Source organism: Bradyrhizobium erythrophlei (genome assembly GCF_900142985.1).
GTDB classification, from domain to species: Bacteria; Pseudomonadota; Alphaproteobacteria; order Rhizobiales; family Xanthobacteraceae; genus Bradyrhizobium; species Bradyrhizobium erythrophlei_B.
Genome location: NZ_LT670849.1, coordinates 3,710,571 through 3,768,241 on the forward strand (window position 1 = coordinate 3,710,571; position 57,671 = coordinate 3,768,241).

Below are 57,671 nucleotides of genomic sequence, written 5' to 3' on the forward strand. Positions count from 1 at the left end.
TTTTTACCAGGCGGAGAGAAGAGCAGGGTGCCCAGTGAGAGTTGCGATCCTCGACGACTACCTGAACGTGGCGCTGCAGCTGGCTGATTGGTCAAGCGTGCGTCGGCATGCCGAGATCACCGTGTTCGGCGACCACGCAGTAGCTTCCTCGGCAGTCGTCGAACGGTTGCGTCCGTTCGAGGTGGTGTGCGTCATGCGTGAACGTACACCGCTTCCGAGGGAGATCCTGCAGCAACTCCCGAACCTCAAGCTCATCGCGTCGACCGGACCACGAAACGCCTCTATCGACACGCAGGCCGCGGCTGATCTCGGCATCGCTGTCACCGCAACCGGCTATGACTCCACTCCTACTATTGAGCTCACCTGGTCGCTGATTCTGGCGAGTATGCGAGGCATTGACCGCGAGGCTGCTTCACTGCGGGCCGGTGGGTGGCAGACCGCCCTCGGCTCTAACCTGCGGGGTAAAACCCTCTCGATCGTCGGGTTGGGCAACATCGGAAAAGAAGTCGGACGAATCGGTCTCGCCTTTGGCATGAAGGTGATCGCCTGGAGCCAGAACCTGACCGAGGAGAAGGCTGGTGCTGCCGGCGCCAAACTCGTCGACAAGCAGACACTGTTTCGTGAGGCGGATGTCGTCACGGTACATCTCGTCCTAAGCCGCCGCACGAGAGGCCTGATCGGGGCACCTGAGTTCGCGCTGATGAAGCCGACCGCGAGATTTGTGAATACATCACGTGGTCCCATTGTCGACGAGGCTGCCCTGATCGAGGCATTACAATCGCGTAGGATAGCCGGCGCGGCGGTCGATGTGTTCGACACAGAGCCGTTGCCTGCCGAACACCCCCTCCGGAAGCTTCAAAACGTCCTAGCGACGCCACACATCGGCTACGTCACCGAAGATCTCTACCGCACTTTCTACGGCGACGCGGCGGTCAATATCGCGAAATGGCTCGAAGCCAACGCGAACCCGACCTAGTGGCCAGTAACGCCTATCCGACAAAGCGGTTCCGCAGATCATGAGCATGACCAATCAAAACAAGATCCCTCCGAAGAAGGCGCTGGTCACCGGTGCAAGCGGCCGTTTGGGTGTCGCCGCGATCGAGAAGTTCCTGGCCGCGGGCTGGGAATTCGTCGGCGTCTCACACCGCAAGCCGTCGAGCAGGGGAGGGCTGAAGGAGGAATCCAATGAAACCTAAGGCAACGCTTTTGGCGTTCCTCGCTAACCACGAAACAGGAGAAGAGAGTTATGCGGTTGCCTATCATCGCGCCCGATAAGCTATCCGAAGAGCAAAAGCCTTTGGCGGTCGACATGAAAGAGGGAATAGCCAAAAGCTTCCAAGGCTTCGTGAACGTGCGCGACGATGGCGCCCTATTGGGTCCGTGGAACCCCTGGCTTCATGAGCCAAAGTTCGGCAAACCGATCTGGGAGCTGACCAAGTCGATGGCATCCGATCCATCGCTGCCGACTCGGATTCGCGAAATAGCAATCCTAGTCACGGGAGCGCATTTCAAGTCGGCGTACGAACTCTACGCACATGTCATCGTAGCTGAGCGCAGAGGACTGTCGCACGAAAAGCTTGCAACCATCGTGGCTGGCCAACGTCCGGTCGATCTCACAAGGGAGGAGGCTATCGCGTATGACTTCGCGGCTGCTCTCGTGTCGGGTGGCGTATTGCCTGAGCTGACCTACAGGGCAGCTGTGGAACGGTTTGGGGAGCATGGAGCGGCTGAATTGTCTTATCTTATCGGCTTCTACTGCATGGTGTCGATTACCCTGAATACATTCGACGTACCTGTTCCAGGCTCTTGAGCATCGACATGCCGGCGTGCAGGCGAAGCGTTTGCAAAGCCGAAGCGTGGTGATCACTCCAATCACGACCGAGCCGCGGTCATACTGACGGCAAATGCAGTGTCTTGAATGAAGCGGTCGCGCACGCGGACGACTTTAAGATCGTCTCGCAGGACGGAAGGAGGCACACATGGCAAGAGTAGCCGACGTAATGGTGGATGTTCTGGTCAAGGCCGGCGCAAAGCGTTGCTATGGCGTCCCAGGAGATTTGAGGAGCTTGTGAGCAGATTTGCAGCGACACTCGCTTCTCTAACGGTCCCAAGGCGGCGCTGCCATTTCGGTCCGCGATCCGCAACGCAACTGTTTCGGTTGCAGAGAGAACGCGAGGTCTCGATTGCCCGGATGATCGAGCTGTAAACGTCGCGGGGGCATTTTGTTACTTGAGGGCAGGTGCTGGCTTTGTTGCCGCTTCACGCGCATGGTGCAGACCTTAGTTGGGCATTCCCAGTCCCTGACAAGGTTCAGCCGACAGCACGAGGCAATGGGAAGCCAACGACTTTAGCGCCTTCACCTCACTGGTAGCTCGGAATGGTCTCTAACCGCCGCCCGACGCCTCGCTATACCCGAGCTCGATTGACAGCCGGCTCACGAATGCCGCCAGCATGCTTGCGTCATGGCCCTTCCAGTTTACGTCTAGCGTTTCCTTTTGGCCGACTATACCGATCACCAAACAGAGATTGCCTAGATGATCGAAAACCGGCGCTGCGATAGCATTGATGCCGGAAATTAGGTCACCCTCAACGGAGGCCATTTTTCGCTCTCGGACCAATGACAACGAGTTGGATCGCTTGTGTCCCTTGCCATGTACGCTGCCGTCGTGATCGCGGTCCAGAACCGCGGCGACAACATTCTTCGGCAGGAAGGCTTCGAAGACTTGTCCCGTGGCGGAGCGTCTGATCGGTAATATAGATCCCGGCCTGACGTTGAGCGTGATTGGTCGCCTACTTTCCTGGATCGCGATAACGGTCGGGCCGAACTCTCCCCAGATTGAGACGGCGATGGTTTCGTTCACTTGATCGCCGAATGAGGGAATCTCTCGCAATGCGATTCTGACGGGATCAAGAGATCGCAAGCCGGCCAAACCGAGTGCGATCGAAAGCGGGCCGATACCGTAGGCACCCGTGGGCCCGTCCTGATAGAGGATGCCGGACCGCGTCAGACTCGTCAGATAACGATGCACCTTGCCCCGATGCATTCCGGTCGCCGACGATACTTCGCGCAGTTGCATAGGCGTCTTCCCCTGCGCCATTGCGCGCAGGATTTCAGCCGCGATCTCCACCGATTGGATTCCGAGGCGTTCGTCGTCCTCATGGTTTTCGTCGATCACCTTTTCCCCCCCTCAGATTAGCGCGCGCCGCCAAAGACATAGGGCACGGGTGCACAACTTGACAGCCTCCTGCCGCTGTTTTATATAGTATGACGCATATTACAATATATGACGCGGAGTAAGCTGATGTCCAAGCATGAAAGCGAGCGCAACGAAATCTACGACGCCGTCGGCAAGCTGAACGCCTATCCGTTCTGGCTGATCCAAGGGGATATGGAGCCCGAAGAGCCGCGCGTGCGCGAGATACCTCATGTATGGCGTTTCAAGGATTTCGAACCGTTGATCGCGAAGGCGGGCCCGATCGTCCCGCACGAAATGGCCGAGCGGCGCGCGTTCATTTTCCACAATCCGGGTTACGACATGAGTCGGCCCTACACCACGAACACACAGTACATCGCTTACAGCTTCTATATGCCGGGCGAAATCTTCGAACCGCATATCCACACGCCGTCGGCCAGCCGGATGTTGTTAAGGAGCGACGGCAAGGGCTACACCACGGTCGAGGGAGAAAAGTGCTATCTTGAGCGAGGCGACCTCGTGATTACGCCGAGCGGCACTTGGCACGATCACGGCAACGAGGGTCAGGAGCCGATGATCTGGGTCGACATGCTCGACATTCCAATTCCGGTCCTCTTTAACGCTGCGAAGTTCGGTTGGGATTACAAGGAAAACGGCGTCAGTACCGATCGCCAGTCGGCGACACGTTCGCAGCACTACTCCAAACGCCATTACGGCTTCGGCGGATTGCGCCCCCGCTTCGCGCAGACTGAAATCGGCAACCGTAACAGCAGCCCTCAGCTGCATTGGAAGTATACCGACGTGCGTGCGGCACTCGATGCCGTTCGCCACGAAGCCGGCGATCCCTATGACGGCGTTGTCGTCGATTACGTCGACGTCATGACTGGCGGCCCCATTCAGAAGACCCAGAATTTTTCCATGCAGCTCCTGCGGCCGGGCGAGCACACGCTGTCCCATCGGCACACGAACAACGCCGTCTACGTCTGCATTGAAGGCAGCGGTTATACGATCATCAACGGCGAAAAATACGCTTGGGAAGAGAACGACGTTTTCTGCATTCCATCGATGCACTGGCACGAGCACGTCAACGGCAGTGGAAAAGTGGACGCAGTCCTCTACAGCGTAACCGACTCGCCGGCGATGGATAAGCTCGGCCTACGCTGGGAGGAACGCAAGACGGCCTCTGGCGACATCGTCAAGCTAGGCAACGTCATTCCCGCATAATCAGGGCTCGCCGAACGCGTCCGCCGGACTGGGCTTGCGTGAAAAGTGCGTCGTCAGAACTCAAGCGAGTCGAAAATGAACAACGTTTCAGAAACTATAGTGAAGATTCCCGTCGAGGGAGGCGAGATGTCGGCCTTTCTCGCGACTCCATCGGAGAGCCGAGGAAAGTCCATCGTCATGTTACAGGAGATCTTTGGCGTGAACGAGGCCATGCGAAGCAAGGCCCGTCAGTTCGCCAAAGAAGGCTTTACCGTTCTCGTGCCGGACCTTTTCTGGCGTATCCAACCGAATGTCGAACTCGGCTACGACGACGCGGCGCGCGCCGAGGCCTTCAAATTCTTCAAGGCGTTCGACTTCGCCAAAGGCGTGAGTGACATCAAAGCGGCGTTCGATTTCCTGTCGAGGCGTACCGAGAGTGTTGGCGCACCGTCCTTGGTCGGCTTCTGCCTCGGCGGAAAGCTCGCGGTACTGGCGGGTGCCGCGGAACCTCGGGCAAGATCGGTGATCTCGTTCTATGGCGTGGCGCTCGATCAGAATATCGAACAGCTCAAGGCGATGAAGATGCCGGTCGTTCTGCATTTCGGCACCAATGACGCGCACATCCCGAATGAGGTTTCGTCGGCGATCGCAAACGCCCTGAAGGAAAGCGCCAACGTTCACGTTTATCTCTATCAGGATGCTCAACACGGCTTCTTTAATCACATGCGCAGCGACGCGTTCGATTTCGATGCGGCCGATTCCGCCTTTGACCGGACGGTCAAAGTGTTGCTCCAATAGTCGGTCGCCCTGAGGGATGGTCATGGATTCGACCCAACCACTCGCGAGCCAGATCGATCTTATCATCGATGGCGTCTCCGTCGGCGCGTTCCAGAAATGGACGATCACGCTGTGCGCGCTCGTTGCCTTCGTCGATGGCTTCGACGCACAAGCCATCGCTTTTGTGGCGCCGGTTATCTCGCAGGAGTGGGCGGTCGACATCGCCGCTTTCGGACCGGTCTTTGGAGCGGGGTTGCTGGGCTTGACGGTCGGAGCCTTCCTATTCGGGCCGATAGCGGATCGCGTCGGCCGCAAACCGATGATCGTCGCGTCTGTCGTCATCTTCGGCTTAGGCTCGCTTGCCACCGCGTTCGCCGCCGACGTCGGTCAGCTGATAGCTTACCGATCCCTGACCGGCTTCGGCCTCGGAGGTGCGATGCCCAATGTCATCGCCTTGACGGCTGAGTACGCGCCCAAAAGAGTGCGCGCATTCGTCGTCACTTTGATGTTCTGCGGGTTCCCGTTCGGCGCCGTCATCGGCGGATTGATTAGCGCCTGGACGATCGCGATCTATGGCTGGACGTCGGTTTTCGTCGCTGGAGGGGTCTTGCCCCTCTTGCTGGTCCCGGCGCTTCTGGTAGCGCTGCCAGAGTCCATACGGTTTCTGGCCTCGCGCGACAGCCGAAGAGCGGATGCTCTGGCGTTGCTGGTCCGGATTGATCCCTCCGCTCAATCGCACCTATCCGATTCACCGCTCGCGCCGGCTTACGGCCCCCAAGATCGCGTCGCTTCCGCGCGGTTGTTTCAGGACGGGCGGGGCACCGGTACGCTTTTTCTCTGGATGGCCTTCTTCTGCAACCTTCTGGTCCTCTACTTCCTGATCAATTGGTTGCCCTCCGTGCTCCAGCGTGCGGGCATTCCTCTCGAACGTGCCATCATCGCCACGGTCCTCCTGAATGCTGGCGGCGTGGTCGGCGGCCTTACTTTCAGCCGTTTGATCGATCGTTTCGGCCCCGTGCGCGTATTGGCTGCTGCCTACCTGGGCGCCGCAATTCTGGTCGCCGCGATCGGATTCCAGTGGTCCACAGTTTCTGTCGCGCTAGCCGTCGTTTTCGCAGCTGGTTTCTCCGTCATTGGCGCTCAATTCGGAATAAACGCATTCGCCGCGGAATACTATCCGACGTCGTTACGTGCGACAGGCGTCGGCGCAGCGCTCGGTGTCGGAAGAATAGGCTCCATAGTCGGGCCCGTCGTGGGCGGATTTTTGCTTGGCATGAAACTTGAGACCGGCCTGCTCTTCGCAATCGCCGCGGCGCCCGCATTAGTCGCGGGCCTCGCAATTCTTGGTGCAAAGCGTACGCCCGCTAATAAGCTTAGCGTGAATGGGAGGTAACTGAGATGAGATTTTGCCGCTTCGACGCGAATCGCCTCGGGATCGTCGAAGGCAATACGATCAGAGACGTGACCGATGCGCTTCTGAGTTTGCCACCACTGTCCTGGCCGGCTCCGCATGGAGATCACTTTGCCAGAAACTTCGATGTCGTCGCCGCAAGGGCTCGCGAATTGGCTTCATCGGCCCCCATCGTGGATGCCGAAAAAGTACGATTTCTGAGCCCGATCGCCAACCCGTCAAAAATCGTCGCGGCACCGCTCAACTATGCAAAGCACCTCACAGAGGTCGGTCGGGATCCCCAGATCCATGCGGACACGCATAGCTTCACCCACGAGGGTTTTGCGACGCCGATCGATAAGTTGGGGCTCTTCATCAAATCGACGTCTTCCTTGGTGGGGCCTGGTGAAGGCGTCGAGCTCGTCTACCCGGAGCGGCGGACCGACCATGAAATCGAGCTGGCCGTCGTGATCGGACGCGAAGCAAAGAACATTTCTGAGAGCGAGGCATTCTCCCATATTTTGGGCTACAGCGTATCTCTCGATATGACCGTGCGCGGTTCTGAGGACCGCAGCTTCCGAAAATCCCCTGATACATATTCCGTCCTGGGCCCCGTCTTGGTCACGATCGACGAGATCGAGGACCCGGAACGGCTCGACTTTTCGATCACGGTAAACGGGATCACGAAGCAAAGGGGCAACACGCGTGACCTCATCGTTGGATTGCGTCGGCTGATTGCCATCGCCGCGTCCTGCTACACGCTCTATCCCGGTGATATTATCATGACGGGCACGCCAGATGGCGTCGCGCCCGTTAGCCCCGGCGACGACGTAGTGGCCACGATCGCGGGCCTCGGCAAGATGCGAGTGCAGGTGCGGCAAGGCACTCCGTCCAGCGGCATCCACGGACGAACGATCCCGGCATGAAATCCCCAATTGTTGCCAAAAGGCAGCGCGGAACTATGGCGCTATTGGCTGGACAAGCCTGTAGGTGGGGCCGGCGTCGCCAGCGTCGACGTGACAGTCGCAGAGATTTCGGGCGCATCAGCGAGCAGCTTTGCGCTTCAGTTCCTCGCTCGTGCTAGCAATCTCCGCTCTCAAGCAGGATGCGCCGACGAAACTTGTTTTTCCTTCACGGGCGGCTCGAGAAGCGTAGATCATGCGCTGGAAAATTCGCACAATATCCAGATCAGGCTCTTAGCTCCATTACAGGAAACTCTGGCAGTCGACGTATTCGGGCTTGTGCTCGCGCCATCGTTCCTGCGCGTCAATTACTCAATTCCCTCGTTCGGGAACCGCGAAATTCGCCCTGAACGTTTGCCCCTCCGTACCAGCAAAAATACCAGCAAAACGAGCGGCTGCACCGGGCGCTTCCGCGAACTTTTACTTATGTTTTCAAATGCGCCGCCCAAATTCTCTTGAAAAGTCAGGAATCGAACCAGTGCTGTAAGTTATTGTTATTGCTTCGGTTCTATACGTGGTGCCCCTGGCCGGCAGTCGCCTATTCCCATAACCATCTGAATTTGAAGTCACTTTTATCGTAGATTGCTGCCGATACCAGCACAAATACCAGCAGGATGACGCGCGGTATTCGCCGACAAAAATAAAGAGCAGGCTTCCCGCAGCGGGCACGCCTATGCCGTTCCAGACTCCACTATCGCCCCGACCGGAATCTGACCCGGCCTGACCCGAAATGCCGACGGCATCGACTTGAGATAATTCGCGAGGTCAAGGGAGGTCTTCTCATGCGTACTAGATCTGGTCTTTCAGGAGGTTGTCCATCTGGTCTGAACCGAGGAAGCTGAGGTTGCGAAGCTTCAGTGTTCCAAGGAGAGACCAGATGAACGTCCACAAGAATGCGCCTTTGACCCCCAAAGGTCGAGAGGTGATGGTGCGAAGCGTGGTCGATGGCGGGCTGAACAAGGCCGACGCGGCTTTCCAGTTCAACACGACGCCGAAGACGGTTGCCAAATGGGTCAAGCGGTTCCGCGCGGAGGGTGTGGAAGGGTTGCGTGATCGTTCCTCCAGACCTCTTTCATCGCCAAGCCAAACCCCGCCAGCCACGTGCACGGCCGTCGAGGCCTTGCGCCGCCGGCGCCACACCGGCAAGCAGATCGCAGCCGAGGTCGGGATCTCGCCGGCCACCGTCAGCCGCATCCTTCGCCGCTTGGGACTAAACCGGATACGCGATCTGGAGCCGGCCGAACCGGAACACCGCTATGAACGCGAGAACCCAGGCGAGATCATTCACATCGACATCAAAAAGCTCGGGCGTTTCGAGCGTGTCGGCCACCGCATCACCCGCGATCGAACCGGCCAGAGCAACAGCCGCGGCGTCGGCTGGGAGTTCGTCCACGTCTGCATTGACGATCACTCCCGCGTCGCTTTCTCCGAGATCAAGCCCGACGAGACGGCTGATAGCGCCGTTCCCTTCCTCAAGGCGGCCGTGGCTTACTACAAAAGCCTCGGCGTCACCGTCACGCGCGTCATGACAGACAATGGAAGTTGCTATAAGGCTTTCGCCTTCCGTGACGCGTGCCGGGACCTGGGCCTCAAGCACATCCGCACCAAGCCCTACACGCCAAAAACAAACGGCAAGGCCGAGCGCTTCATCCAGACCGCACTTAGGGAATGGGCTTACGCCCATGCCTATCCCACATCTGATCGGCGCGCCAAGGAGCTGCCGATCTGGCTGCACCGATACAACTGGCACAGGCCCCATGGTGGTATACGATTTCAAACGCCTATCAGCAGACTCGGTCTAACCGAGGACAACCTCTTGAGGCTCCACAACTAGAGCGTGTCTGGAGAGCGTGAGAGAAGCCACAGGCGAGGGTGGGGAGTATCGTCTCGGAGTCACTTTAGCGGAGCTCGGCACTCGGCTGATCGCCAAGAGACTGGAGAACCATGATCGGCAAATGTAGGTTCGACTCCCGCTCTCTCCGGCACGCTACGCCACTGCTCTCCCCAGTATCCGATTGCTCGAATCTACCGCAAAACCACCGAAGAATTCCGCGATTTTGCATACGCAAGCTGTAGTTTTTCGCCGTGGGTTCGGGGAAGCTCCTTCCGCCACTCCACTGCTCTCTGCTGTATCCCATTGTTCGGAATGACAGCAAAAACACGAGTAGCGCGATCAAGTCGGTTGGCCAGTTCTGCGAAGGCCCCAGTAACGGTGCAAAACCGTAGCTTCTCGCCGGGTTTGGAGGATGTATTTGAGGGAGAACACATGGCGGCAAGCTCAAGCCGCTCGACGTCGAACGCAAAATTCGGCCCGGCAAATCTTGCGCTTCATGTAGCGCTCGGGCGTGAACCTATGTCCCCGACCGGACTGGGCTTCGCGGAATGAACGGTTATGGAATGGCTGCTTGTGAACCCAAAGGGACATTCGCGCGCAGCCACAAAACAGGGGGTAAGAGCTGACTTGACGACGAAATATGGCGTCACTTCTGCCGGACGAACGGCTCTGCCGACACGCCGTTGATGACGCAGCTTCCTTGCTGGATACCGGCGCCGAGGGGCAGCACGTTCCACGGGTAATTGAGATCCGGCTTGGTGAGGGCGTTGAGCTCGGCACCAACTGCATCGTCCAGATCCACATCGATCGATGCAAGGTTCGTTTCAAGCTGATCTATCGTGCGCGCCCCAATCAGAGTGGAGGTCACCCTCGGTTGCTGGCGCACCCACGCCAATGCCACCTGCGCCACGCTCACGCCCAGCGTGCTGGCGACGCGTTCAAGAACATCGAGCACGGCAAAGGTCGCCTCGTCGAGCTTCGCATATTTAGCCCGACTCGAGGCGGGATCGCGTGTTCGCTCGCGCGAATATTTTCCTGAGAGCGTACCGTTTGCGAGGGGGCTCCAGGGAACGATTCCGAGGCCGAAGGCGCGCGCGGCGCCAAACTGCTCGCCTTCAACCGTGCGGGTCAGCAGAGAATACTGGACCTGCAATGCCGCAATCGGCTCCCAGCCACGCAAACGCGCGATGGCGACCGCCTCGCCGACAAACCAGGCGGGGACGTTCGACATGCCGATGTTGCGCACCTTACCGGCCCGCACCAGGTCGTTGAACGTGGAAAGCGTCTCCTCGATCGGCGTATGCCGGTCCCACATGTGCTGCCAGTAGAGATCGACATAGTCGGTCTTCAGCCGCGACAGGGACCGGTCGAGTTGTGCGATGATCGCCTTGCGGCCGGCCCCGCCTGCGTTCGGATCGTCGGGTATGAGCGACATGCAGAACTTGGTGGCCAGAACCACACGCTCGCGCTTGCCGGGATTGGCCGTGAAATAGGCGCCGAGCGTCTCCTCGGACTGGCCGCCGCCGTAGAAATTGGCGGTATCGATGAAGTTGCCTCCAAGACCGAGGTAGCAGTCGAGAATTGCAAACGAATCTGCGGGTCGAGAGCCCCAACTGCCATCGTCGAAAGTCATCGTCCCGAGGGCGAGAGAGCTGACCCTAAGGCCGCTTGATCCGAGTGTGTAGTAGTCATTCAGTGCCATCAATATCTCCAGTGCGCGACAGCTGATCTATCAGCAGACGCTAACCGGAATATTTTTGGCCGCGTTATAGCTATCCTGCGAGATTGATGCTCGATCCTGCAGTATGGAAGACCTAGCTCCGCAAAGAATGTTCTCGGGTCGGTCCGCCGGATTCCGCAAGCTGCTTCGATTTCTGGGGCACGTTGGTTGAGGCACCCCGCGGGGCGAGGCGCAGGCCGCCGATGTCGCGAAGCGGCGACTTTCCGTAAAGCCGGGTGTATTCGCGGCTGAACTGGGACGGGCTCTGATAGCCGACGGCATAACCTGCCGACCCGACATCGAGTAATTCCACGAGCATGAGCCGGCGGGCCTCGTGCAATCGCAACTGCTTCTGATAATGCATCGGCGTCATCGCAGTCACCGCCTTGAACTGATGGTGAAGCGACGACACGCTCATGCCGACCCGATCGGCGAGTTCTTCGATGCGCAAGGGACGCATGAAGTTCTCTTTGAGCCAGGCGATGGCGGCGGCGATCCGGTTGCTCGGTGTTTCCGTGATCGCGATCTGACGCAGGCGCGGCCCGAACGGGCCGGTCAAAAGGCGGTAAAGAATCTCCCCCTCGATCAGTGGCGTCAGGACCGGGATGTCCTGCGGGGTGTCCAACAGCCTGAGCAGCCTCAGCGAGGCGTCGAGCAAATCCGGTGCGGCCTTGTTGACGGCTACGCCGCGAATATCATCGGGCGGGGTCGCGGAGCGCGCAACGTTGGCGCTGCCCATAACCTCCTTCAGGCGATCGGGATTGATTGCCATGCCAAACCCGAGAAGCGGCGTGGTCTCCGAAGCCTGGGTGACCTGCGACAACACAGGCAACTCAATCGAGATCACCAGATAGTCTCCGACGCCATAGCGATAGACTTCATCGCCGAGCGTCAGGCTCTTTTCGCCCTGAAGCACGAGTGCGAAACAAGGCTGCGCAGATGTATGAAGGAGCTGCGTTGGCGATTTTCGCCGACCGAAGATCAGGCCATCGATCGAGGTGGTATGCTCCCCATCATCGGTAGCGTAACGAGAGACGATGTCCACCAACTCACTATAGATTGTTTTGCTGCCGTTCATGACATCGTACCTGCCAACGTTATCCCGCCGCGGCGCAAAGATATCCGATCCTGCAAACAGATCCACAGCGCTCGCTGCCCTTTTGCAGGATCGTAGATGAATCTTGCAGGTCCAGATCACCGCCGGGGCCATTGCGTCCGTGCTGCTAGAGTTCCGATTCTGGCGCAAAGCGGTCAATCCAGCCAGAGATTGTTGGGTCATGGATTGCATAAGCGCCTGCCAATCGGGGGTTTTTGGAAATAGTAGGTTGTCTCCAGATACCCAATTCACCCAACTCTGAAGCGAAATCGCCGGCGCGCCGGCGCATTTGATCGGCATGGCCGGCTGCGTGAACAGAGCGGTGCCGCCGCGAAAGCTCTTGATCAGCTGCCAGGTGTACTCGGCGGTGTCGGGCCGATAATTGCTGCATACGCCATTGCGTCCCAGCGTTTCCGTCAGGCCCTCAATGGCGTCCCAATCGATCTTGAGGCCGGGGCAGGCGACCAGGAAGTCGTAGCGGATCTGCCGGCCGTGTTGCGCGGGGTAAAGCGGTGATACCTTTACACCTTGCTGTATTGATGTCGGCTATTGGCGTGAACCCGGACATGATGCGTGCACGCAGCTTGTCTCAGTTTGACCCAAAGCGTAAGTTCCACAGAGAGGTGCATCGGTTATTCCCCTGCAGGCTTGTCGTTGCAACTGTTCGAGCGCAGACTGGCATTTTTACAAACTTCATGGGGAAGCCATGCAACGCCGGCTGGCGGCCATTTTAGCGGCGGATGTGGTCGGTTACAGCCGTCTCATGGGCACAGATGAGATGGGGACCCTCACCTCGCTCAAGTCGCACCGTCGCGAACTGGTTGATTCTTGTATTGCCGAAAATCGCGGTCGCATCGTCAAAACCACCGGTGACGGCATGTTGGTGGAATTTGCGAGCGTGATAGATGCGGTCGGTTGCGCGGTAAACGTTCAGCGCAGCATGGTCCGGCGCAACGTCAGTATTCCCCCGGAAAAGCAAATCGTATTTCGAATCGGGATCAACATCGGCGATATCATCATCGACGGCGACGATATTTTCGGGGACGGCGTCAATATCGCGGCCCGGCTGGAAACGCTTTGTGAGCCCGGCGGCGTATGTATTTCAAGGGCCGCAAATGACCAAATCAGGGACAAGCTTTCGATGGCTTTCGCTGATCTCGGCGAGCAAGCCGTGAAGAACATCTCGCACGCGGTCGGCGTGTTCGGACTTACGGCGAAGGATATTGAAGCGCTTCCGGAATCTGCCGCTTCGGTATCTGCTGAAGACGGTCGGGCCACGACTAATCCGTATGAGCAGGAAATTCATTTCTGTCAAACCAAGGATGGCGTGCAGTTAGCCCATTCCCGGATGGGGCAAGGTCCGCCGATCGTTAAGACCGGCAACTGGATGACCCATCTCGAATTTGATTTCGAAAGCCCGATTTGGCGGCATCTTTATCGAGAACTGTCACGCGACCACACTTTTTTCCGATACGACGCTCGCGGGAACGGACTATCGGATCGCGAAGTGCCCGACGTTAGTTTTGAAAATTTTGTAGATGATCTTGAAACGGTGGTCGATGCTGCAGGCATCGATCGTTTCGCGCTTCTCGGCATATCACAAGGCGCCGCGGTTTCGGTCGCTTACGCCGTCCGGCATCCCGAGCGCGTTTCGCATTTGGTTCTGCTCGGGGGTTATGCCGTCGGCTGGAAGAAACGCGCCAGGACCGCTGCGGAGAAGGAGGCCGGGGAAGCGATGCTCACCTTGGTGCGCCTTGGCTGGGGTCAGGAAAACTCGGCATTTCGACAGCTATTTACATCGCAGTTCATGCCGGGCGGCACCAAAGAGCAGTCCGACTGGTTCAATGAATTGCAACGGATATCAACCTCTTCTGCCGACGCTGCGCGCAATCTGTCGGCAAACGGCGAAACAGACGTGAGTTCGCTGCTATCGCAGGTAAAGGTGCCAACACTCGTCATGCACGCTCGACATGATGCCAGAGTACCCTTTGAATCGGGACGGCGATTGGCCGCCGGAATCCCGGGAGCCCGCTTCGTTCCACTTGAGAGCCAGAATCACTTGATCCTAGAAAGCGAGCCCGCATTTGCTCGCTTCCTCGAAGAGCTAAGATCATTTATCGATGCCGACCGGCTTTGAGGTCCGACCCGAGTTGACCGTCTCGCGCGCGAGAATCTCTGTTGAGGCTGGCTTCACAAGCATCTCGAAACTGGCGGCAGTCCCGGAGCCTTTGACGTGGACGACGATGATCTCCGGCTTCGACGCGAGTCAAGGCCAGCATTGGTGGTCGCAGCTAACGAACATCAGGCCTGAATTGTGAAGCCGCCTTTGGGTGGGTTTGTTTAGCGATGTAGCACCTTTGAGACATGCCGACCGCTGCTTCCGATGTCTGTTTATGGGGGAGGACCGCAAGTGTCCGGCGCACCGTCAGGGTGACGTGATTGACCCAAAGCGGTCCTCGTTGTGGTCGTCAATTGGTCCTGCCCCAAACGGCTCATAGGTCGACGACAAGCCGCGGACCGGCGCAGCCCGAGATGCAGACCATCACCTCCCACTCTCGTTCGGCCGGCGACAGCACTCGATTGCGATAGATTGGCGGGCCTTCATGCCACCGCACACGGCACGCGCCACAGATCCCGCCTCACACGAGGCGTCGACCTCCACGCCGAGCGCACGCAGCGCTGCGAGTGCGCTGCCGCCTGCCGGGACCTCACCGTTGATCCCGCTGCGCGCCAATACGATGGCGTAACGCGGGCCATCGTGCTCGGTCAGCAAAGGCACGAAGCGCTCGACGTGAGTCTGGTCCGGCCGCCACCCGGCGCGCATCGCAGCCTCTTCGAAAGCCGCGATCATGCCTGTCGGACCGCAGCAATAAAGTTGAGATCTCCGGATCTGGCGGCCCAATCAGCGCCGTCAGATCGGGCCGGCCCGCGCGGGTGTCGTGAACGACCGCTCGGCCAATCCTCGCCAAGGCCTCAACCGAGCCGCGCAGCGGCGGTTCACCCCGCGCGCTGAAACCCCTATCCTCTTTGCTGAACTGCAAACACGCATTAATCTCAGGGCTGCGCCCGAGGGAGGGCGTCTGTATGGCCGACAAAGTCGACAGCGAGAATTACGGAGATCGGAGCGATCCCGTTGCTCGATTGCGGGGCGAGTTGGAGGAGGCTCGGCGGCAACAGAGCGCGACCGCATCTGTGCTCAAGGCAATGAGTGCATCGGCCAGCGATCTGGATGCCGTATTTCGATCCGTTGTCGAGAACTCGGTCGTACTTTGTGGTGCTGATCGAGCGATTATCTTTAGGTTCGACGGACAAGTATTGAGGGCAGCCGCGGCATTCAATACTCCTCCTGAGGTAATCAACTGGATAGAACGAAATCCGATCCTCCCCGGCGACTACAGTGTTGCAGCGCGAGCGGCCCTGAATAAACGAACCTGCCACGTCACTGATGTGCTCGCAGATTCCCGGCACACCTATCAGGCGAAAAATATCGAGGAATTCCGCACCGTCCTCGGGGTGCCAATTCTAACAAGCGATCGCCTGTTAGGGGTCCTGCTGCTCTACCGCACCAAAGTAAAGCCTTTCGAGGACAGGCAAATCAACCTTGTCGAGATTTTCGCCGATCAAGCCGCCATCGCGATCGAGAACGCACGGCTCTTCGGCGAGGTGCAGGCGCGCACAAAGGATTTGCAGGAATCCCTTCAACAGCAGACCGCGACAGCCGACGTTCTGAAGGTGATCAGCAGATCGGCGTTTGATCTGCAGACAATCCTCGACACGCTGGTCGAATCTGCCGCGCGGCTGTGCGAAGCTGAAATGGCGTTTATCCACCGCCGCGAGGGCGAGCAATATCGGGCAGCGGCAACTTTCGGCTTTGCGCCCGAATTTTGGGCATTTATGCAAAGCCATCCGATTACCCCTGGCCGCGGGTCCATTGCCGGCAGAGTTGCCCTGGAGCGGCACGTTATCCAGGTTGAAGACGTGGCGGCCGATCCGGAATACACGTTGAAGCAGGCCACTTTGCTCGCCCGACAACATACGACCCTCGGTGTCCCATTGCTGCGAGAAAAAGAGCTCATCGGGGTCATCGTACTCGCGCGCCAGCGCGTCGAAATTTTTACCGAGAAGCAAATAGCGCTGGTCGCCACCTTCGCTGACCAGGCAGTGATTGCCATCGAAAACGCGCGGCTATTCGACGAAGTGCAGGCGCGAACGCGCGACCTCACGGAATCGCTGCAGCAGCAGACCGCGACCGCCGATGTTCTGAAGGTCATCAGCCGCTCGGCTTTTGATTTGCCGACCGTCTTGCAGGCGCTGGTGGAATCGGTTGCGCGGCTCGTCGCCGCCGACGAGGCCATCATCACCCGCCAGAGAGATGGCGCGTTCTATCGCGCCGAATCAATCGGCTTCTCGGATGAATTCCTCAAGTTCGTTCGCACCGTGCCTGTCGCGCCTGAGCGCGGCTCGGCGGTGGGCCGAGCTCTGCTCGATGGCGTCGTGGTGCACATTCCTGACGTCGAGGCGGATCCGGAGTATACCTTCGACAGCGCCCAGCGGCTTGGCGACTTCCGAAGTCTGCTGGCGGTGCCGATGCTGCGTGAAGGCGCGCCCGTCGGGGTGATCCTGTTGACACGCAAGGAGCCTCGTGCGTTCACCACGAAGCAGATCGAACTTTCCACTACCTTCGCCGACCAGGCGGCAATCGCAATTGAAAATGTTCGGCTGTTCGACGAGGTGCAAGCGCGCACGGAGGAGTTGGCGGTATCGCTTGAAAACCTGCGCACTACGCAGGACCGGCTGGTGCAGACCGAAAAACTCGCCTCGCTCGGCCAACTCACGGCCGGCATCGCGCACGAAATTAAGAACCCTCTAAACTTTGTCAACAATTTCGCCGCGCTTTCGGCGGAGTTGACCGATGAACTCAATGATTTGCTCAAGACCGCCGCACTGAACGACAGGCTTCAAAAGGAGGTCGATGAATTAACGCGGACGCTGAAGGACAATCTCGAAAAAGTCGTCCAGCACGGCAGGCGCGCCGACTCCATTGTTAAGAATATGCTGCTGCATTCGCGTGAGAGCTCCGGTGAACAACGGCCTGCGGACATCAATGCACTTCTCGATGAAAGCCTCAATCTCGCCTATCATGGCGCACGAGCCGAGAAACCGGAGTTCAATATTACGCTGCAGCGCGACTTGGACCCGACCGCTGGCGCGATTGATGTGTTCCCGCAGGAAATCACCCGCGCCTTTATCAATCTGATCTCGAACGGATTTTATGCTGCGAGCAGGCGTAAAGCGGCGAATAGTAAGATGGATTTCGAGCCGATACTCCGTGCTACCACGAAGAATCTCGGAAGTACCGTGGAAATTCGCATTCGCGACAATGGCACCGGCATTCCATCCGAAGTAAAAGAAAAGATATTCAACCCGTTCTTCACGACCAAGCCGGCTGGAGAGGGTACCGGGCTTGGTCTTTCGATGAGCCACGACATCATTGTGAAACAACATGGCGGCACCATAGATGTCGATACCGCTCTTGGCGCATTCACCGAATTCAGAATTGTCCTGCCGCGTGTCGGGGCATCCCTTATCAAGTCAGGAGGACCTGCGTGACCCTGCTCATTCTCGTGGTCGATGACGAGCCGGATGTCGAGGCGCTGTTTCGCCAGCAGTTCCGGCGCGAACTTCGCGCTGGTCGCTTCGCGATGGAATTTGCGCAATCTGCCCCGATGGCTATTCAGCGTATTACCAATGCTGGTGACGAGTCTCTCATTCTGATTTTGTCCGACATCAACATGCCGGGGATGAGCGGTCTTGAGCTCCTTCCCAAGGCAAAGGCCGTTCGGCCGGATGTTCCGATTATCATGATCACTGCCTACGGCGATGCGGAGACCAAGCGTCGGGCGCTTGAGAATGGCGCGGAGGCACTTCTGACCAAGCCGATCGATTTCGGGACGCTACGCAGCGAGATCGACAGCCGCGTTGAGCGCGCGGCATAACGGTCAAAATTCCATTGAAGTTTACTGCGGCGCATGAGTCTCTTGTTGGCACGAAACGGACCAGCCGGGTTGTTGCGTCGAAGTCCGTTGATTGGGGTAGACCGGAAGTGGCTGGCGCATCGTCACAGCGACGCGATTGACCCTGAAGCGACATAAGCAAGCGGATCTTGGTGCAACGCACAGGCGCCCTTGCGCCCTATGATGTGCTAGACTGTGGACCTTCGTCCGAGGCCACCTTATGCGACGGCGCGAATTCATTACCCTGCTTGGCGGCGCGGCTGCATGGCCGCTTCCGGCGCGCGCGCAGCGGCCTGACCAACTACGCCGCGTCGGCGTCCTCATGGGTTTAGCCGAAGACGATCCTGACTCGAAGGCGCGTCTGGGGGCATTCCGGCAGGGACTAGAGAAGCTCGGTTGGTCCGAGGGCCGTAATATCCACCTCGAAGTCCGCTTTGCACTCCCTGCCGATGAGCAGCGAGCACAGATGCTGGCGAAGGAGCTACTCGCGGTCAGTCCCGATGTGGTCGTGGCGCAGACTACAGCACTTACTGCCGCTTTCCGACGAGAGAGCCGAAATGTTCCGATTGTATTCATCGCTGTTGGCGACCCGATCGGCGCGGGCTTCATCGCCAACCTGGCGCGGCCGGGCAGCAATCTTACGGGCCTGACCCTGTATGACGGCAGTGTCGCCGGAAAGTGGCTGGAAATGCTGAAGGAGATCGACCCGCGCGTCACGCGCGCCGCTTTCATCATCAACCCAAAGACCAGCTCCTTTCCGCTTCTTGCGCGTGAAACCGAAACCATGGCCCAGTCGCTGGCGATCGAGTTGACCTTGAGCACCATCGAGAACGCTGGTGACATTGCGCGCGTCATTGAGTCCTTCGCCAGTTTACCAAACGGCGGCCTGGCCTTTCCGCCGAATGCGACCACCACTGCTAATCGTGACCTCGTCGTCGCGCTGGCGGCGAGGTACCGTTTGCCTGCCGTGTATGCATGGCGCGAGTTCGTCACGGCTGGCGGCCTCTTGTCCTACGGAACCAACTTCGTAGAGCTATTCCGGCAAGCAGCGCCCTACGTTGATCGCATTTTGCGCGGCAGCTTGCCCGCGGAGCTTCCGGTGCAGACGCCGACCAGGTACGAAATGGTCCTGAATCTCAAGACTGCGAAGGCGCTCGACTTGAACGTGCCCGCCGGCCTATTGGCGGCCGTTGACGAGGTCATTGAGTAGGGCCGGGTTCTATAGTGCAATTGCTGCACCTGCTCGCGGCAGGAAGTGGCACGAAACGGACCAGCGAGGTCGGTGCGTCAATGTCCGTTGATCGGGGTAGACCGGAAGTGGCAAGCCCAAGGTCAGAACGACGCGATTGGACCCGCTTCGGACATCGGTGACCGCCAAAGATATTTCACCAGACCGCTCCCCACACCTACCAGATATCGAAAGTAGAGCGCACACTGCCACATCTGATCCGAGGGGCGGTCATGAAGCGGCGCCAGTTCATCACACTCATCAGCGGCGCGGCAACGGCTTGGCCGGTTGCGGCGCGGGCACAGCAGCAGCCGACGCCCCTGAAGCCGATGATCTTAAAGCCAATGCCGGTAGTCGGGTATCTATTCGCTGGTTCGCCTGAACAGAGCACCAATCTCCTGTCGGCATTTCGCAAAGGTCTGAACGAAGCAGGGTATATCGAGGGCCAAAACGTAACTATCGAATATCGCTGGGCGCACGCCGACGACAGCCGACTGCCGGAATTAGTGGCCGACCTGGTTCGCCAACGAGTGACTGTCATTGTGACCCCGGGCAGCACGCCCGCGGCACTCGCCGCCAAAACAGCGACCACGACAATACCAATCGTATTCGGGATCGGCTTAGATCCGGTCCGAGTTGGTCTTGTTGATAGTCTCAACCGACCAGGCGGCAATGTTACAGGGGTCAGCTACATCCAGACGGAACTTACGGAAAAGCGGCTTGGTCTGTTGCATGAACTGTTACCGAAGGCCGCGCGATTTGCTGTACTTGTCAACTCAAGCAATCCGAGTACTGAGCCGGTGGCCAAAGAAGCCCAGGCCGGAGCCGTTGTCATCGGAGGGCAAGTTGAAGTTTTCACGACCGCCACCAATCGCGACATTGATGCCATCTTCGCAAGGCTTGCAGAGAACCCTGCTGACGCACTTCTAGTTAACGCTGATCCCTTGTTCTTCACGCGTCGGGTACAACTCGTTGCGTTGGCGGCGCGTCATGCACTGCCCACAATGTATCCAAATCGCGAGTATGTCGAAATTGGCGGGCTTATGAGCTACGGACCGAAACTTACGGACCAGTTTGGCCAAGTTGGCGTCTACGTTGGTCGTATTCTCAAGGGCGAGAAGCCCGCCGACCTGCCAGTCATGCTACCGACCGACCTCGAGTTTGTCATCAACCTCCAAACAGCCAAGGTAATTGGCCTGACTGTGCCGCCTAACTTGCTTGCCCGAGCCGACGAGGTGATCGAATGAGGCGGCGGGAGTTTATCACGCTTGTCGGCGGCGCGGCTGCATTGCCGCTCGCGGCGCAGGCGCAGGCGCAGCAACAGCCGATGCCGGTGATAGGGTTTCTTCACCTTACATCGCTCGAATCCTCGCGTGAAAAACTCGCCTCTTTTCGTCGAGGGCTAGGTGAAATCGGTTACATCGAGGACAGGAATGTGGCGATCGAATACCGGTGGGCGCAAGGTGATAACGGTCGGCTGCCAACGCTGGTCGCCGAACTGGTTAGCCGCCAGGTATCCGTGATCGTTACACTGGAGAGCACAAAGGGTGCGTTAGCAGCCAAAGCGGCGACCCAAACCATCCCGATCGTTTTTTTGCAGGCCGCCGATCCGGTACAGATTGGCCTCGTCGACAGTTTCAGCCGACCTATCGGAAATGTCACTGGAATCAATCTCATGGTTGCCGAACAGGCTGGAAAGCGCCTTGAGCTGTTGCTCGAACTGGTGCCTACGGCCACATCGATCGCTTACCTCCGCGACCCGACCAACCCCGTTTTTGCCGAGAGCGAACTGAAAGTTTTGCAGGCTGCAGTGCGTGATCATGCACTTCGCCTCCTGGTCGTGAATGCAAGTCGCCCAAGCGAGTTCGAGACGGCATTTGCGGACCTTGTTCAGCAGCGGGCTGACGCTGTCGTGGTGAGTAGCGCTGTTTCTCTTCTTACCAATCCCGATCAAATCGTCGCGCTCGCATCCCGCCATGCTATGCCAGCGATTTACGCGTGGCGCCCCTCGATGACAGTCGGTGGTCTTATCAGCTATGGAACGAATCTTCCTGATGCTTGGCGGCAAGCGGGTGTCTACACCGGCCGGATTCTCAAGGGCGAAAAGCCCACCAATTTGCCGGTCTTGCAACCGACGAAGTTTGAACTCATTATAAATCTCAAAACCGCCAAAGCACTCGGACTTACGGTCCCACCGGCTCTACAAGTAGCTGCCGATGAGGTGATCGAATAGCGACGCTGTTTGTTGGGGTGCATGAGTCCCTCATTGGCACAAAACCGACATGTCGTTGCAGTCGCCGCATGTCGGCTGTTGGGGGATGAACGGACGTCGATCAGACGTCGCCTGAGGTCCGAGTTTGACCCTGGCTGTGTGAAAACGCAGCGCCGCTGTTATGATTCTCCAGTGATTCTTGGAGAAATCGATGAGGCGCTTCGTTGAGGAGGCGGATCGTGGGCAATGGACGCTGTTGCCCGGATGCCTTGATGATTTTATTGACGAGAGCAACCCGGTTCGTGTGATCGACGTGTTTGGCGACGCGCTCGACTTGGCCGAGATGAGTTTCGAAGGGGTAGAGCCGGCAGCAACTGGTCGGCCGTCGTACCATCCCTCGGTTCTCCTGAAGCTGTACATCTACGGCTATTTGAACCGGCTGCAGTCGAGCCGGCGGCTGGAACGAGAGGCCGGACGCAATGTGGAGGTCATGTGGTTGCTGGGTCGGCTCGCGCCTGATCACAAGACGATCGCGGACTTCCGCAAAGACAATGGTCTGGCGCTTCGCAAGGTATGTGCGCGCTTTGTCGAACTCTGCCGTGAAATGGGCCTTCTCGCGACGACGAGCGTTGCCATTGATGGCAGCAAGTTCAAGGCCGTGAACAACCGGGACAGGAACTTCACAAAAGCGAAGGTGGAGCGGCGACGCGCTCAGCTAGAGGAGAGCGTCGCGCGCTATCTGAGCCAACTCGACACCGCCGACAGGCAGGAGCCGACTGAAGCGCTGGCCGCGAAGGTGACAAGGCTCACCGAGAAACTGACGAAACTGAAGGAGGAAATGGGCAAGCTTGCGGTTTACGAGAAGCGGATCCTGGCTTCGCCTGACCAGCAAATCTCTCTGACCGATCCCGACAGCCGTTCGATGGCAACGAGCGGGCGTGGGTCTGGCGTTGTCGGCTACAATGTGCAGGTCGCGGTCGATACCGATCATCACCTGATTATCGCGCACGAGGTAACGAACGCCGGCTCGGACCGGGCACAACTCGCCAACATCGCGTCTCGTGCAAAGGATGTCCTCGGTGTCGAAAAATTAGAAGCCGTTGCTGATCGTGGCTACTACAGCAGCGAGGAAATCCTTGCCTGCGACAAGGCGGGAATTGCGGTGACGCTTCCCAAGCCGATGACATCAGGTCTTGAGGCACGGGGTCGCTTTGGCAAACAGGACTTTGTCTATCTCAGCGACGAGGATGCGTATCGCTGTCCGGCTGGCGAAAAGCTGATCTACCACTACACCAATGAGGAACACGGGCAGCAGCTACGGCGCTATTGGACTAACGCGTGCCGCGACTGTGCACTCAAAGCTAGCTGCACAACCGGCAAGGAGCGGCGGATTACGCGCTGGGAGCATGAGCATGTGCTGGAAGAAGTGCAGAGGCGCCTCGACAACAACCCCATGGCCATGCGGCAGCGGCGCGAGACAGTCGAACATCCGTTCGGCACGATGAAAGCCCGCATGGGGGCGACGCACTTCCTCACAAAAACGCTTCCAAAAGTAGCCGCCGAGATGGCCCTCTCGGTTCTCGCCTACAATCTGACCCGGGTAATGAACATCGTCGGGATCAAGCCGCTGATCGCCGCGATCGTGGCCTGAGACACCACTTGGGCCGACTGCCAGGGGCGACATCGCTAAGGCCGTTTTGACACGACCAAGACCCATTGCAGACCTTGTTAGGACACGCCAAGATTGGGCTTCCATCGGGCGGGCGGAGCTGAAACTGCATTTTGTAGATGACGCCGAGGTCAAGGGTGGGAAGACTGCGTTCGACCGCCTTTGCGTTTCGTTCCTAACAACAGCAGGCAAGAGGTACAAATGACCGTAACGCTCGCTTCAAACAGGATCGTGAATCCGCCAGAGCTCGCTTCACACTTCATCGCGGTCAACGATATGCCTTGGTCTCAGACCGATTTTCCCGGCATTGTTATGAAAGTTCTGTATTCCGACAAGGCTTCCGGCGCTGCAACGATTATGTTCAAGATGGACCCGGGATCCGTCGTGCCGCTGCACGAACATACGGCTTTGGAGCAGACATATATGTTGTCCGGCAGTCTGAAGGACGACGAAGGCGAAGTCGGACCCGGCGAATACGTTTGGCGTCCGGGTGGCAACAGGCACATCGCTCATGCCCCCAACGGCGCTGTCTTCATCTCGTTCTTCCTTAAGCCGAACAAGTTCGACCAAGGCTCTAAGTTTTTCACCGAGTGATTGCCAGTCCCCGCGGTTGAGAGTTTCCTCTGGTTGTGACGTGCGGGAAATAAGCCGACTTCGTCCAATGATGAGCCGCTGAGGACACCGATAAAAGGGACGAAAAATGAAACGAAGCGCGAGTGCTATCGCCGTGGCCGCAGTCCTTGGTGCCGTTGGTGTGACAGGCGCGCTGGCGCAGTCCTCCGACCAAAGTCCCGTGCGGATTGGCGTCTTGGAAGACATGACGGGACCACTGTCCAGCATCGGAGGGCCTGGAAACGTCGTAGCGGCCCAGATGGCGGTCGAGGATTTTGGCGGCACGGTGCTCGGTCGAAAGATCGAGATCGTTTCTGGCGACGATCAGAACAAACCTGACGTCGGGCTCGGCATCGTCCGCCGTTGGTTCGACGTCGAAAACGTCAGCATGGTAACGGGCCTCGGCAATTCGGGCGTAGCCCTCGCAATCCAAAATCTGGCTCGAGAACGCAAGCGCATAGACATCGTCATCGGTGCTGCCGCTCAAGAACTTTCGACAAAACAGTGCTCGCCGACGGGTTTCCAATGGAACTGGGACGCGCATGCCGTCGCATCGACGGTCGTGAACGGTCTTATGGACGCGACGCAGGCGAAATCTTGGTATTTCCTCACAGTCGACTACGCCTTCGGCCATTCCGTCGAACGCGAGGCTACCGCGATCATCAAGGATCGAGATGGTAAGGTAGCCGGTTCTGCTCGGCATCCACTGGGAACCGCGGACTTCGCTTCCTTCATGCTGCAAGCGCAGGCCTCGAAGGCGGACGTCGTCGCGCTGGCCAACGTCAGCGCTGATCTCGTGAATTCGGTGAAGGCGTCCAGGGAGTTCGGGATCGTCGCTGGTGGCCAGAAGCTCGCAGCATTCATCCTGCAGCAGGCCGAGGTTTCCGGACTCGGTCTCGACGTGGCCAAGGGATTGGTTACGACCTCAGCATTTTTCTATGGAATGAGCGACGAAACACGTGCATTCGGCGATCGCTTCGCGTCCCGCTTCAACGGACGACTGCCGGGCACGAACCAGGCCGGAGTTTATTCTGCGGTGCTGCATTACCTCAAAGCCATGCAAGCGGCGGGGACCGATTCGGGCGAGACGGTTGCGATCGCGATGCGGCGTATGCCCGTGACCGATTTCGTGAATAAAGAGGCGCACATTCGTGCCGACGGTCGTTTGCTCCGCGATCTATTTCTCGTCCAGGTAAAGTCCCCCGAAGAGTCTAAATTCCAGGGCGATTTTTATAAAGTGCTGGCGAAAGTCGGTCCCGAAAAGGCATTCGCGAAGATAAGTGATGACTGCGTTATCCCGAAGTCAGCGGAATGAAGCGTCACTAGGACGCGTTCCAACGACGGCAGGTCGCAGCGTTTTGTACAACGGCTGTGTCAATGAAATCGAACAAATCGCGGACGCCTCAGTGGCGGACCTATGGCGGCTTGTGGCACGAAGCGTTTGCCCTGATCAGGGTCCGCTGCTGGGGGGACAAACGGACGTGGACCCTTCGCTTTTCGAAGACTCACTTTGATCCGAAGGGGACATCGTCGACCACGAAAGATACTTCGCGGGACCGTCCCCAACGCCTATCGGATATCGAAAGTAGAGCGCACACTGCCGTCGTCTTGTCGGAGGGGCGGCCATGAAGCGGCGCGAGTTCATAACACTCATCAGCGGCGCGGCAACGGCTTGGCCGTTCGCTGCTTACGCAGAACAATCTACCCGCATTCGGAAGGTCGCTGTCATCTTGGGGGTTGCCGACGATACGGAGGGCCATGCCCGGTTAGGTGCCCTCAAGCAAGGCATGGAGACCCTAGGGTGGTTCGAGGGCCGGAATGCCCATTTCGATGTCCGGTACACTGCCGCCAACCCCGAAATTATACGTAGCGCAACTTCGGAAATCATGGGTCGTGCCCCTGATGTCATCGTCGCAAATACCAACAAGGTTGTCATAGCGCTTAAACAACAAACCCGCGCGCTTCCAATCGTATTCGTGCAGGTTATTGATCCCGTTACCGCGGGACTTGTTGAAAGCCTCTCGGCTCCTGGAGGAAATGTCACGGGGTTCATGAGTGCCGACTTCTCTCTCTCCGCCAAATCCGTCGAGACGCTCAAGGAGATTGCGCCCCAAGTGACACGTCTTGCCATGTTGCGCGACTCCACCGATCCCCAATCGATTGGTCAGGCAGCGTCCGTCCAAATGGCCGCGACCTCGCTTGGCATGGAACTCACCTCGATTGAAATCGGTGATGCTGACACAATTTCACGAGGGATCGATTTGTTTGCACGGCGGCAGAATGGAGGCCTCGTTGTCACCGCGACGCCGCTTTCGACGGTTCATCTTGAAACGATTATTGCAGCGGCGGCTAGAAATAAGCTGCCCGCAATCTATCCCTATCGGTATTTTGCGAACCGAGGTGGCCTAATTTCCTACGGGGCGGATAATCTCGATCTTTGGCGGCGAGCCGCCACCTATGTGGACCGCATTCTAAAAGGTGCAAATCCTTCTGAATTGCCGGTCCAACAGCCGACGAAGTTTGCCCTCATCATCAATCTCAAAACGGCCAAGGCACTTGACCTCAAGCCGGAACCCACCCTTCTCGCCCGCGCCGACGAGGTGATCGAATGAGGCGGCGGGAGTTTATCACGCTTGTCGGCGGCGCGGCTGCATTGCCGCTCGCGGCGCAGGCGCAGCAACCTGAACATCCGACCCGGATCGGCTTGCTGCCGTTGGGCTTCCCGTCAAACTCATACGATCAGTCGCTCGTTGAAGCTCTGCGCCAGGGTATGCGCAAGGTCGGATTGATTGAAAATCGCAATGTGACGATAGACATCGTGTGGGTCAGCAAGGAGACCGATTTCCCTGACGCCGTTAGGGAGTTGGTGCAGCGGGGCGCGAAACTTTTGGTAACGGCGGGTTCAAGCGCGTCGGCGGCAGCGAGGCAGTACACTTCGACGATCCCGATCATTTTTGTTTCGGTCGGCAACCCTGTCGGCATCGGACTTGTTCAAGGACTGTCACGCCCAGGTGGCAACGCAACCGGTCTTACTGATGTACTTGGAGACTTAAGCAGCAAGTATGTGGACTTCGCCTTGCAGTTGGGTAAGCCGCAAACTCCAGCCTATTATCTTTGGTATACTGAATGGCCGGATAGGCAACGACGGCTTCAAGCGACCGAGCGAGCAACCCAATCGGTTGGCGCAAAGCTTCAATCAAGGGGGATTCGCGACCTTGACGAAGCAAACGATGTTCTGGCTTCGATGAAGAACGACGGTGCGCGGGTGATCCTCATACAACCCAGTCCGTTCACATATCGTCATCGAAATCAAATCATCGATTCTGCAATGAACCATGGCCTTGGGACGATATTTTCGTGGTCATTTGCATCGCGAGAGGGCGCGTTGATCGCGTATGGTCCCGATTTCCCCTATATGTATCGTCGTGTCGGCGCCTACGTCGAGCAAATCCTCGCAGGTGTAAAGCCCGCAGACCTGCCCGTCGAGGAACCAACCAAGTTTGAGTTGGTCATCAATCTCCATACCGCGAGAGCACTCGGTCTCGCGATTCCACCGACATTACTTGCCCTCGCCAACGATGTGATCGAATGAAGCGGCGGGAGTTAGGGACAAGCTGCCATGCTGGGTTCGGCATGTGATCACCGCAATCCCACTCAGAACGGGAGGATAAATTGCAGAAGAAAATGTCGGTCGCAATTGTTGCGGCTGCGATTTTGGAGCTCGCTTTTTCTACCGCTAGCATTGCGAAAGGGGATGAAGTTTTGAAGTTCCGCATAGTCACTCATGCAACCTCTGTTCAAGCTCAGGATGTCGGCGACGTTGATGGACATGCTCTGGGTTTGGCCCGTCAAAGCGGTCTCGCGTTTTTTCCCGACGGATCGGTCGGCACCACATACTTCACAGCGACAAACGACTTTACTAAGGGTGCAGGGACGTATCTTACTTATTACAACCTCACTTTAAAGGACGGTTCGGTTCTTTGGTTCAAAGCGAACGGGACAGCCCAACCTGACGGCACAACAACTATTTTTCCTGAGACCGCAGTCAGCGTTCTGCGCGGAACAGGTCGCTTCGAAGGAGCCAAGGGCGATGGCACCTTATCGGGCATGCGCATATCGCCGCTTGCAGTCGGCGCAGACCTGTATGTGGATGTTATCGTCAACCTGAGAAAATGAATCGGCACAGCCAATCGGGTTTTCGGGGGCGAGCATGAAGCGGCGGGAGTTCATCACGCTTGTCGGTGGTGCTGCAACAATTTGGCCGCTTGCGACGCGAGCGCAGCAGGCCGGTCCTGTGCGGCGGATCGGCATCTTGATGGGAGGCGCTGAGAGCGACAAAGAAGGGCAGTCGTCGGTCGCGGCGTTTCGGGAGGGGCTTCGGAAGCTCGGGTGGATGGAGGGCCGCAACAGCGAGATCGACATTCGCTGGGCGGCAGCTGATGTCGAGTTGATGAAACGATTCGCGAAGGAACTTGTCGCGCTTCAACCGGACCTCATTCTTACGAGCACTACTCCCGCTGCCGCAGCCATGCTCCAACAGACGCGTACCATCTCTGTTATTTTCGTACTCGTTGCCGATCCTGTTGGTAGCGGTTTCGTGACGAGCTTGCCGAGGCCAGGCGGTAACGCGACTGGCTTCACCCCAATCGTGAGCTCACTGGGTGGCAAATGGGTAGAGTTGCTCAAGGAGATTGCGCCGCGCGTTGCCCGGATCACGTTAGTGTTCAATCGGCCAACGGCGACGTTCGTCGACGGTTATTTGCCTACATTCAAGACCGCCGCTGCCTCCCTCGGCGCGGAAACGATAGTTGCCCCTTTTAACGACATGCCGACACTCGAATCTCTCCTTACCACGGAGGCGCGGGAGCCCAATAGTGGCCTCGTCGTAATACCGGATGCCTTCACTCAACAACATCGCGCGGAAATTACTGCGCTAGCTGCTCGCTTCCATCTCCCGGCGGTTTATTGGTCTCGTTCATTTGCTGAAGCCGGAGGCTTGATTTCCTACGGCCCTTATCTCATCGATGAGTATCAACGTGCGGCGTCGTACGCGGACCGCATTCTCAAGGGCGCGAAACCAAGCGAGCTTCCCGTCCAAGCTCCGGTCAAGTTCGAGATGGTGGTAAACCTCAAGACCGCCAAGGCACTCGGGCTTGATGTACCGCCGTCGCTGCTGGCCGCCGCCAATGAGGTGATCGAATGAGGCAGCCCGAGTTCATCACGCTGGTGGGCAGAGCAGCTTGATGCCGCTGCCATGTCGACCTTTGCATTCCCCCGCCACCCCTTTAAATTCACGCGGCGTGTCCCTTGTCTGAAGGTTCCTTGACGGTGGTCACGGTTTCTTCCACGCCCTTTTCGTAATTGCCCGCGAGCCTCTCGATACCGTCCGCCCACATCCTCAGCATTGAAACTTGAAAGTGCATAATTGGCTTCAAAGCATTCATGCCGATTGCCGTCGCCGCGGTGATGCGCGTTTGTTGGTCGCGTGCGAAACCATTTGCGTTGAGGTTCTTGTCTGCCATGCTGTTCGCTCCGTCTCTGATGTTACGGCCTAAAACTGATGGGTTATGCGTGCATCTAAGCATTCGGCCAAAGCTCGGCCTGCCGCGAGTCGCGCACCTCGGTCGTCATGCAATTCGTCCAGTTTTTTCAAGTAAGCGACTGCCGCGATCTGCAAGTTATCGAAATCATACTCGCCGGTGTCACGAAGATCGTTGACGTAGCGATAGAGCGCGGAACGCCGGTTATCGTTTTCGCTAATACCGTTGTGAAGCAGCAAGTAGTTCCGCCAAGCGAACGCGCACGCGCCTTTTGTAACTTGATAAGTCATGGGCATCTCCTTAAGCCAAAGAAAGACTGGCGAGCTACTTCGTTCCGTCGATTTCTGAGATGTAATGCTGTTCCCGTAGCTGCGCCGCAAATTGTGGGCGGTCGATGTCGGTGCTGTCGGCGACGTCCGCAACGCAATCGGTTAGTGCGGTTGACTGTTCCCTAGGGAACAACGCCTAGCTCGCGAACGGGTTTGTCACTTTTCGAGAGAGCGACCTTCTGCAATCCGCTTTTGAACGCGAATTGCAGTTGCTGCGTGCCATTTTCCGCCGGTTGGCGTAGCTATCTTGCGCTCATTCAGTACCGGGGCGATAGCGCGCGCGGATCGGCCCGTGAGTTCGGTGAAGATCGGACGCAACTGCTCTGCGCGTTCCTTGGCCTCGTCGCGGTTCTGGATGCCCTTGGCCTTCAGTCCGCCCAGCTTGACGCCCTGAGCCTTCTTGGCAGCGAGCGCGTCCCGGGTGCGTCGGGAGATCATCACCCGCTTTTTTCAGCCAATGCGGCGTAGAGATGCAGCATAAACGGGTCAGAGTCAGCGCCCAGTTCTGCGACGATGAACGGCGTCTTGTGGGACATCAGCCCGCTAATGAAGTGGAATTGCCCCGTTCGAAATCGACCCGGTCACTCTTTCGGGCACCATAGGTTATTGTGCAATGCCATCCCGGTTAGGATGGAATCGTATTCGTTGCTTCAAAGGTTGCAGCGGGTGCAACATCAAGAATACCGAGAGAGTTATTAAGAAATCGAAGCCCATCGTTGGCGGCTAATGCGCTAGGCCGGGACTATCGGCGTGCCGCTGTTGAGCAGGTTTGCGACGGCGGTGACAAGTTGAGCCGGGGCGAACGGCTTCTCCAGCATGACGCTGTTGGGAACGCCCTTGGAGGACCATTCTGCTGCGTTAGCGCCGCTTTAGCCGCGGCCCTGAACTATCGGGATTCGCGAAGTACGGCTCTTCCCTACGAGTGTCGGCATTAAAGCACCCGACGCGAGCTACCCGCCAGAGAGAGGCAAGTTCGGCAAACAACCCTGCAAACTGATCGTGGGTTTCTTGCGTTAAGCCCGGCTCGACGGCCTCGCAGAGCCCGCAGGAAAACGCAGAAACGATATCGGCGAGAAGGCTGCCTAGCCTGCGTTCGATCCGATATGTATCAACGTTGCACACCGCACCCTTCAGACCGGGAAAGCCCTTGGCCACTTCGTGACTGGCGACAGCTATTGCCGCGATTTGCAGGGGAGCCTTATGGAAGTCACTTGAGGTGACGGCCAGCCATTCGCCGGCATAGTTAGACACATTGCACACCCGACCCGCAACGGCTCGGGGACACAGGTCCGGCACACTTGTAGTGCCAGTACTTCGTGGCGCCGTGGCGCAGGGAGATGCGCATCACGGCATAGGAATGCGAGCATGATTCAGCCGTCCATTCATAAACGCGGTATAGAATCGAGCCGCATGGTTGTGTGGGGGGCGTTGTTCGACATGCGCGATTTGGCCCAAATGCTCGCGCACGTTCACGACGCGGCGATGGAGGCGGCGAAGGTCCGGAGACGCCACGCTCGGAGGGGCGCCCACGCAGCAGGCCGCCTGCGATTGATTGTACAGGCCGCTACGTTTCCCTCACCGAGGTGCGCTTTGCTGCGGTTCGCGGCGTGGACCGGCAACACCGGGGGGCACGCTTTCAAACCTGAGCCATTCCGCCGTCCGCGAAAATCTCGCTTCCAGTCATGGACCTGCTGTCGTCTGAGGCCAGAAAGAGCGCTACGTCTGCGATATCGTCCGGGTCGGCGATCCGTCCGAGCGGAGACTGCTCGATCAGGCCAGCGATGATGGCGTCCTTCTGACCGGTTCTCGCCAAGCCGTCGAGCAGACCGGGCGTTGCGGTGGCGCCTGGCGACAGAACGTTCACGCGAATTCCCGTTCCCTTCAAGTCCAGCGCCCAACTGCGGGCGAGATTGCGGATTGCCGCTTTGCTCGCGCTGTAGATGCTGAAGGCCGCAGTTCCCATCGAACCCGTGGTCGATCCTGTAAGGATGATGGACCCTCCGTTCCGCATCAGCGGGAGTCCCTTCTGAACCGTAAATATCGTACCTTTGACATTCACGCCGAAGACCAGATCAAAGGCCGATACCGTGATCTTGCCGAGGGATTCCTGTGCACCCAATCCGGCGTTGGCGAATAGTATGTCAATGTGCCCATGATCCGACCGTACCTTTGCGAACAATCGGTCCAGGTCGTCGAGATTGGACACATCTCCTTGTATCGCTGTCACGCTGGCTCCGATCGCCTGGATCGCCTTGTTCAGTTCCTGCGGTCTGCGCCCGGTAATGTAGACATGAGCCCCCTCCGCGACGAACCGCTTTGCGCTTGCGAGGCCGATGCCACTATTCGCGCCGGTGATGACCGCGATCTTTCCTTCAAGTCTGCCCATGGCGCCCTCGATGAATGAATGACGATCGCTGAATTAGAGCCTTGCATTCTTTCTTACAAGTATGCACCTTTTGGTAAGTACCATACTGAGGGAGCGGATTGAGATGAAGAAGGGCGCCTTTACCTGTGGCCTGGACGCAGCCCTGTTTGTGCTCGGAGGCAAATGGAAGCCGTTGATCTTGTTCCATCTGGCCCACGGGACTCGTCGCTATGGCGAGTTAAGACGAGCCATCGGGAGGGTCAGCGACAAAGTCCTGATTCAGCAGCTCAAGGAATTACAGGCGGACGGAATCGTCGATCGTACCGATTTCGGAGAGATACCCCCGAAGGTCGAATATTCCCTAACGGCTTTCGGGAGAACCCTGGGAAAGGCGCTGGTTCCTCTTTGCGAGTGGGGAACCAGGAATTCGAGCGGTGTTGAAGCGATCATGGTACGCCGCAAAGCTCGCGAGCATCGACACGCAGCATAGAAGCGGACTCATATTGCGCCTCAACCGTTTCGCGATTTGGTCTCGCTGGGCAGTGCCTCTAGCAAATTTCGGCTGACCGCATCTGGCAAAGCGGACGTAGGCGGCCATGCGCTAGGTTCGCCTTGAGCGACGCCACAATCCCGGAGAGGAACCGACGGTCTGACTGAATGCGCGGGTAAGATGGCTCGGATCAAAAAAACCACAACAGCGGGCAATCTCGGCGAGAGTTTTATCGGAATTTAGTAACAAATCCTGAGCCCGTTCGATCCGCCGCTGAAGAAGCCAACGGTGTGGCGGGTAACCGGTCGACTGTCTAAAAGGAATGCTTTGACTAACGCCATTTGCAGAGGTCGCCAACCGAGGCGCCCTTAGCGCAGATCGGCCGGTCCCTTGCATTGGAGAGTTTCCAGATCGCGGTAGCGGCCCCTCCCACAGCCCAAGAGGGCCTCGCTATAAGCGGCTGAGGAGGGCCGCCGATCGGCGCGCTCGCCGTTATGCTTCTGGTCGAACGGACCATAAAGAGAAAAGGGACTGGCGCTCGCCGCGCTCGGCGGAGACGATAACCATAACAGCAAAACGAGAAAGATCACGGCGCTGCGCACGAGCGCCACACCTGCGGTTATTGCGGCGACGATCGAGGACAATACGGTATTAAAAACGTAGGCTGTCGATGACCGCTTACGCCACGTGAAGCCTCCGTCATCGTGTCTCGAAGATATGTCACGAGATATTGAGAGCTGCATCGATTTTCACTCCTCGTGCGCAGGCAGCCAAGAAAACCATCCGCGACCATGTTACGGTGCTTTCCTGACATGGACCTGAATTCTCTCCGACGTGGCGTTCAGGTTGGTGTCAGGTTTGCCTGCTCCTACCGCCTCATGGGAGCTTCGGGAAAATGCGAGTCTTGCTGGTAGAAGACGAGCCACATCTAGGAGCGGCGTTACAGGAGCATCTCCGCGCAGCTGGACACGCGGTCGATTGGTTCGAGTTGCTGGAACCAACAGAGCACGCAGTGCTGACTGTCTCCTACGATGCACTGCTGCTTGACCTGCACCTACCGGATGGGCGGGGTCTGGAATTTCTCCGCAGACTTCGACGCCGGGGTGATCCCCTACCGGTCATCATCCTTACGGCGCGCGACTTGGTTAGCGATCGTATCGAGGGGCTGAAAGCTGGTGCCGACGACTATATCGTTAAGCCCTTCGATCTCGACGAAGTGACCGCCCGACTCGATGCCGTTTCTCGAAGATATGTTGGTAGATTAACATCGGTCCTTCGGGTCGGCTCCGTCGAGCTGGAACACGAATCGAAAGCAGCGCGGGTGCACGGGCAGGCAGTCGAGCTGAGCGCCCGCGAATGGGCTGTTATTGACGTGCTGGCGCGTCGGCCACGTTCGATTGTCTCGAAAGAGCAAATCGAAGATGCGCTTTACGCTTTTGGTGAAGAGATCGAGAGCAACACGATAGAGGTCTATATCAGCCGCATTCGCCGCAAGCTCGGTCGTGATTTCATTCGCACGATACGCGGCCTTGGTTATCGCTTGGAGCACTAAACGTGGCACGCTGGAGCCTGGTATCACGGCTGATTTGGCTTTTGACATCGCTGATGGCCGGCCTTTGGCTGCTGGGCAGCGTCGCCGCCGGCGTGCTGACGGCATTTGAGATCAACGAGAGGCTCGATGATGCGATTGAAGAAGTCGCACAGCGACTCCTGCCTGCCACTGACGACGCGTTGACGCAGCCGGTTGCCATGCAACAGAGGGCTAAGCAACTAGTCGCCACAATGAATCCCAAGGCTTTAGCCTATCAGATTGTCGGGCCATCCGGGGAGATTGTGATGCGATCCGAAAACGCGCCGCAGCAAGCATTCTCGATCCCGCGCCAGAGAGGGTTTCATAGCACTCCGCAGTATCGCGTTTATGCTCAACCTGCTGCTGTTGATGGTTATTTCATCGAAGTTGCCGAACCTGCCATGCATCGATCCGAAGCTGTTTGGCGCGCGATCGCACTCAGCGCTGGACCTCTGTTACTGCTTCTACCGCTTTCCTGGCTTCTCATCCGATGGGCGGTGTTCCGCGGAATGCGCTCTTTGGATGAACTACGAAGCGAGATCGGCCGCCGCGGTAGCTCAAATCTGTCGCAGATCGCCGATATAGGGTTGCCCATCGAGCTATCTCAGATACTTGCCGCCGTGAACCGGCTCTTGACGAGGCTTGAGCTTGCGCTGGCGACCGAACGCCAGTTTGCGGCCAACAGCGCGCACGAGCTGCGGACCCCGATCGCCGCAGTTCTTGCCCAGATGCAAATATTGTCAACAGAACTTATCGGCACATCGCATACCGAACGTGCCGCGCTCATCGTAAGCCAAATTAAGAGGCTTGGAAGTCTTGCTGAAAAACTGCTGCAACTGTCGCGTACCGGCACGAGGGGCGGAATGCAGCTCGAGCGTATTGACCTTATGACGGTCCTACAAGTGCTGGTAGACGAGTTTCGATCTCGCAAAGACGTTGGAGACAGGCTCCTCGTAACCACCGCTTGCTCCGATGAAGATTTTATAGTTCAGGGAGAGTTAGATGTACTTGGTATCACCCTTCGCAATTTGATTGAGAACGCAGTTCTTTATGGCGCTCAAGACGAACCGATCGAGATGATTGTCGAACACGATCGAATTCGGCTGCTCAACGGCTGCAAGATTATTCCCGCCGAAACCTTAACAACCCTCAGAAAACCGTTCGTGCGGGCTTCATCAATAGGTGGAGGCGGCGGTCTCGGCCTCGCCATCGTAGACAACGTTATGAAACAGATTGGCGGCAGCTTGGCTTTGTTTTCCCCGATTGCAGGCCGCAGTAACGGCTTCGAGGCGATGCTGATCTTCCCCAAATTGAGCTGAACGCGATCCCCAGGTTGGCGCACGTCGATTGCTCCCACACGGCGCAGTTTGGCCATCAAAGCGACCTCATCGGCCAGCATCCTCCTGCCCCGGTTTTAAAAAAAAGTTTAGGCAGCGAGACGATCGTTCGTCCGTCATAGATATTTGGCAATCAGTTTGAATTCCTTAAGCGCACGGCCCGAAGAGCCGGTGGTCTTCAGTTCCAGACAATTCCCGATGTGATCATGAATCAAGGCTTTCTTGGCGCTCTCGATCGCGCTCTCGACGGCCTGCAATTGTTGAGCGATTTCCAGACATGGCCTGTCTTCTTCGATCATTTCGATGATGGTCTGAAGGTGGCCGTCGGCACGCTTAAGCCGTCTGACAATGGCGGGGTGATTCTCGTGGGGCATGTTTTCTCCTGTCCTCCCGCAAGCATAACACATCCCCCACCGAGGATAAAGAAAGTGGCTTTGGTATTCAGCGTCTGCGGGCCATCGGCGCGCGTTTTAGCTGCCGATGTATTGGCCGAGGATCGTTGCATAACACGCGTTATCTTATCCCCCAGGCAGGATCGGTCGTATCCTCCATGGGGGATATCTAAAATCGCTTGACACCGATTTTTGGCGGGCGTATCTGGCCGTCATTGCCTGGAGCCGATCGTTCCCGGCGAGGCGTTCGACCCGAACGTTCAACCCTAACGACGAGCGATCTCGAACAACAGATGGGCAGTGCCACCTTTGGCAGCGACGGTTCGACAGGTGTCGGTCTCGCGGTGCCGCAAGACATCAAAGATCAATCGCGCCGGCTCTCGCCGCGTGAGGGTGACGGTCGCGCCTAGCTGACCGTCTCGCTCGCTGGCCTGCCGCGCAAAGCGGACATGGAGGTGAGCGATGTTCACAAAACTCGCAAAATTCCGACGTCTTGGGCCGCGGCACATGGTGCCGCATTGGCTTGAGGTTGCGCATTCCAATGACAATCCGCGGGGTCGTCGCCGCCCCGCGGGCCAGTGTCGGTCTCCACAGCCGGTGCTGGCATGTCATTGGATCTTCGCCGACGACGGCCGACTGGAATGCCGCTGGGCAGTTGAGAGCTTCGACGAGACCTCCGCCGAAGAGCCCGGTGGCCGTCAAGCAAGGTGTTCACATGCCTCATCGTTCTCAGCGAAAGCAATTGGCCTCTCGCGCACTGGCTTTGGTTCTCGTTACGTCGCTCTTCTGCATCGCAATTTTCGCCGCGATTTATCAGGGAGCGCGGTGACGGCGAAAGAGCTGGGTACTGCCGAACGACGAGTGAGCAGCGTTGCTCGATTGCTGCCGACAGCGACTGGATAAGCAAGGGATCAGCATGGACGAAGGACCTAGGCGTCCCGTTGCAAGCCAATCCGGTGCAGCAACGGGAACCCCCTCGGGGGACAACATCAAATTTGCAACGGCCGTGATCCAGTCCGGTCGAGGTGGCGTAGGCATCTAGTTCCTCCGCTCATCTCGATGCCGTGGGTTTCCGGCATCGGGATGAACATCGGAGGCAGTCATGGCCGACGCGATAGAACAATTTGATCTGGAAATTCTCAATCTACAGAAATGTGCGTCCCCGAAGACCGGGAGTTTGCGCGGAGACGATGAGCCGCGCCAAAGCAATATTACAGGCCGGCGGGTACCAGTTCGTCATCATGGCGCGGCCACTCCGGTATTGCAGGAGCCTGATCCCAGCGTCGAGAGGCAGCGCGCAGAGCCGAGTGAACTGGACCGCCTGTATCGGTCGCTTGCCGAGGTAACGTCAGAGACTTATCCGCGAACCGCGGGATTGCTTGCCTCGAGCACCCGCAAGGTCGCCCAAAAGATCATCGAGGAAGCTGGTGAAGTAGCGATCGAGGCCGTCAGGCATCGCACCCGAAACGTCGTTCGCGAGAGCGCTGATCTGCTCTACCACCTCGTTGCGCTGTGGCATCGCGCTGGCATCGATCCGACGGATGCTTGGATCGAGATGCGCAGGCGCGCCGACATGCTTGGCATCGCCGAAAAGCCCCCCAAAGCCTGCCGCGAAGATCGGCGTCGGCCGATCCGCGACGTCAAGCAACCGCCGGAAGGGAATGGGGCATGAGTGTCATCGACGAACGGACGGCGTCGCGAAAGCGAGGTATCGCGCCCCAAGTCGATACCGTCTTGGACCTAGCACTTCGAGAGCCCGTCATTCGAAGCGCTGTGGGCATCGTGCGCGAGAGCGCCTGTCTTCTCTATCACGTCGCCGGACTTGGCATCGCATTGGTATCAGGCCCGGAGATATCCCGGCGACAACACGTCAGCGAGCAGACGCGATCGGCCGCGCCGAACAGCGCGAATGTAATTCTTTTCCCAACTCGAAACGTCAGGCCACCGGCCAAGACTGAACAGGAGTAAACAATGACTGTCTTGAATGAATTGAGCCCGCAGACGACCGGTAACGGCGCCGGCGCTCCACCGATCCGCACCGCCGTGCTCGACAAGGCCCATCTGGGCGATATCCACGGCGCGCTCGGCAGCATTGCGGAAGACGATTTCGCGCCAAGGTCAACTTTAGGCGCGCGGTTGAAGACCCTGCTCGCGATTCTGGGGCCAGGCCTCATCGTGATGGTCGGCGACAATGACGCCGGCGCCTTCGGTACCTACACCCAGGCTGGCCAGAACTACGGCACGACGCTGCTGTGGACGCTGGTGCTGCTGATCCCGGTTCTTTACGTCAATCAGGAGATGGTACTTCGCCTCGGCGCGGTCACCGGCGTCGGCCATGCCCGACTCATCTTTGAGCGGTTCGGCAGATTTTGGGGCGCGTTTAGTGTCATCGATCTGTTCATCCTCAACGCTCTGACGATCGTCACTGAATTCATCGGCATTACGCTCGCGTTGGACTATCTCGGAGTGCCTAAGCTCTGGGGCGTCGTGGCAGCCGCTGCACTCGTCATGCTCGCGGCAAGCACCGGTAACTTCCGACGTTTCGAGCGTTTCGCGCTCACCCTCGTCGCAGGAAGTCTTCTGGTCTTTCCGGTCCTCCTTTTCATCCACCCACCGGTGGACCAGATGATCCAGGACATGATGGTGCCGAAGATGCCGCAAGGGGCGGCACTGAACGAAGTGATGCTGCTGATCATCGCTATTGTCGGTACGACCGTTGCGCCCTGGCAGCTGTTTTTTCAGCAGAGCTATGTCGTCGACAAAAGGATCAGGCCGCGATTTATCAAGTATGAGCGCGTCGATCTAATGATCGGCATCGCGATCGTGATCGCGGGTGCACTGGCGATCATGTCATTCACCGCTCAGACGTTTGCTGGTCGTCCCGAATTTGGCAATTTCGTTGATGCAGGCGCGGTATCCGCCGGCATGGAAAAGTATTTCGGGAAAGCGCCAGCAATATTCTTCGCGCTTGCGCTGCTCGATGCCTGCATCATCGGGGCATCGGCTGTGTCACTGTCCACTGCCTATGCCCTCGGCGATGTATTCTCGTGGCGGCACTCCCTTCATCGCAAGCCAACTGAAGCGACGGGATTCTATGCGATCTATTGCGGCCTCATCGTCCTCGCTGCCGTGCTCGTCCTCACGCCGGGAATCCAGCTTGGGTTACTGACCAGTGCCGTCCAGACGCTTGCTGGCGTATTGCTACCAGGCGCCACCGTGTTTCTCCTGTTGCTCTGCAACGACAAACCGGTGCTCGGTCCTTGGGTCAATTCCCGCAGGCTCAATCTCTTCACCGGCGGCGTCGTTGCCGTGCTTGTGATGCTCTCGGTTATTCTCACCGGGTCGGTTCTCTTTCCCGACATTTCCGACACGGTCATCTTGAGCATCCTCATCGGGGGCAGTGTCGTCGGGATCGTGGCGGCTCTGGGTGTCGCACTCGCGCAACGCGGCTCAAGAAAACTGGAGCGCGAAAACATCGGTTCGCTATCTGCGGCAGCAAATGTCGCCGACGACAAATGGCGCATGCCACCACTCGACCAGCTACCGCCAGCGCGCCTATCGCTTGCCTCTCGCATCTGGATGATTGTGTTGCGTGGCTATCTCATTGTCGCCGGCAGCCTGGTTCTGTTCCGCATCTTCCAGCTTGCGACGTCGGGCGCGTGATCAGGGCCTCGGTTGCAAACGCAAGACGATGGGGCGCCATCGGAGCTTTCCGGCTGGCGAGCAGCATCCTGCGCTGCGGGATGATCCAGCACCGGCAGCGCAGGATCTCACGTCGCGGTCTTCAAATCGTCTTGTCCGCGACGCGATTGCTGGAACGGCTCGGAGCATTTCTCGCTCTGGGCCGCCGCTCGCGAAAGCAGCAGGAAGTCGAAAAGGATTTTCACAGTGAACGCATCGATTGATCAAGCGGCGATCGGCCTGGCAGCGGCGACGCTGCTGGGCGCGAGCATTGGGTTCGAACGTCAGTGGCGTCAACGAATGGCGGGCTTGCGAACCAACACGCTGGTCGCAATCGGCGCCGCGAGCTTTGTGATCTTTGCGGGGTTGTTTCCCGATGAAGGCAGCCCTACCCGCGTGGCGGCGCAGATTGTGTCCGGAATCGGCTTCCTAGGTGCGGGAATCATCTTTCGCGAGGGACTTCACGTCACCGGCCTCAACACCGCGGCTACTTTGTGGTGCTCGGCGGCGGTGGGAATGCTCGCAGGCGCTGGGCATTCGCTACATGCGGCGCTGGCGACCAGCTTTGTCATTCTCGTCAACCTGCTGTTGCGACCATTGGTTCGGCTCATCAACCGGCAACCGATCACGCAGACCGAAACAGACTTTCACTATCGCGTCCGGGTCGTCTGCCGAAATCCGGAAGAGGCGCATGTACGAGCTTTGCTCTTGCAGAGCACGAGCAACGGACAACTCAGCTTGCGGCGGCTCGACAGTACCGACCTTGAGGACAGCGGGCGTGTCGAAGTCGTCGCGCAGCTGTCGGCTCATTCGAAGAGTGACGCCGTTCTCGAACAAGTGGTTGGCCGCCTCAGCTTAGAAGCAACCGTGTCAGCCGCGAGCTGGAGCGTCGGAACAATCATTGAATAGTCACTCACAAAAGCGATCAGAGTAATGAGGAACGTGATGAAGCGGATCTGTATAATTGGAAGCACGACTTGGGTTGCTCTTGCGACTTGTCCTTTCGCGGCGGCGGCCGATTTGCCGGTTTCCTATCCCGTGAAGGCGCCGCCCGCCGCAATCGACTATGACTGGACAGGCTTTTACGTCGGCGGCCATATTGGCCTTGCGACCGGAAACTCGGGCTGGACGCTCGATCCGCTCAGCGGCGGCGCTCCGGTTACAGGTTCCTTCGGACTTTACCAATCGCCCAATGCATTTAAGGAAAGCGGGAGCTGGTTCGAGGGCGTGCAAGGCGGCTACAATTGGATGCTCAAGGATCGCGTGGTGTTGGGCGTCGAGGGCGACGGCTCGTTTCCCACGTTCTCCGACCCGGTCTCCGGTCTGACCATCGGCGGTATCTCGAATTTCACCTCGCCAACTTTCGGCGCCGGAACCTTCAGCGAAAAAGTATTAGCGTCGGGCACGTTACGTGGCCGTATCGGCTATGCGCCGGGTCATTGGCTGTTCTATGCCACGGGCGGGCTGGCCTGGACCTATGATCAGCAGGAGTTGACGCAGAATGCGACCGGCAATGTCGAAGACCGTTTCGTCTGGCGCTTCGGGTGGGCGCTAGGTGCCGGCATCGAGACGGCGATCGCGCCGAACTGGACGGTTCGCGGCGAATATCTCTGGACCGATTTTCCATCGTTCAGCGAAAACTTCCCGCTGTCGGGCCAACACGTCAGCTCCGGGCTCTCGGAACAACAGTTCCGCCTGGGGTTCAACTACCGCTTCGACGATCCGTCGCGGCCGGCAACCTCGGCGCCATCGCATTTTGCAGCCAACGACATTTTCGCCGTGCACGGGCAGACGACCTTTACCTACCAGGGGTACCCGTCGTTCCGCGCACCCTTTGACGGGCCAAACAGCCTCTCCGGCGGCGGCCAAACGAGAGAGACGTTCGATGCGACGCTCTCCATCGGCGTCAAGCTTTGGCAGGGTGCCGAATTCTGGGCCAATCCGGAGATCGACCAGGGCTTTGGTCTTTCCTCCACCCATGGCGTGGCCGGCTTTACGAGCGCCGAAGCCTACAAGATCGGTTCGTCCACGCCCTACGCCCGCCTGGACCGCGCTTTCCTGCGCCAGACCATCAACCTCGGCGGCGACACCGAAAAGGTCGACAACGACTTTTATCAATTCAAGGGCACGCGCTCGACCGATCGCCTGGTCTTGACGGTCGGCCGTTTCGCCGCCGTCGATATATTCGACACCAACCGCTACGCCAACAATCCGAAATCGGACTTCCTGAACTGGTCGCTGGTCAATACGGCCAGCTTCGACTACGTCGCCGATGGCTGGGGCTACACCTACGGCGCGGCCGCCGAATGGTATACCGGGCCCTGGACCCTGCGCGCGGGCGTGTTCGATCTCTCGGCTACGCCGACTGGCGGCAATAGCCCCGAAGGGGTGGCGCTCGACCCCACCTTCCATCAGTTCCAGTTGGTCGGCGAAATCGAGCGGCGTTACGACCTCTGGGGCCAACCGGGCAAGGTCAAGATCACCGGCTATCTGAGCCGCGGCAACGCCGGCGATTTCAATGATGCCATCGCGCTTGCGGCGGCAACGGGAGGGCCGGCCGATATCAATGCCGTGCGCGCCTACACCAGCCGCCCGGGCGTCAGCCTCAACATGGAGCAGCAGATGAATGACAATTTCGGCCTGTTTCTCCGCGCCGGCTGGGCCGATGGCAATACCGAGCCCTGGGATTTCACCGATATCGACCGCACCGTGTCGGGCGGCGTCTCGATATCAGGCAGATCATGGGGCCGGCCGGACGACACGATCGGCATTGCCGGCGTCGTCAACGGTATCGACAAGGCCCACATCGCCTTCCTGAACGCCGGCGGACTCGGCATCCTGATCGGCGACGGACAATTGACGAATTATGGTTTGGAGCAGATTTTCGAGGCCTATTACAGCTATGCGCTGAATTCGTCGACCAAGCTCACCTTCGATTATCAATTCATCGCCAATCCCGGCTACAACGCCGACCGCGGCCCGGCCAACGTCTTCGCCGGCCGTGTGCACTGGCAGTTCTAGGTATCTGCACGAACGACGCTGAATAACCCGGGTGCGTACATGGTCGCCTAAGTCGGGCATGTCTGCCTGGGTACATTTTAACGTTTGCGCATGGATCCGCGGTTTTCGCCGCCGGGCGACGTCACTGGCGTCACCGGCGGCAGGCTCTGACGGCGTGCGTGGTCAAGCCTTGATGGCGATGATCACCGCGCCTGCTGTAATCAGACCGATGCCCATCCATCCCGTTGCTGAGGGACGCTCTCCCAGGAATGCGAATGCAAAGAGAGCGACAAGCACGACGCTCAATTTGTCGATCGGTGCGACCATCGAAGCGGGGCCAAGCTTCAGTGCGCGGAAGTAGCAAAGCCAGGAAGCTCCCGTTCCGAGGCCCGAGAGAATGAGACAAGTCCAGGTTCGTGGCGAAATCGGACCCGACGTCGCGAACTGGCCTGTGGCAAATAGCAAGACGAGGAAGCTTAAGAGGACGACGACAGTCCGGATGAATGTGGCGAGGTCCGAGCCGATGTTCTCGACGCCGATCTTCGCAAAGATAGCCGTGAGGGCCGCGAACACCGCGGACAGTAGCGCCCATAGCTGCCAGGATTCGAGTGTCATCCACTTTCCTTTGCCGTCAGCGGCGTCATCAACGGTCAGAACGTGAAAAGCACGGAGGCGTACCAGGAAACCTGGTTGGTCTCGTTGGTATTCTCGATTCCGCGACTGACATAGCCGAGTAGATGATAGTTATCGTTTAGATCGTAGCGCCATCCGACGCCGAGGCTGGTCGTCGCGGGTGTAACGCTGGAAACTGCGGTCTGGTGGAACAGTTCGGCGCCGATCTGAAGTTTGGGTAGGAGCTGATAGGTGACGACGCCGCCCACTTCGCAGAAGTCGACGGCACGGAACTCGCTGAGCGTGCATCCACCGCCGCCGAACGCCGACCAACCGCCGTTCCAGTCCTTCTGAACCCAGATCGGCAGCAGCAGCGACGCGTGATTGTCGCCGACGAGGTTCGAACCGCTTGGAAGGAAGATGCGCGGGAAGATGCTGACGTCGAGCCCGAACCCGTCCTGATGAAGAAAACGGTACTTGGCGGCGAGCTGCACGTTGCTCCAACCGACATCGGTGCCACCGCCGACAGGCCGGTCAAATCCTTCCGGTAGGGTTGCCGTCAACTGGAGGTCGGGCGCCGCTCCATAATTGAAGTCAATCCCGCTCTGACCTGTGGTGCCGTTTCGCGTCGCCGTACCAAGATTGAACGTGTAGATCTCGAAATGCTGGTAGTCGGTCGGCTCCGGATCGTCGGAAATATAGGGCGGCCCCGCGATAACGGGCTCCGCGAGCAGGGCCAGGAGACCGCAGCAAATCCACCATCGCATCACGCGTCCGCCGCGAACCGCCATTGATGAGAAATCCCTTGAAATGCGAGGTATGTAGTATATGCTACACGATGTGATGTCGAGGTAGTTTTGCTACTCGGCGATGATTGGGAGCGCCGCCTTGGCCGTTGATGCCGCCGTCGATGCTGGCAACTCGCTCGGCTCCGTGCTGCGAAGCGCGAACCAACTCGGCGCCGCCGGCCGGCGGGTGGCGAAGTTCATCGACGAGAACCGGCAGATCGTACTGGCCAGTTCAGCCGCCGCCTTGGGCGCACGCATCGGCACCTCCGACGCCACCGTGTTGCGCACCGTTCAGACGCTGGGATTCGCCAGCCTGGCCGACCTCAAAAGAGCAATCTTAAAATCAGGTTCGATCTCGACACCGGCCGACGACATGCGCCGAACTTTAGTCGACCTGGAAAAGGCCACCGGGCACGCCCTCGATGGAATCCTGCAGGCGCACGCCGAAGGTCTGGACGTTTTGCGGTCGGCGAGATGCCGCGCCCAGATGGCCGCAGCGGTTCGCGTGCTGGATGGCGCCGAACGCATCGCCGTCTTCGGGATTGGCCCGTCAGCGGCTCTTGCGACCTATGTTTCGACGTTGCTCGCGCGAAATGGCCGCCGCAGTCGCACGATCGGTGCGACCGGATCCATGCTGGCCGATCAGCTTCTCGATCTCGCCAAGGGAGACGTGCTGCTCATCCTCGCGTATGGCCGTCTGTACCGGGAAGTGAAGGCCGTGTTCGCGGAGGCCAAAGCCCTGGGTCTCCCGAACGTTCTCGTTACGGAGGCGGATGACACGCCGTTGGCGAAGCTTGCTGATGTCTGCGTCGCAATTCCTCGCGGCCGTCCGGGGCAGGTGGCGCTGCACGGAGCGACCCTCGTAGGCCTGGAGGCTCTGGTGCTCTCACTGGCCGCCGCGAGGCCGGAAGCCGCTCTGGCCTCGCTCGATAATCTCAATCGGTTGCGACGCTCAACTGAAGTTCAGACCAAGACCGCGAAGTAGTGTTCGGACACGAGAGTATCCCCATGGACGACAAAATCCAACGCAGCAAGGTCCCCGAAGTCACGTTCTTGTTCTGGATCGTCAAGGTGCTGGCCACGACCCTCGGCGAAACCGGCGGCGATGCCGTTTCGATGTCCATGAACCTCGGTTACGCCGTCAGCAGCCTGATCTTCATTGGCATCTTCGTGGTCGCGGTGATCGCGCGGATCGCCGCGAAGAAATTCCATCCGTTCCTATACTGGTTCGTCGTGATCGCGACCACGACAGCGGGCACGACTATGGCGGATTTCGCCGACCGGTCGCTCGGCGTCGGCTACCCCGGCGGCGCTACGCTGCTGTTCGTGCTGCTGATGGCCTCACTTGCCGTCTGGTACTGGTCGGCGGGATCGGTCTCCGTCAACACGGTCTCGACGCCGAGAATCGAGACGTTCTACTGGGTGGCGATCTTGTTCTCCCAGACTCTCGGCACGGCGCTCGGCGACTGGATGGCCGACACCAATGGACTCGGTTACGAAGGCGGCGCGCTGGTGTTTGCCGCCGGTCTGGCGCTGATCGCCGCAGCGTACTTCTTCACCACGATCTCGCGGACGCTGCTGTTCTGGGCCGCTTTCATCCTGACTCGTCCGCTTGGCGCCACGCTCGGAGACCTGCTCGATAAGCCGCTTGGCAGCGGCGGTCTCGCATTCAGCAGGTTCTATGCGTCGGCGATCCTGGCCGCCCTCATCATCGGATGCGTGGCTTTCCTGCCGCAGCGCGCGGGCGTGCACCCTGGCAAACCCCAACCGACCGGCATGTAGTCAACAGAGAAAGAACTCGCATGCAGCCGATACATTTGCCGACCCTTGGCGCGCGCTACTGGAGTGCGCTGTGCCTTGCCAGCATCTTCGGCGCCAACATGGGCGATCTCTTTGCGAGAAATCTGGGCCTTGGCCATGTGGCAGGCCTGCCGTTTCTCGCGGTCGCCCTGGCCATCGTGATCGTCGTCGAACGATTCGACCGGTTTCAACATGAAATCTACTATTGGATCGCGATCATCATCGTCCGAACCGCCGCGACCAACTTCGCCGACTTCGCCGCCGGTGATCTGAAGCTACCGAGGGTCTGGGTCATGGCGGGATTGACGGTACTGCTCGTCGCGGCGCTCTGGCTGACATGGCAGTTCGCCTGGCGGCGGCTCGCGAACAAGACGGACAACGTGCTTCGCGCCGACTTTGGATATTGGATCTGCATGTTCATCGCCGGAACATTGGGGACGGTCATCGGCGACTTCTGCTCCCATAACTTGAGGCTCGACGATGCGGGAGCGGCCGTCGCGCTATCGCCCATCGTCGTCGTGCTGCTCCTAGTCGGATGGTGGGGTGCGCTCCGCCTGCTTCCGTTCTACTGGCTGACGGTCGTTGCAATCCGCGCAGCGGGGACCGCCGTTGGTGACCTCTTCTCGGGTCGGAACATGCTTGGTCTGCCAATGAGCACGGCGGTGACAGGCATCCTGTTTGTTGTGCTCCTGTTGGTATGGAAAGAATCCGGAACGTCACAACGGCCGGCGGTGGCGAATTCTTGAGTTTCGACAGGGATTGATCCGGGCGACGCACGAGGAAGTCCATTGGACGCCTATCTCTGAGGCGACAACGGTGCGAGCCATGGTCCCCAGCGCGCTTGACTGGCTTCAGCAGGGCATTCGGGGCAGTGTCGCCGATGGTATCCAGCACGTCGCGAACTGCGGCGACGGCCTCGTCTGGAGTGACCGCGGCGGAGGACCTTCGCGCGCAATCTGAAGTGCGCGCTCTCGGGCGTGTGAGCCGGCCCGGTCCGTGCATCCCAGCCGTGCTGACAACTGGGATGAGTGTGCAGGCTTGCGGTGAAACCGGAGCCGCGTCACATCCGGGGCGGATCGTTTTTCCCCGATCAAAGTTGTCGAGAAAGGAGGCGAACCACTGACATGGCGATGAATATCGAGCCCGAACTGAAATTTCGATTGTCGCGGCGCAAACTAGCGTCCCTGGCCAACGGGCGCATCGCCGGTACGAAGACAGGCCCCCGTGCCGAGAACGATCTGGTTTCCACGTATTACGATACCAAAAAGCACAAACTGCGCCGTCACGGCCTCACGCTCCGCGTCAGGAGAGCGGGCGACGAATATGTCCAGACGATCAAAGCGGCGCGCATGGGGAGCTTTGCGCGAAGCGAGTGGGAGGAGAAGGTCGAGAGCCCAGCGCCCGATTTCCGAAAAACGAAGAAGACCCCGGTCTCCTCGGTCACGACCAAGAAGTCGCGACGCAAAATGCAGCCTGTTTTCAAGACGTCCGTCCGTCGTATCACCAGGCCTCTTAATATCGGATCGAGCCAGGTGGAATTGGCCGTCGATCGCGGCGATGTGTCCGCGGGCCGACGGAGCAGCCCGATCGCCGAATTCGAAGTCGAACTCAAGCGAGGCCGGACAGCCGATCTCTTCAGGCTGGCCAGAAATTGTCAGCGGAAGACCGGCGGTGAGCTCGATCTGCGATCCAAATCAGAGCGGGGGTATCGGCTGGCGGACGGCGATGACCGGACGGCAGCCCGAGCCGAACCAATCCAGCTTCGCTCGGAAATGACGGTCAGGGAAGCCTTCCATGTCATCGCCTATTCGACGCTGCGGCACCTTTCCTCGAACGCCGACGGCGTGCGGTCTCTCGATTCCGAAGCCGTCCATCAGATGCGGGTGGGGCTGCGCCGATTGAGGGCCGCTATCTCTCTTTTCAAATCCAGTCTGCCTGGACCCAGTACGGCGAAGATCAAAACCGATCTGAAATGGCTGACGAACCAACTCGCGCCCGCACGCGAGATCGACGTACTCCTCCGGGAGAGGATTCGGCCGTTGCGCCATGTCGCGGACCCGCAACGGGGCGCACGCGCGGTCGAGAAGGAGTTCGCGGACCGGCGTGAAAAGGCGTTCCGGCACGCTCGAAAAGCGCTGCAGACGGATCGCTATCGCGACCTTCCGCTCGACGTACTGGAGTGGCTTGAGACGCGAAGAGCGAGCGAAAGAGGCGTAGCGGAGCTACCGGTCGCAGAGTTCGTCGTCGGCCTTTTCCGGGGTCGACTCCGGAAGGTGAGGAAGGAGGGCCGTGATCTCGAAAACTTGTCCGCTTCCGAACGTCACAAACTGCGCATCAAAATCAAGAAATTGCGGTATGCGGTCGGGTTCTTCGAAAGCCTCTATGCGGACGCGGAGCGGAAGGAGCTTGCGCGGTTCTCCGGACGCCTGAAGAAACTGCAGGAGGCCCTCGGCGCCTTGAACGACTTCATCGCGCACCGCAAAATAGCGACGGATGCCGCGCTGAACGCTCCTTCGGAGAATCGCCGGGCGCGCGCCTTCGCTTCCGGCGTCCTGATAGGACAGGAGCACGAGGCTGCGAAGAAGCTGATGAATACGGCTCGCCGGGAGTTCGAGCGCCTGAAGCCGCTTAGGGCAAAGCCGGACTGAAGGCGGTCATCCGTCGCCGACTTCTGCAGGCCGCTACGCTCGGGCGCCTCGGCCGCCGCTCGTCGTCCCACGCTGCCCGCCGCCACGCTCAGGCCGCGTTTCGCTTTCTGGTTCGGGCTGCCTTCTTCGCCGACCGCGAGCGCTCGGCCGCGGGCCGCTTCGCCGCTGCGGCGCCGCCGAGCCGGCCCCCCTTGCGGGACGGCGAGTGGTTCTCCTCGGTACCCCGTCCGGATCCGCTCTTCTTACCGCCGTGTGTCTCCTTGTTCACGGTCGCCCAGGCGCGCCGCTCGGCCTCCTTGTCGGGAACGCCACGATGTTCGTAGCTTTCCTCGATATGCTCGGCTTGGCGCTTCTGCTTGTCGGTGTAGCTGGATTTGTCGCCACGTGGCATTGCGGCCTCCATCGGTTGCTCCGACGACCAGAACGGCCAAGGCTCGGATGAGTTCCTGTGACGGCCGCGGCCGACCAATCTTGGGTCCCAAACCCATCACAGCGCCCAGCGCCCAGCGCCAAGTGCCCGAGTGGCCGTTCTATCGCAAGGGCTGCAGACAGGGTGCCACTACCCCAAAACTGGATTGCCGTTCGAGCGCGGCTGTCTCGCCCCAACGATGAGCGAGCAGGTCTATCCACAGTCCAAGGTCTTTGCCCTGATCATGCTCTGGTACGAACCTGCGGACGATCCGGATTTCGACTAAGACGGCGAGCGCACGGCCAGGGAACGATTGAAGCATCGGGGGAAGTTATGGTTTCTTCGCGTCAACAAATTGTGCCCGTTTCGAAGGCATGACTGCGTTTTATCGATTCCTCTTTCGACGGCAGCGCATCACGCAGGAACGTAAGATTCCCCGCGCGCGGCGAAACTCCGATCTGAGTTGAAGTTCCTGACCTCCGAAGGATTTGACGACACCTCTAACCAACTGCGATAAGCTTCGACTTTGAAGCGCACCAAGTCTGCTGCTAGGCCCGTCAGCGAAGTAGCAGCAGGTCTTATTGAGGTCAGCTTACTGGGGCATATCGGACCAGTCTTGCTACGTTAGAGTTCTTCGCATTTTGACGGGAGCCCGAAAGCATCATTGCGAGGAGTCCGCTCTCAGAGGCGAACCCGATCTTCGTCGGCAGAGAATTTCGGCCTAAGCTCCTTCGCCGCACACTCGACAAAAGCCCGGGTAGCCGGCGCCATCCCACGTCGACTCGTGAATACCATATGGACGATGCTGTCCGGCGCACGCCAAGCTGGCAAGATGTGCACCAAGCGCCGAGTGGCAAGAGCCTCCCGGACATGGATCTCCGGAAGCAACGCGATCCCCGCTCCATCTAAGGTCGCCTCCAAAAGAACTTGTAGGTCGCCAAAGGCAAGCCTCGGTGTGAAATCTATATGGGCCTCTTCGCCGTCCTCGTGCCACAGAGTCCATCCGGCGAGCATCCAGGATCGCGACGGCGGCGGACCGCTTCTGCGGGCTTCGCGCCGGATCTTCCCGTTCATCCAGCGGGTCTTCGCCGACAGCGGGTATGCTGGAGAGAAGGTCGCCAAGGCTACCTTGATCGCGGTCGAGATCGTGCGCAAGAACCCCGATCAGGTCGGCTTCGCTGTTAACCCGCGGCGCTGGGTCGTCGAGCGGTTCTTCGCATGGATTGGGCGCAATCGGCGGCTGGCAAAGGACTTCGAGGCCACCATCGACTCCGCGCGCGCCTTCCTCTATGCCGCTTCCGTCATGCTGCTCGTGCGTCGGATCGCTCTTGCTTCATGACTTTCGAAACCGACTCTTAGTGCGCCTCGGTTAATCTTCGATTTCGGCCAGTCCGGAACGAGATCGCGGCGAGAACTCCACCGATGATCTGCCCGGTAAGCGCGTGCCAACTTTCCTAGCACCGCTCTACCACCCATATGCTGTCCATACGTTGCCCTCGAAGGGAAGGTCGGCTTGCCAGAGCAATTCAGCCTCTTTGCCAATAGATTATCGGGGGCCTGAAAGGTCTGCGATACGCCGAGGAGTTCGTCTCGCCGACAGCGGAGAAGAGTCTGATCGGACACATAATAAATTCCGATCTACCGAACGGTCCGCTGCTCACTGGCCAGGATGAAGTGATCGACGAGCGTTGCGGTTCGAGGACGAGGCCACGTCCGTCCGTGTCGACGAGCGCATGGCGCTTACGTCCGTTGATCTTCTTTCCAGCATCGTAACCGCGTGGCCCGCCGGCCTCGGTGGTCTTGACACTCCGGCTGTCGATGATCGCGGCCGAGGGGCTGGCCTCGCGCCCCACCCGTTCGCGATCTGCCATCACGAGCGCGTGGTTTATCCGTTCAAACCGCCCATCGTCGCGCCAGACGGCGAACCAGCGGTAAATGGTCCCCCAAGGCGGCAAGTCGTTCGGCAGCAGGCGCCAAGGGCAGCCCGCCCGCGTGACATAGAAGATGCCGTTGACGATCTCGCGCATCGGCCACTCGCGCGGCCTGCCTGTCGCGCTAGGCTTTGGCAAGAGCGGCGCGATCACGCGCCACTCTGCGTCCGTCAGATCGGTCTGGTATCGGGTGACAATGCGGCTATGCTGTCGTCGAGTAGCTGGCGTCCACATGGCGAATCCAAGTTGGTTCAAGCAATCCCTTGGAATCACGGCGGGCGCCAGCAACACAACCCTTTTTCAAAAACTGCCTCTGACGGCGCCCTAGGGGATTGAAATTGGACATCGACGGTTTGCTCCGCGGGATCGGCTTCGCCCAGTATGCGGAGATGTTCCGCGCCCACGACATCGACATCGAACTGCTGGGCCGGCTGACCAACGAGGATCTCAAAGACATCGGCGTCGTGTCGTTGGGCCATCGCAAGAAGCTGCTGGAGGCGATCGCTGATTTGGGCAGTGCACCCGCGGCAGCCGTGCCGCCGCCCATCATGCCGGCGCCGGTCCCGGCGACTGTTGCGCCGCCACCGATCTTCGCCCCGGTCGAAGCAGCAGGCGAGCGCCGGCACCTCACAGTGATGTTTTGTGATCTGGTGGGTTCGACCGGCATTTCCGCGCAGCTCGATGCCGAGGAATGGCGCGACTTGGTCAGTGCTTATATCGACGCGGCTTCGGCGGCGGTGGTGGAAATGGGCGGTTATGTCGCCAAGAAGCTGGGCGACGGGCTGATGTCGCTGTTCGGCTATCCGGTGGCGCAGGAAAACGATTCGGAGCGCGCCGTGCGGGCAGCGCTTGCGATCCAGCGTGCGCTCGCCGAGTTGAACCGTAAGAACGCCGGCTCGGGCAGGCCGTCGCTCGAAGCTCGCATCGGCCTCGAAACCGGTCCGGTGGTAGTGGATGCGGCGGGCGAGATTTTCGGTGACGCCCCCAACATCGCAGCGCGAGTGCAGGCGCTCGCCGAGCCGGGCGAGGTCGTGGTCACGGCGCGGGTGCAGCGCCAAGTCGCCGGCCTGTTCGTCGCCGAGGAGCGCGGCAGCCACACGCTGAAAGGCGTGCCCGAGCCGGTAACGCTATTCCGGTTGGTTCGGGCGAGCGGCGGTGGACGGCGTTCCGGCAAGCGCAATCTCACGCCGCTTGTCGGCCGCAACGAGGAAGCGGCTATGCTGATGCGGCGCTGGGAGCGGGCGCGGCAGGGCGACGGACAGCTGGTACTGATCGTCGGCGAGCCGGGACTCGGTAAATCCCGCCTGATCGAGGAATTTCATAACCAGCTGCGCGACACGCCGCACACCTGGGTCGAATGGAGCTGCTCACAGCTTTTGCAAAACACTCCGCTTCATCCAGTCGCCGAATGGGGCCGCTTGCGCTTCGGCGGCGGCGACGTACCCGCCGCGCAGCGCCTCGCCGATCTGGAGAGTTCGCTGGCGCAGGTCAAACTCGATCCGGCGGAGAACCTCCCTTTGCTCGCGCCCCTTTTGGAGATTCCGCTACCGCAGGAACGCGCATCGACTTTGGCGCCCGAGGAGCTGCGGCGCCGGCAATTGGCGGCGTTGACTGGCTGGGTGATGGCGGGCGCGCGGGTTCAGCCGATAGTGCTGGCGTTCGAGGATCTGCATTGGGCCGATCCGACGACCCTCGACGTTCTGGGCGGCATGGCCGAGCGCGGCGCGCTGGCGCCTTTGTTCATTGTGGCGACGACGCGGCCCGAGTTCCGACCACCCTGGGGCGTGCGCTCCCATCATGGCACGATCTCCTTGGCGCCACTCGATCGCCTACAGGTGCGGGAGATGGTGACGGAACTCTCAGCCCAGCACGCGCTGCCGCGCGAGGTGGCGGAGGGCGTAGCTGCGCGCACCGGCGGCGTGCCGCTATTCGTCGAGGAAGTGACGCGGCTGTTGTTGGAGCGCGGTGGGCAAGGCGGCATCCAATCCATCCCGCCGACACTGCAACAATCGCTGATGGCGCGACTCGACCGGCTCGGCCCGGCGCGCGAGGTGGCGCAGGTCGGATCGGTGATTGGACGGGGCTTCTCCTATGGCCTGCTGCGCGCGGTGACCGCCATGGAGGACGGGCCGTTGCAGATGGCGCTGGAACGGCTCGCGGAAGCCGACATCCTGCTGGTCGAGGGCCTGCCGCCCGAATCCGATTATCGTTTCAAGCACGCGCTGATTCAGGACGCGGCTTATGAGAATTTGCTCAAAAGCCGGCGCCAGGTTTTGCACCGCCGCATCGGCGAGGCGTTGCTCGACAATCTCGCCGCCACGGCGGCCGAGCCTGAGTTGATGGCGCATCACTTCACTCAAGCGGGCCTTACCGAGGCCGCGATCGAATGGTGGGGCAAAGCGGGGCAGCGGTCTCTGGAGAGGTCGGCGCTGGTTGAAGCCGTAAAGCAACTCACGCGGGCCATTGCCCAGATTGCGACCTTGCCGGCCGCTTCCGCCCTTCGCCGCGAAGAGATCAAGTTCCAGGTCGCGCTCATTAGCCCTCTTATGCATCTCAAAGGATATGCCGCAGAACAAACCAAGGCAGCTGCGGAGCGAGCACGCCAGCTGATCGAACAAGCTGAGTCGCTTGGAGAGTCTCCCGAAGATCCGCTACTGTTGTTCTCCGTCCTCTTCGGTTTCTGGGTCGCGAGCTATGTGGCGTTTAACGGCGAGGTGATGCGTGGCCTTGCGGCCCAGTTTCTAGCGCTTGCCGAAAAACAACGGACGACAGTCCCGCTCATGGTTGGCAATCGCATGATGGGAACGTCGCTGCTGTTGACGGGGGACATCCCGGAAGGCCGAGCGCATCTCGATCGGGCGTTCGCGCTGTATGATCCTGTCCAGCATCGGCCGCTGGCAACGCGATTGGGCCAAGACGTCCGGGTGTCAATCTTGTCTTATCGCTCGTTTGCTTTGTGGTCGCTTGGCTACCCCGCGGCCGCGCTCGCAGACGCAGACCACGCGCTCAAGGATGCGCGCGAGATCGGTCACGCCGCCAGTTTGATGTTTGCGCTGGCCGTCACATCGTGGACTCTTATCCAGTGCGCAAACTATGCGACTGCGAATATCCAATTAGATGAAGTTATCGGTTTGGCGGGCGAAAAAGGCGCCTTGTACTGGAAGGCGCAAGGAATGTTGGAGCAAGGTTGGCTTTCTGCCCTGACCGGCAAAGCCTCGGACGCAGTCCACAAGATCACCTCCGGTCTCACCGAATGGCGCTCAACGGGATCAACTCTGCTCATGCCGTTCAACTTATCCTGTTTGGCGAGAGCCTATGCGGAACTCGGTAAATTCGATGACGCTTGGCGTTGCATCGGCGAGGCGATGACGACGGCAGAAACCACCCAGGAGGGATTGTGGCAGGCCGAGATCCATCGCATGGCCGGCGAAATCGCGCTACTGGCGCCGGAACCAGATGCAGCGAAAGCGGAAGCGTATTTCGAGCGCGCACTCGAGGTTGCGCGTGGGCAGCAGGCAAAATCCTGGGAGCTGCGCGCGGCGATGAGGATGGCGCGGCTGTGGCGCTATCAGGGCAAGCGAGATGAGGCCCGCGACCTTCTCACTCCGATCTACGGTTGGTTTACCGAGGGTTTCGATACGCTCGACTTGAAGGAGGCCAAGGCTCTGCTCGGTGAGCTGCACGCCTGACAACTAATTTCGAAACGGCCTCTAAGGGCCGCCACCGATGACCTTCAGGATCGGGATCATCTCCGACACGCACGGGCTGCTCAGGCCGGAGGCGGAGCGTTGCCTGGCTGGCGTCGATCACATCATTCATGGCGGCGATATCGGACGTCCTGAAATCATAGACGCGTTGCGTCGCATCGCCCCGGTTACCGCGATCCGCGGAAACGTGGATATCGACGACTGGGCTGTTGCATACCCGGAGACCGAGGTCGTGCGACTTGCGGGAAAGCGATCTACGTTCTGCGCGATCTGACGACTCTGCAGATCGATCCGATCGCGCGCGGCATCGACGTCGTCGTGTCCGGTCATTCCCATGTGCCGAAGATCGACTCGGCCGACGGCGTGCTTTACCTGAATCCAGGAAGCGCGGGCCGGCGGCGCTTCGGGCTAAGGTCGTCTTATCTCGTGTTTCGGGTACCGATGTTGATGTCGAGACCATCAAAACTATCATCATGTTCTGTGCGGTCGGGCTTACAGTGTCCCTGATGTGCGCAAGTTACGGTCTGGACCTCAGCGCGGGCTTTTTCTGAAGCATCACCTGTGGTCCTCACCGATGGGCTCAGGCGACGTCCCGACGGCGCCTAGCGACGAACAAGAGCCGCCAGCGGACCCGTCCGCTACTCGCAAATGAACTTCTCCGTCCGGCCGCAATGCATGCAGCGAAAGGTGATGAAGCTGGGCGAATCTCCACGCTCTTCAACTGCGGCGACGGACATCGTCTTTCCGCACGCTAGGCAGGCTGGATCTTCGCCGGTATCCAACGGATAGAGAAGGAATTCCTCATCGTCGGGCATGGCTTTGATCTAACAGTCTGACGTGGGCGCCACCAACGGAGTGTCAGGATACAAATTGAGTTCGATTTGCACGAAGTCCTCTGAGGGACTTTGAACCCGATAGAACCTTAGTTCCTGATCTTGCAACGGACCTCGGAACGTGACTGCGGCGCCATCCGGCCAACGGCTCAATTCGGCCTTCAGTTCGCCGACGGTTATGATCGGCGGCCCATCGGCAGACTGGCTGGGTATCTCGCTCATTTCTGCACTCCGCTGATCCACTTTCAATCACTACCTCTTGAGACGGTGCTTCGTTCCATTTCTACGAGGTTTTACTGGTCTTTAACGCTGACTCAAGAGGATGCTGTGGGCCCTTGCCGGGAACCATCCCGTCGGCCTAGGCCTTGTCTCCGCGGATAATGGGAGGCCAGCAAGAATGCGGCTCGAGCTGATCGATCGCCCGGTGCAACCGAAAATTCTATCGGGCGTGTGACCTGCCCAAATTGCCAGGTGACGATGCGCCAAGTCTTTTTGAAGCCGGTCGACGGCGAAGCGGACTTGCGCGAGGCAGCCTATCGCTGCCCATGATGCGATGCGGAAACCAAGCGCTGGCTGAGGCCGTAGCCCAGATCGCTCCCGGCGAGACGCCCGAAACACTGCATGGTAAAAACATCGCTATGTTGAGGCGATTTTTTTGGCGAGCACTTGATCGCGTGATTCCCGATGGTCCTCCGGTTTTTTTGATGTGGGTGATCGTGACGCTGCTAATGATCAACGCGACCATTGCGCTAAGTCGCTAGTGACGCCACAGCATCAGGCGCGAGCGAATACAGACTTGGGTCCATTGAATTGAATACGGCAGCCACAGACGCCGCGACGTAGCGGCGCCGGTGCGTTATTTTCTATTCGGGGTGGTAGGGTTGCACACGAAAGGCAATCCTCTCCCGCAGCCCGAGTGACAAACTCACATTTGCTTGCCAGCGGCTCATCTCGGTCAGTTCGCGCGGACCTGGCCGCAATCGACGAAGGCTTTACGAGGCTGCAATAGAAACCCCCGCCGGGTTTAAACCGACGGGGGCATTCAGGTGGGTGGCGCGAGGCGACGGATGAGCGCGAGCAGATCCGCCGGTGTCGCTCCAAGGACCCGCACACTCATCACACTGTCAACATGCGATTCCCGCAAGCCCAAGAGTTGGGCAAGTCAATCGGTCTGCGATCTTGCGCGGCAAGAATCCTGTGGAAAACTCATTCTGGTTCAGTGCCACCAACTGATGTGAATTGCCGGCACTCTTCGTGTTGGCATGATTAGGACACGCAATGGGGGTGCAGCCATGGATCGACAGACAGAAACCGCCGCGCCGCGCTACAGGCATCGCCTCAGCAATCTGCCGAGCTGTGTCGTCTGCTCCAAGGTGCTGATCGCTCCGGAAGCATCAGCATTCAACTTCGACGGCGACGTATCATACCTTTGGAGTTGCGACTATTGCGGTCAAACCATAGTCACAAATGCGGTGAAGGCCGCGTAAGCCGCATCGTTCTTCAATGGGGCGCATCTTGATGAGTCCGACGCGTCGCCCTGCGTCCCAAACCTCGACGGCGTAGCTCTCCGCGAATTGCATGGCCTGCGCGATGGCGTCGATATCCGTTTTGGCCTCGAACTCGTGCGGCTCGTCAAAGATGTGCCCAGCCTGGTCGACGGGGAACGCTCTATAGATCGGCATTGCTGCTTACCGATCGGTTTGAGCTGGCGGCTGCTGATGGGGCTTACGGTGGACGATATATTAACCGCCCAGGGCGACGAGAATGCTGGCCAGCACCACGACCGTCACGACGATTATCAGCTCCCTGATCGAGCCGAACATTTCAAGCGCCTTTCTGCGTCCGCCTTCTCTTCTGGATGTCCTGCTCCGGCTTGAGGTCTCCCTGCCGCGTTAGCGGATCGGTGGGATTTGGCGGATGGATGAACACGTTCGCCTCGTAAAGCGCGCCGAACCCTCCGGGCACGCCGAGCGGAACGGACGATGTCCTGCGGTCGCCGACGCCGCGAGCGAGGCGATCGATCCGCATCACCATCAGCACGTCGCCACGGCGCAAGAATCCCGGCACGGTGCGAAACTCATCGCGGTGAGCAGTTGTGGTGCCGCTGCGCTTCTCAGAGCGGTTCCGTGGTGCTGACGCGGGCCTAGCCGATGATGGTCATAGGGCGCTTCATTGTCTCGTTTGTTCTAGACCACGAGACAATCCGTCTCAAAATACTACTGACCCTATTGAGACGTAAAAGGTGTCTCAGAAGGATGTATCGGCCGGGCGGTATGAAAAAAGCCCGGCGACGAGGGGACTCGGGCCGGGCCAAGGTGACTTTCGGGT

General features: G+C 59.1%; 50 protein-coding genes and 4 pseudogenes (1 of these 54 only partly in view). 37 read left to right on the plus strand and 17 right to left on the minus strand.

Annotation, left to right across the window (positions count from 1 at the left end):
- The 4 genes in view from BUA38_RS17215 to BUA38_RS17230 are tightly spaced (at most 50 nt apart) and all read left to right on the plus strand, a layout consistent with a single transcriptional unit that may run on beyond the window.
- A protein-coding gene (locus BUA38_RS17215; RefSeq protein ID WP_072819519.1) for an alpha/beta fold hydrolase crosses the window boundary here: on the plus strand, positions 1–38 show its 3' portion. It extends 805 nt beyond the left edge of the window; only the last 38 of its 843 coding nucleotides appear in the window; the start codon falls outside the window, past its left edge; the stop codon is at positions 36–38.
- The gene (locus BUA38_RS17220; protein WP_072819521.1) at positions 35–976 is read left to right on the plus strand and encodes a D-2-hydroxyacid dehydrogenase family protein; all 942 of its coding nucleotides are present in this window, start codon (positions 35–37) and stop codon (positions 974–976) included. The genes BUA38_RS17215 and BUA38_RS17220 overlap by 4 nt, the downstream gene beginning before the upstream one ends.
- 46 nt (positions 977–1,022) lie before the next feature.
- Positions 1,023–1,196, plus strand: a complete 174-nt coding sequence (locus tag BUA38_RS17225) for a hypothetical protein (RefSeq protein WP_156898551.1) — start codon at positions 1,023–1,025, stop codon at positions 1,194–1,196.
- Positions 1,197–1,246: 50 nt separating this feature from the next.
- A complete protein-coding gene (locus tag BUA38_RS17230; protein WP_072819524.1) occupies positions 1,247–1,810 on the plus strand; it encodes a carboxymuconolactone decarboxylase family protein in 564 nt (187 codons plus the stop codon).
- A 574-nt stretch (positions 1,811–2,384) separates the two neighbouring features.
- On the opposite strand, the gene BUA38_RS17235 is transcribed toward BUA38_RS17230, so the two are convergent.
- Positions 2,385–3,176 carry an IclR family transcriptional regulator gene (locus tag BUA38_RS17235; protein WP_072819526.1) on the minus strand — a complete coding sequence of 264 codons (792 nt, stop codon included), beginning with the start codon at positions 3,174–3,176 and terminating at the stop codon, positions 2,385–2,387.
- A gap of 126 nt (positions 3,177–3,302) precedes the next feature.
- Here BUA38_RS17235 and BUA38_RS17240 point away from each other — a divergent pair, with 126 nt between their 5' ends.
- From BUA38_RS17240 to BUA38_RS17260, 6 genes are all read left to right on the plus strand, one after another.
- Positions 3,303–4,418 (plus strand): cupin domain-containing protein, encoded by a 1,116-nt coding sequence (locus tag BUA38_RS17240; RefSeq protein ID WP_072819528.1) that lies wholly within the window; start codon positions 3,303–3,305, stop codon positions 4,416–4,418.
- Between the two features lie 177 nt (positions 4,419–4,595).
- On the plus strand, positions 4,596–5,195 hold the full coding sequence (locus BUA38_RS17245) for a dienelactone hydrolase family protein (RefSeq protein WP_244553266.1): 600 nt from the start codon (positions 4,596–4,598) through the stop codon (positions 5,193–5,195).
- Between the two features lie 22 nt (positions 5,196–5,217).
- Positions 5,218–6,567 carry an MFS transporter gene (locus BUA38_RS17250; RefSeq protein WP_244553267.1) on the plus strand — a complete coding sequence of 450 codons (1,350 nt, stop codon included), beginning with the start codon at positions 5,218–5,220 and terminating at the stop codon, positions 6,565–6,567.
- A 5-nt stretch (positions 6,568–6,572) separates the two neighbouring features.
- On the plus strand, positions 6,573–7,490 hold the full coding sequence (locus tag BUA38_RS17255; protein WP_072819534.1) for a fumarylacetoacetate hydrolase family protein: 918 nt from the start codon (positions 6,573–6,575) through the stop codon (positions 7,488–7,490).
- A 9-nt stretch (positions 7,491–7,499) separates the two neighbouring features.
- Positions 7,500–7,985 carry a hypothetical protein gene (locus BUA38_RS36720; RefSeq protein WP_156898552.1) on the plus strand — a complete coding sequence of 162 codons (486 nt, stop codon included), beginning with the start codon at positions 7,500–7,502 and terminating at the stop codon, positions 7,983–7,985.
- Between the two features lie 418 nt (positions 7,986–8,403).
- Entirely contained in the window at positions 8,404–9,360 is a 957-nt protein-coding gene (locus BUA38_RS17260) for an IS481 family transposase (protein WP_072819535.1), read from the plus strand.
- Positions 9,361–10,006: 646 nt separating this feature from the next.
- On the opposite strand, the gene BUA38_RS17265 is transcribed toward BUA38_RS17260, so the two are convergent.
- The gene (locus BUA38_RS17265; protein WP_072819537.1) at positions 10,007–11,062 is read right to left on the minus strand and encodes an aldo/keto reductase; all 1,056 of its coding nucleotides are present in this window, start codon (positions 11,060–11,062) and stop codon (positions 10,007–10,009) included.
- Positions 11,063–11,270: 208 nt separating this feature from the next.
- A pseudogene (locus tag BUA38_RS17270) lies at positions 11,271–12,158 on the minus strand (AraC family transcriptional regulator N-terminal domain-containing protein); the annotation flags it as partial.
- A gap of 724 nt (positions 12,159–12,882) precedes the next feature.
- Here BUA38_RS17270 and BUA38_RS17275 point away from each other — a divergent pair.
- Complete coding sequence (locus tag BUA38_RS17275) at positions 12,883–14,313, plus strand: alpha/beta fold hydrolase (RefSeq protein WP_072819541.1); 1,431 nt, start codon at positions 12,883–12,885, stop codon at positions 14,311–14,313.
- Between the two features lie 405 nt (positions 14,314–14,718).
- On the opposite strand, the gene BUA38_RS17285 is transcribed toward BUA38_RS17275, so the two are convergent.
- On the minus strand, positions 14,719–15,027 hold the full coding sequence (locus BUA38_RS17285; protein WP_072819545.1) for a hypothetical protein: 309 nt from the start codon (positions 15,025–15,027) through the stop codon (positions 14,719–14,721).
- Positions 15,028–15,260: 233 nt separating this feature from the next.
- Between BUA38_RS17285 and BUA38_RS17290 the strand changes: the two genes are divergently transcribed.
- From BUA38_RS17290 to BUA38_RS17345, 12 genes are all read left to right on the plus strand, one after another.
- A complete protein-coding gene (locus tag BUA38_RS17290; RefSeq protein ID WP_072819546.1) occupies positions 15,261–17,786 on the plus strand; it encodes a GAF domain-containing protein in 2,526 nt (841 codons plus the stop codon).
- Positions 17,783–18,172 carry a response regulator gene (locus tag BUA38_RS17295; protein WP_072819547.1) on the plus strand — a complete coding sequence of 130 codons (390 nt, stop codon included), beginning with the start codon at positions 17,783–17,785 and terminating at the stop codon, positions 18,170–18,172. The genes BUA38_RS17290 and BUA38_RS17295 overlap by 4 nt, the downstream gene beginning before the upstream one ends.
- 238 nt (positions 18,173–18,410) lie before the next feature.
- The gene (locus BUA38_RS17300) at positions 18,411–19,400 is read left to right on the plus strand and encodes an ABC transporter substrate-binding protein (protein ID WP_072819549.1); all 990 of its coding nucleotides are present in this window, start codon (positions 18,411–18,413) and stop codon (positions 19,398–19,400) included.
- A gap of 251 nt (positions 19,401–19,651) precedes the next feature.
- On the plus strand, positions 19,652–20,665 hold the full coding sequence (locus tag BUA38_RS17305; protein WP_072819551.1) for an ABC transporter substrate-binding protein: 1,014 nt from the start codon (positions 19,652–19,654) through the stop codon (positions 20,663–20,665).
- Positions 20,662–21,651: an ABC transporter substrate-binding protein gene (locus BUA38_RS17310; RefSeq protein WP_072819552.1), complete on the plus strand. Its 990-nt coding sequence runs from the start codon at positions 20,662–20,664 to the stop codon at positions 21,649–21,651. Before BUA38_RS17305 ends, BUA38_RS17310 begins: the two co-directional genes overlap by 4 nt.
- Positions 21,652–21,841: 190 nt before the next feature.
- Entirely contained in the window at positions 21,842–23,281 is a 1,440-nt protein-coding gene (locus tag BUA38_RS17315; RefSeq protein ID WP_072819554.1) for an IS1182 family transposase, read from the plus strand.
- Between the two features lie 219 nt (positions 23,282–23,500).
- Entirely contained in the window at positions 23,501–23,893 is a 393-nt protein-coding gene (locus BUA38_RS17320) for a cupin domain-containing protein (RefSeq protein WP_072819555.1), read from the plus strand.
- A gap of 106 nt (positions 23,894–23,999) precedes the next feature.
- Complete coding sequence (locus BUA38_RS17325) at positions 24,000–25,226, plus strand: ABC transporter substrate-binding protein (RefSeq protein WP_072819557.1); 1,227 nt, start codon at positions 24,000–24,002, stop codon at positions 25,224–25,226.
- Between the two features lie 310 nt (positions 25,227–25,536).
- Entirely contained in the window at positions 25,537–26,523 is a 987-nt protein-coding gene (locus BUA38_RS17330; protein ID WP_072819559.1) for an ABC transporter substrate-binding protein, read from the plus strand.
- Positions 26,520–27,503, plus strand: a complete 984-nt coding sequence (locus BUA38_RS17335) for an ABC transporter substrate-binding protein (protein WP_072819561.1) — start codon at positions 26,520–26,522, stop codon at positions 27,501–27,503. The genes BUA38_RS17330 and BUA38_RS17335 overlap by 4 nt, the downstream gene beginning before the upstream one ends.
- An 80-nt stretch (positions 27,504–27,583) precedes the next feature.
- On the plus strand, positions 27,584–28,087 hold the full coding sequence (locus tag BUA38_RS17340) for a hypothetical protein (protein WP_072819563.1): 504 nt from the start codon (positions 27,584–27,586) through the stop codon (positions 28,085–28,087).
- Between the two features lie 34 nt (positions 28,088–28,121).
- Positions 28,122–29,114, plus strand: coding sequence for an ABC transporter substrate-binding protein (locus tag BUA38_RS17345; RefSeq protein WP_072819565.1), 993 nt, complete (start codon positions 28,122–28,124; stop codon positions 29,112–29,114).
- Between the two features lie 88 nt (positions 29,115–29,202).
- On the opposite strand, the gene BUA38_RS17350 is transcribed toward BUA38_RS17345, so the two are convergent.
- The 5 genes from BUA38_RS17350 to BUA38_RS17375 all read right to left on the minus strand — a co-directional run bounded on the left by BUA38_RS17350 (position 29,203) and on the right by BUA38_RS17375 (position 32,166).
- Positions 29,203–29,433, minus strand: coding sequence for a hypothetical protein (locus BUA38_RS17350; RefSeq protein ID WP_072819566.1), 231 nt, complete (start codon positions 29,431–29,433; stop codon positions 29,203–29,205).
- 29 nt (positions 29,434–29,462) lie between these two features.
- A complete protein-coding gene (locus BUA38_RS17355; protein ID WP_072826190.1) occupies positions 29,463–29,741 on the minus strand; it encodes a hypothetical protein in 279 nt (92 codons plus the stop codon).
- A 195-nt stretch (positions 29,742–29,936) separates the two neighbouring features.
- Positions 29,937–30,218, minus strand: coding sequence for a recombinase family protein (locus BUA38_RS17360; protein WP_072819568.1), 282 nt, complete (start codon positions 30,216–30,218; stop codon positions 29,937–29,939).
- Positions 30,219–30,638: 420 nt separating this feature from the next.
- Positions 30,639–31,031, minus strand: a complete 393-nt coding sequence (locus BUA38_RS17370) for a hypothetical protein (RefSeq protein ID WP_072819570.1) — start codon at positions 31,029–31,031, stop codon at positions 30,639–30,641.
- Between the two features lie 385 nt (positions 31,032–31,416).
- On the minus strand, positions 31,417–32,166 hold the full coding sequence (locus tag BUA38_RS17375; RefSeq protein ID WP_072819572.1) for an SDR family NAD(P)-dependent oxidoreductase: 750 nt from the start codon (positions 32,164–32,166) through the stop codon (positions 31,417–31,419).
- A 103-nt stretch (positions 32,167–32,269) separates the two neighbouring features.
- Between BUA38_RS17375 and BUA38_RS17380 the strand changes: the two genes are divergently transcribed.
- Positions 32,270–32,635: a winged helix-turn-helix transcriptional regulator gene (locus BUA38_RS17380; protein WP_072826191.1), complete on the plus strand. Its 366-nt coding sequence runs from the start codon at positions 32,270–32,272 to the stop codon at positions 32,633–32,635.
- Positions 32,636–32,746: 111 nt separating this feature from the next.
- Here the strand turns inward: BUA38_RS17380 and BUA38_RS17385 are convergent, their stop codons facing one another.
- On the minus strand, positions 32,747–33,031 hold the full coding sequence (locus BUA38_RS17385; protein WP_072819574.1) for a helix-turn-helix domain-containing protein: 285 nt from the start codon (positions 33,029–33,031) through the stop codon (positions 32,747–32,749).
- Positions 33,032–33,530: 499 nt separating this feature from the next.
- Here BUA38_RS17385 and BUA38_RS17390 point away from each other — a divergent pair, with 499 nt between their 5' ends.
- Positions 33,531–34,187 carry a response regulator gene (locus BUA38_RS17390; protein WP_072819575.1) on the plus strand — a complete coding sequence of 219 codons (657 nt, stop codon included), beginning with the start codon at positions 33,531–33,533 and terminating at the stop codon, positions 34,185–34,187.
- 2 nt (positions 34,188–34,189) lie between these two features.
- A complete protein-coding gene (locus BUA38_RS17395) occupies positions 34,190–35,524 on the plus strand; it encodes a histidine kinase dimerization/phospho-acceptor domain-containing protein (protein ID WP_156898553.1) in 1,335 nt (444 codons plus the stop codon).
- A gap of 134 nt (positions 35,525–35,658) precedes the next feature.
- On the opposite strand, the gene BUA38_RS17400 is transcribed toward BUA38_RS17395, so the two are convergent.
- Entirely contained in the window at positions 35,659–35,916 is a 258-nt protein-coding gene (locus tag BUA38_RS17400) for a metal-sensing transcriptional repressor (RefSeq protein WP_072819578.1), read from the minus strand.
- Between the two features lie 1,120 nt (positions 35,917–37,036).
- Here BUA38_RS17400 and hisE point away from each other — a divergent pair.
- From hisE to BUA38_RS17425, 4 genes are all read left to right on the plus strand, one after another.
- Positions 37,037–37,606, plus strand: a complete 570-nt coding sequence (hisE, locus tag BUA38_RS36220; RefSeq protein ID WP_083587618.1) for a phosphoribosyl-ATP diphosphatase — start codon at positions 37,037–37,039, stop codon at positions 37,604–37,606.
- 299 nt (positions 37,607–37,905) lie between these two features.
- A complete protein-coding gene (locus BUA38_RS17415; protein WP_072819588.1) occupies positions 37,906–39,597 on the plus strand; it encodes an NRAMP family divalent metal transporter in 1,692 nt (563 codons plus the stop codon).
- A 225-nt stretch (positions 39,598–39,822) separates the two neighbouring features.
- Complete coding sequence (locus BUA38_RS17420; protein WP_083587619.1) at positions 39,823–40,524, plus strand: MgtC/SapB family protein; 702 nt, start codon at positions 39,823–39,825, stop codon at positions 40,522–40,524.
- Positions 40,525–40,635: 111 nt separating this feature from the next.
- The gene (locus BUA38_RS17425) at positions 40,636–42,636 is read left to right on the plus strand and encodes a carbohydrate porin (RefSeq protein WP_338076358.1); all 2,001 of its coding nucleotides are present in this window, start codon (positions 40,636–40,638) and stop codon (positions 42,634–42,636) included.
- A gap of 162 nt (positions 42,637–42,798) precedes the next feature.
- Here BUA38_RS17425 and BUA38_RS17430 read toward each other — a convergent pair whose 3' ends face one another.
- Together BUA38_RS17430 and BUA38_RS17435 are read right to left on the minus strand one after the other, a co-directional pair.
- Positions 42,799–43,230 (minus strand): EamA family transporter, encoded by a 432-nt coding sequence (locus BUA38_RS17430; protein WP_072819590.1) that lies wholly within the window; start codon positions 43,228–43,230, stop codon positions 42,799–42,801.
- 35 nt (positions 43,231–43,265) lie between these two features.
- A complete protein-coding gene (locus BUA38_RS17435) occupies positions 43,266–44,018 on the minus strand; it encodes a transporter (RefSeq protein WP_072819591.1) in 753 nt (250 codons plus the stop codon).
- A gap of 184 nt (positions 44,019–44,202) precedes the next feature.
- Here BUA38_RS17435 and BUA38_RS17440 point away from each other — a divergent pair, with 184 nt between their 5' ends.
- From BUA38_RS17440 to BUA38_RS17460, 4 genes are all read left to right on the plus strand, one after another.
- Positions 44,203–45,000: a MurR/RpiR family transcriptional regulator gene (locus BUA38_RS17440; protein WP_172806039.1), complete on the plus strand. Its 798-nt coding sequence runs from the start codon at positions 44,203–44,205 to the stop codon at positions 44,998–45,000.
- A gap of 23 nt (positions 45,001–45,023) precedes the next feature.
- Positions 45,024–45,797: a hypothetical protein gene (locus BUA38_RS17445; protein WP_072819592.1), complete on the plus strand. Its 774-nt coding sequence runs from the start codon at positions 45,024–45,026 to the stop codon at positions 45,795–45,797.
- Between the two features lie 20 nt (positions 45,798–45,817).
- A complete protein-coding gene (locus BUA38_RS17450) occupies positions 45,818–46,561 on the plus strand; it encodes a hypothetical protein (protein ID WP_072819593.1) in 744 nt (247 codons plus the stop codon).
- Positions 46,562–46,858: 297 nt separating this feature from the next.
- The gene (locus BUA38_RS17460) at positions 46,859–48,463 is read left to right on the plus strand and encodes a CHAD domain-containing protein (RefSeq protein WP_244553269.1); all 1,605 of its coding nucleotides are present in this window, start codon (positions 46,859–46,861) and stop codon (positions 48,461–48,463) included.
- Positions 48,464–48,551: 88 nt separating this feature from the next.
- Here BUA38_RS17460 and BUA38_RS17465 read toward each other — a convergent pair whose 3' ends face one another.
- Positions 48,552–48,854, minus strand: coding sequence for a plasmid stabilization protein (locus tag BUA38_RS17465; protein ID WP_072826196.1), 303 nt, complete (start codon positions 48,852–48,854; stop codon positions 48,552–48,554).
- 699 nt (positions 48,855–49,553) lie between these two features.
- Positions 49,554–49,946: a LysR substrate-binding domain-containing protein gene (locus BUA38_RS38785; RefSeq protein WP_083588012.1), complete on the minus strand. Its 393-nt coding sequence runs from the start codon at positions 49,944–49,946 to the stop codon at positions 49,554–49,556.
- Between BUA38_RS38785 and BUA38_RS17475 the strand changes: the two are divergent.
- Positions 49,876–50,211: pseudogene (locus BUA38_RS17475) on the plus strand (transposase); the annotation flags it as partial. The gene BUA38_RS38785 and the pseudogene BUA38_RS17475 overlap by 71 nt on opposite strands.
- Before the next feature lie 373 nt (positions 50,212–50,584).
- Here the strand turns inward: BUA38_RS17475 and BUA38_RS17480 are convergent.
- Positions 50,585–51,037: pseudogene (locus BUA38_RS17480) on the minus strand (IS5 family transposase); the annotation flags it as partial.
- 104 nt (positions 51,038–51,141) lie between these two features.
- Between BUA38_RS17480 and BUA38_RS17485 the strand changes: the two are divergent.
- A complete protein-coding gene (locus BUA38_RS17485; protein WP_072819595.1) occupies positions 51,142–54,492 on the plus strand; it encodes an AAA family ATPase in 3,351 nt (1,116 codons plus the stop codon).
- Between the two features lie 37 nt (positions 54,493–54,529).
- A pseudogene (locus BUA38_RS17490) lies at positions 54,530–55,017 on the plus strand (metallophosphoesterase family protein).
- 2,150 nt (positions 55,018–57,167) lie between these two features.
- Here BUA38_RS17490 and BUA38_RS36725 read toward each other — a convergent pair.
- Positions 57,168–57,410, minus strand: a complete 243-nt coding sequence (locus tag BUA38_RS36725) for a hypothetical protein (RefSeq protein WP_244552977.1) — start codon at positions 57,408–57,410, stop codon at positions 57,168–57,170.
- Between the last annotated feature and the right edge of the window lie 261 nt (positions 57,411–57,671).

Coding starts and splice junctions, on each gene's coding strand:
- BUA38_RS17225 (WP_156898551.1), top strand. CDS start 1,023: ATGACCAATCAAAACAAGATCCCTCCGAAGAAGGCGCTGGTCACCGGT.
- BUA38_RS17230 (WP_072819524.1), top strand. CDS start 1,247: ATGCGGTTGCCTATCATCGCGCCCGATAAGCTATCCGAAGAGCAAAAG.
- BUA38_RS17240 (WP_072819528.1), top strand. CDS start 3,303: ATGTCCAAGCATGAAAGCGAGCGCAACGAAATCTACGACGCCGTCGGC.
- BUA38_RS17245 (WP_244553266.1), top strand. CDS start 4,596: ATGTTACAGGAGATCTTTGGCGTGAACGAGGCCATGCGAAGCAAGGCC.
- BUA38_RS17250 (WP_244553267.1), top strand. CDS start 5,218: ATGGATTCGACCCAACCACTCGCGAGCCAGATCGATCTTATCATCGAT.
- BUA38_RS17255 (WP_072819534.1), top strand. CDS start 6,573: ATGAGATTTTGCCGCTTCGACGCGAATCGCCTCGGGATCGTCGAAGGC.
- BUA38_RS17260 (WP_072819535.1), top strand. CDS start 8,404: ATGAACGTCCACAAGAATGCGCCTTTGACCCCCAAAGGTCGAGAGGTG.
- BUA38_RS17265 (WP_072819537.1), bottom strand. CDS start 11,062: ATGGCACTGAATGACTACTACACACTCGGATCAAGCGGCCTTAGGGTC.
- BUA38_RS17275 (WP_072819541.1), top strand. CDS start 12,883: ATGCAACGCCGGCTGGCGGCCATTTTAGCGGCGGATGTGGTCGGTTAC.
- BUA38_RS17285 (WP_072819545.1), bottom strand. CDS start 15,027: ATGATCGCGGCTTTCGAAGAGGCTGCGATGCGCGCCGGGTGGCGGCCG.
- BUA38_RS17290 (WP_072819546.1), top strand. CDS start 15,261: ATGGCCGACAAAGTCGACAGCGAGAATTACGGAGATCGGAGCGATCCC.
- BUA38_RS17300 (WP_072819549.1), top strand. CDS start 18,411: ATGCGACGGCGCGAATTCATTACCCTGCTTGGCGGCGCGGCTGCATGG.
- BUA38_RS17305 (WP_072819551.1), top strand. CDS start 19,652: ATGAAGCGGCGCCAGTTCATCACACTCATCAGCGGCGCGGCAACGGCT.
- BUA38_RS17310 (WP_072819552.1), top strand. CDS start 20,662: ATGAGGCGGCGGGAGTTTATCACGCTTGTCGGCGGCGCGGCTGCATTG.
- BUA38_RS17315 (WP_072819554.1), top strand. CDS start 21,842: ATGAGGCGCTTCGTTGAGGAGGCGGATCGTGGGCAATGGACGCTGTTG.
- BUA38_RS17320 (WP_072819555.1), top strand. CDS start 23,501: ATGACCGTAACGCTCGCTTCAAACAGGATCGTGAATCCGCCAGAGCTC.
- BUA38_RS17325 (WP_072819557.1), top strand. CDS start 24,000: ATGAAACGAAGCGCGAGTGCTATCGCCGTGGCCGCAGTCCTTGGTGCC.
- BUA38_RS17330 (WP_072819559.1), top strand. CDS start 25,537: ATGAAGCGGCGCGAGTTCATAACACTCATCAGCGGCGCGGCAACGGCT.
- BUA38_RS17335 (WP_072819561.1), top strand. CDS start 26,520: ATGAGGCGGCGGGAGTTTATCACGCTTGTCGGCGGCGCGGCTGCATTG.
- BUA38_RS17345 (WP_072819565.1), top strand. CDS start 28,122: ATGAAGCGGCGGGAGTTCATCACGCTTGTCGGTGGTGCTGCAACAATT.
- BUA38_RS17350 (WP_072819566.1), bottom strand. CDS start 29,433: ATGGCAGACAAGAACCTCAACGCAAATGGTTTCGCACGCGACCAACAA.
- BUA38_RS17355 (WP_072826190.1), bottom strand. CDS start 29,741: ATGACTTATCAAGTTACAAAAGGCGCGTGCGCGTTCGCTTGGCGGAAC.
- BUA38_RS17360 (WP_072819568.1), bottom strand. CDS start 30,218: ATGATCTCCCGACGCACCCGGGACGCGCTCGCTGCCAAGAAGGCTCAG.
- BUA38_RS17375 (WP_072819572.1), bottom strand. CDS start 32,166: ATGGGCAGACTTGAAGGAAAGATCGCGGTCATCACCGGCGCGAATAGT.
- BUA38_RS17380 (WP_072826191.1), top strand. CDS start 32,270: ATGAAGAAGGGCGCCTTTACCTGTGGCCTGGACGCAGCCCTGTTTGTG.
- BUA38_RS17385 (WP_072819574.1), bottom strand. CDS start 33,031: ATGCAAGGGACCGGCCGATCTGCGCTAAGGGCGCCTCGGTTGGCGACC.
- BUA38_RS17390 (WP_072819575.1), top strand. CDS start 33,531: ATGCGAGTCTTGCTGGTAGAAGACGAGCCACATCTAGGAGCGGCGTTA.
- BUA38_RS17400 (WP_072819578.1), bottom strand. CDS start 35,916: ATGCCCCACGAGAATCACCCCGCCATTGTCAGACGGCTTAAGCGTGCC.
- hisE (WP_083587618.1), top strand. CDS start 37,037: ATGGCCGACGCGATAGAACAATTTGATCTGGAAATTCTCAATCTACAG.
- BUA38_RS17415 (WP_072819588.1), top strand. CDS start 37,906: ATGACTGTCTTGAATGAATTGAGCCCGCAGACGACCGGTAACGGCGCC.
- BUA38_RS17430 (WP_072819590.1), bottom strand. CDS start 43,230: ATGACACTCGAATCCTGGCAGCTATGGGCGCTACTGTCCGCGGTGTTC.
- BUA38_RS17435 (WP_072819591.1), bottom strand. CDS start 44,018: ATGGCGGTTCGCGGCGGACGCGTGATGCGATGGTGGATTTGCTGCGGT.
- BUA38_RS17445 (WP_072819592.1), top strand. CDS start 45,024: ATGGACGACAAAATCCAACGCAGCAAGGTCCCCGAAGTCACGTTCTTG.
- BUA38_RS17450 (WP_072819593.1), top strand. CDS start 45,818: ATGCAGCCGATACATTTGCCGACCCTTGGCGCGCGCTACTGGAGTGCG.
- BUA38_RS17465 (WP_072826196.1), bottom strand. CDS start 48,854: ATGCCACGTGGCGACAAATCCAGCTACACCGACAAGCAGAAGCGCCAA.
- BUA38_RS38785 (WP_083588012.1), bottom strand. CDS start 49,946: ATGAACGGGAAGATCCGGCGCGAAGCCCGCAGAAGCGGTCCGCCGCCG.